Origin of the sequence: Streptomyces sp. NPDC058198 (assembly GCF_042882605.1) — a bacterium.
In the GTDB taxonomy this organism is placed as follows: Bacteria; Actinomycetota; Actinomycetes; order Streptomycetales; family Streptomycetaceae; genus Streptomyces.
Window position 1 is genome coordinate 1 of the sequence record NZ_JBHVVP010000018.1, and the last position, 56,480, is coordinate 56,480.

The 56,480-nt window shown below is 70.0% G+C and carries 51 protein-coding genes, 5 tRNA genes, 1 other RNA gene and 1 pseudogene (1 of these 58 running past the window's edge); 36 read left to right on the top strand and 22 right to left on the bottom strand.

The genetic code is table 11. The features are described from left to right. Positions 1-178: 178 nt before the first annotated feature. The 5 genes and pseudogenes from ACFVWW_RS32415 to ACFVWW_RS32435 all read right to left on the bottom strand — a co-directional run bounded on the left by ACFVWW_RS32415 (position 179) and on the right by ACFVWW_RS32435 (position 5,400). Positions 179-1,903 (bottom strand): relaxase/mobilization nuclease domain-containing protein, encoded by a 1,725-nt coding sequence (locus ACFVWW_RS32415; protein ID WP_386876829.1) that lies wholly within the window; start codon positions 1,901-1,903, stop codon positions 179-181. Between the two features lie 4 nt (positions 1,904-1,907). Then, the gene (locus ACFVWW_RS32420; RefSeq protein ID WP_386876827.1) at positions 1,908-2,459 is read right to left on the bottom strand and encodes a MobC family plasmid mobilization relaxosome protein; all 552 of its coding nucleotides are present in this window, start codon (positions 2,457-2,459) and stop codon (positions 1,908-1,910) included. 321 nt (positions 2,460-2,780) lie between these two features. Then, on the bottom strand, positions 2,781-3,575 hold the full coding sequence (locus ACFVWW_RS32425) for a DUF2637 domain-containing protein (protein WP_386876825.1): 795 nt from the start codon (positions 3,573-3,575) through the stop codon (positions 2,781-2,783). A 295-nt stretch (positions 3,576-3,870) separates the two neighbouring features. After that, positions 3,871-4,761 (bottom strand): annotated as a pseudogene (locus tag ACFVWW_RS32430) (AAA family ATPase); the annotation flags it as partial. Positions 4,762-4,797: 36 nt separating this feature from the next. Further along, positions 4,798-5,400 (bottom strand): DnaB-like helicase N-terminal domain-containing protein, encoded by a 603-nt coding sequence (locus ACFVWW_RS32435; protein WP_386876823.1) that lies wholly within the window; start codon positions 5,398-5,400, stop codon positions 4,798-4,800. Between the two features lie 3 nt (positions 5,401-5,403). Here ACFVWW_RS32435 and ACFVWW_RS32440 point away from each other — a divergent pair, with 3 nt between their 5' ends. After that, positions 5,404-6,003 carry a hypothetical protein gene (locus ACFVWW_RS32440; protein ID WP_386876821.1) on the top strand — a complete coding sequence of 200 codons (600 nt, stop codon included), beginning with the start codon at positions 5,404-5,406 and terminating at the stop codon, positions 6,001-6,003. 72 nt (positions 6,004-6,075) lie between these two features. Here the strand turns inward: ACFVWW_RS32440 and ACFVWW_RS32445 are convergent, their stop codons facing one another. The 3 genes from ACFVWW_RS32445 to ACFVWW_RS32455 all read right to left on the bottom strand — a co-directional run bounded on the left by ACFVWW_RS32445 (position 6,076) and on the right by ACFVWW_RS32455 (position 9,813). Continuing rightward, positions 6,076-6,801, bottom strand: coding sequence for a PaeR7I family type II restriction endonuclease (locus ACFVWW_RS32445; RefSeq protein WP_384193763.1), 726 nt, complete (start codon positions 6,799-6,801; stop codon positions 6,076-6,078). Positions 6,802-6,812: 11 nt separating this feature from the next. Further along, positions 6,813-8,489 carry an Eco57I restriction-modification methylase domain-containing protein gene (locus tag ACFVWW_RS32450; RefSeq protein ID WP_386876819.1) on the bottom strand — a complete coding sequence of 559 codons (1,677 nt, stop codon included), beginning with the start codon at positions 8,487-8,489 and terminating at the stop codon, positions 6,813-6,815. Positions 8,490-8,991: 502 nt separating this feature from the next. Then, the gene (locus tag ACFVWW_RS32455; protein ID WP_386879401.1) at positions 8,992-9,813 is read right to left on the bottom strand and encodes a class I SAM-dependent methyltransferase; all 822 of its coding nucleotides are present in this window, start codon (positions 9,811-9,813) and stop codon (positions 8,992-8,994) included. A gap of 56 nt (positions 9,814-9,869) precedes the next feature. On the opposite strand from ACFVWW_RS32455, the gene ACFVWW_RS32460 reads away from it, so the two are divergent. The 15 genes from ACFVWW_RS32460 to ACFVWW_RS32530 all read left to right on the top strand — a co-directional run bounded on the left by ACFVWW_RS32460 (position 9,870) and on the right by ACFVWW_RS32530 (position 22,566). Next, positions 9,870-10,586 (top strand): GntR family transcriptional regulator, encoded by a 717-nt coding sequence (locus tag ACFVWW_RS32460; protein WP_386879400.1) that lies wholly within the window; start codon positions 9,870-9,872, stop codon positions 10,584-10,586. Between the two features lie 633 nt (positions 10,587-11,219). Next, complete coding sequence (locus ACFVWW_RS32465; protein WP_386879399.1) at positions 11,220-11,474, top strand: DUF6284 family protein; 255 nt, start codon at positions 11,220-11,222, stop codon at positions 11,472-11,474. Further along, the gene (locus ACFVWW_RS32470; protein ID WP_386879398.1) at positions 11,471-11,791 is read left to right on the top strand and encodes a hypothetical protein; all 321 of its coding nucleotides are present in this window, start codon (positions 11,471-11,473) and stop codon (positions 11,789-11,791) included. Before ACFVWW_RS32465 ends, ACFVWW_RS32470 begins: the two co-directional genes overlap by 4 nt. Beyond that, positions 11,788-12,243 (top strand): Pycsar system effector family protein, encoded by a 456-nt coding sequence (locus ACFVWW_RS32475; protein ID WP_386879397.1) that lies wholly within the window; start codon positions 11,788-11,790, stop codon positions 12,241-12,243. The genes ACFVWW_RS32470 and ACFVWW_RS32475 overlap by 4 nt, the downstream gene beginning before the upstream one ends. Further along, positions 12,243-13,385: a hypothetical protein gene (locus tag ACFVWW_RS32480; RefSeq protein WP_386879396.1), complete on the top strand. Its 1,143-nt coding sequence runs from the start codon at positions 12,243-12,245 to the stop codon at positions 13,383-13,385. The genes ACFVWW_RS32475 and ACFVWW_RS32480 overlap by 1 nt, the downstream gene beginning before the upstream one ends. Next, on the top strand, positions 13,385-13,771 hold the full coding sequence (locus ACFVWW_RS32485; RefSeq protein WP_386879395.1) for an RRQRL motif-containing zinc-binding protein: 387 nt from the start codon (positions 13,385-13,387) through the stop codon (positions 13,769-13,771). Before ACFVWW_RS32480 ends, ACFVWW_RS32485 begins: the two co-directional genes overlap by 1 nt. Before the next feature lie 28 nt (positions 13,772-13,799). Beyond that, the gene (locus tag ACFVWW_RS32490; RefSeq protein ID WP_386879394.1) at positions 13,800-14,018 is read left to right on the top strand and encodes a hypothetical protein; all 219 of its coding nucleotides are present in this window, start codon (positions 13,800-13,802) and stop codon (positions 14,016-14,018) included. A 233-nt stretch (positions 14,019-14,251) separates the two neighbouring features. Continuing rightward, positions 14,252-15,649 carry a hypothetical protein gene (locus ACFVWW_RS32495; RefSeq protein ID WP_386879393.1) on the top strand — a complete coding sequence of 466 codons (1,398 nt, stop codon included), beginning with the start codon at positions 14,252-14,254 and terminating at the stop codon, positions 15,647-15,649. Then, on the top strand, positions 15,649-17,790 hold the full coding sequence (locus ACFVWW_RS32500) for a hypothetical protein (protein ID WP_386879392.1): 2,142 nt from the start codon (positions 15,649-15,651) through the stop codon (positions 17,788-17,790). The genes ACFVWW_RS32495 and ACFVWW_RS32500 overlap by 1 nt, the downstream gene beginning before the upstream one ends. 212 nt (positions 17,791-18,002) lie before the next feature. Next, positions 18,003-18,311 (top strand): hypothetical protein, encoded by a 309-nt coding sequence (locus ACFVWW_RS32505; RefSeq protein ID WP_386879391.1) that lies wholly within the window; start codon positions 18,003-18,005, stop codon positions 18,309-18,311. A gap of 85 nt (positions 18,312-18,396) precedes the next feature. Continuing rightward, positions 18,397-19,308: a bifunctional DNA primase/polymerase gene (locus ACFVWW_RS32510; RefSeq protein WP_386879390.1), complete on the top strand. Its 912-nt coding sequence runs from the start codon at positions 18,397-18,399 to the stop codon at positions 19,306-19,308. Further along, positions 19,305-19,655 carry a hypothetical protein gene (locus ACFVWW_RS32515; RefSeq protein WP_386879389.1) on the top strand — a complete coding sequence of 117 codons (351 nt, stop codon included), beginning with the start codon at positions 19,305-19,307 and terminating at the stop codon, positions 19,653-19,655. The genes ACFVWW_RS32510 and ACFVWW_RS32515 overlap by 4 nt, the downstream gene beginning before the upstream one ends. After that, on the top strand, positions 19,652-20,881 hold the full coding sequence (locus ACFVWW_RS32520; protein ID WP_386879388.1) for a DUF3631 domain-containing protein: 1,230 nt from the start codon (positions 19,652-19,654) through the stop codon (positions 20,879-20,881). Before ACFVWW_RS32515 ends, ACFVWW_RS32520 begins: the two co-directional genes overlap by 4 nt. A gap of 177 nt (positions 20,882-21,058) precedes the next feature. Further along, entirely contained in the window at positions 21,059-21,277 is a 219-nt protein-coding gene (locus ACFVWW_RS32525) for an excisionase family DNA-binding protein (protein ID WP_386879387.1), read from the top strand. Positions 21,278-21,288: 11 nt separating this feature from the next. Further along, on the top strand, positions 21,289-22,566 hold the full coding sequence (locus ACFVWW_RS32530; RefSeq protein ID WP_386879386.1) for a tyrosine-type recombinase/integrase: 1,278 nt from the start codon (positions 21,289-21,291) through the stop codon (positions 22,564-22,566). A 64-nt stretch (positions 22,567-22,630) separates the two neighbouring features. Here the strand turns inward: ACFVWW_RS32530 and ACFVWW_RS32535 are convergent. Then, a tRNA-Ser gene (locus tag ACFVWW_RS32535) sits at positions 22,631-22,718 on the bottom strand. A 71-nt stretch (positions 22,719-22,789) separates the two neighbouring features. Between ACFVWW_RS32535 and ffs the strand changes: the two genes are divergently transcribed. The 6 genes from ffs (at position 22,790) to ACFVWW_RS32565 (ending at position 31,811) form a co-directional block, all read left to right on the top strand. Then, an RNA gene (gene ffs, locus ACFVWW_RS32540) (signal recognition particle sRNA small type) lies at positions 22,790-22,888 on the top strand. 51 nt (positions 22,889-22,939) lie between these two features. Beyond that, positions 22,940-25,183: a DNA polymerase III subunit gamma and tau gene (locus ACFVWW_RS32545; protein ID WP_386879385.1), complete on the top strand. Its 2,244-nt coding sequence runs from the start codon at positions 22,940-22,942 to the stop codon at positions 25,181-25,183. Positions 25,184-25,255: 72 nt separating this feature from the next. Further along, a complete protein-coding gene (purD, locus tag ACFVWW_RS32550; RefSeq protein ID WP_386879384.1) occupies positions 25,256-26,506 on the top strand; it encodes a phosphoribosylamine--glycine ligase in 1,251 nt (416 codons plus the stop codon). Positions 26,507-26,924: 418 nt separating this feature from the next. Continuing rightward, complete coding sequence (locus tag ACFVWW_RS32555; protein WP_386879383.1) at positions 26,925-28,655, top strand: hypothetical protein; 1,731 nt, start codon at positions 26,925-26,927, stop codon at positions 28,653-28,655. A 556-nt stretch (positions 28,656-29,211) separates the two neighbouring features. Beyond that, positions 29,212-30,669, top strand: coding sequence for a N,N-dimethylformamidase beta subunit family domain-containing protein (locus ACFVWW_RS32560; RefSeq protein WP_384334898.1), 1,458 nt, complete (start codon positions 29,212-29,214; stop codon positions 30,667-30,669). 242 nt (positions 30,670-30,911) lie between these two features. Continuing rightward, positions 30,912-31,811: a phosphoribosylaminoimidazolesuccinocarboxamide synthase gene (locus tag ACFVWW_RS32565; protein ID WP_384189104.1), complete on the top strand. Its 900-nt coding sequence runs from the start codon at positions 30,912-30,914 to the stop codon at positions 31,809-31,811. A gap of 146 nt (positions 31,812-31,957) precedes the next feature. On the opposite strand, the gene ACFVWW_RS32570 is transcribed toward ACFVWW_RS32565, so the two are convergent. The 8 genes from ACFVWW_RS32570 to ACFVWW_RS32605 all read right to left on the bottom strand — a co-directional run bounded on the left by ACFVWW_RS32570 (position 31,958) and on the right by ACFVWW_RS32605 (position 36,684). Next, positions 31,958-32,030, bottom strand: a tRNA-Gly gene (locus ACFVWW_RS32570). A 22-nt stretch (positions 32,031-32,052) separates the two neighbouring features. Beyond that, positions 32,053-32,739, bottom strand: coding sequence for a response regulator (locus ACFVWW_RS32575; RefSeq protein WP_386879382.1), 687 nt, complete (start codon positions 32,737-32,739; stop codon positions 32,053-32,055). Next, the gene (locus tag ACFVWW_RS32580) at positions 32,739-34,109 is read right to left on the bottom strand and encodes a sensor histidine kinase (protein WP_386879381.1); all 1,371 of its coding nucleotides are present in this window, start codon (positions 34,107-34,109) and stop codon (positions 32,739-32,741) included. The genes ACFVWW_RS32575 and ACFVWW_RS32580 overlap by 1 nt, the downstream gene beginning before the upstream one ends. A gap of 39 nt (positions 34,110-34,148) precedes the next feature. Then, a complete protein-coding gene (locus tag ACFVWW_RS32585; RefSeq protein WP_384189098.1) occupies positions 34,149-34,958 on the bottom strand; it encodes an ABC transporter permease in 810 nt (269 codons plus the stop codon). Continuing rightward, positions 34,958-35,875: an ABC transporter ATP-binding protein gene (locus ACFVWW_RS32590; RefSeq protein ID WP_384189116.1), complete on the bottom strand. Its 918-nt coding sequence runs from the start codon at positions 35,873-35,875 to the stop codon at positions 34,958-34,960. Before ACFVWW_RS32590 ends, ACFVWW_RS32585 begins: the two co-directional genes overlap by 1 nt. A gap of 157 nt (positions 35,876-36,032) precedes the next feature. Beyond that, positions 36,033-36,105: transfer RNA gene (locus tag ACFVWW_RS32595), tRNA-Gly, on the bottom strand. A 69-nt stretch (positions 36,106-36,174) separates the two neighbouring features. Next, a tRNA-Gly gene (locus ACFVWW_RS32600) sits at positions 36,175-36,246 on the bottom strand. 102 nt (positions 36,247-36,348) lie between these two features. Then, entirely contained in the window at positions 36,349-36,684 is a 336-nt protein-coding gene (locus tag ACFVWW_RS32605) for an Lsr2 family protein (protein ID WP_384189096.1), read from the bottom strand. A 375-nt stretch (positions 36,685-37,059) separates the two neighbouring features. Here ACFVWW_RS32605 and purS point away from each other — a divergent pair, with 375 nt between their 5' ends. The 9 genes from purS (at position 37,060) to purM (ending at position 45,856) form a co-directional block, all read left to right on the top strand. Then, positions 37,060-37,311: a phosphoribosylformylglycinamidine synthase subunit PurS gene (purS, locus tag ACFVWW_RS32610; RefSeq protein ID WP_384189094.1), complete on the top strand. Its 252-nt coding sequence runs from the start codon at positions 37,060-37,062 to the stop codon at positions 37,309-37,311. Continuing rightward, on the top strand, positions 37,308-37,991 hold the full coding sequence (purQ, locus tag ACFVWW_RS32615; protein WP_384189093.1) for a phosphoribosylformylglycinamidine synthase subunit PurQ: 684 nt from the start codon (positions 37,308-37,310) through the stop codon (positions 37,989-37,991). Before purS ends, purQ begins: the two co-directional genes overlap by 4 nt. Beyond that, on the top strand, positions 37,988-40,237 hold the full coding sequence (gene purL / locus ACFVWW_RS32620; protein WP_384334909.1) for a phosphoribosylformylglycinamidine synthase subunit PurL: 2,250 nt from the start codon (positions 37,988-37,990) through the stop codon (positions 40,235-40,237). Before purQ ends, purL begins: the two co-directional genes overlap by 4 nt. A 71-nt stretch (positions 40,238-40,308) precedes the next feature. Further along, entirely contained in the window at positions 40,309-40,515 is a 207-nt protein-coding gene (locus ACFVWW_RS32625) for a DUF4177 domain-containing protein (protein ID WP_041986919.1), read from the top strand. A 92-nt stretch (positions 40,516-40,607) separates the two neighbouring features. Further along, positions 40,608-41,486 carry a M23 family metallopeptidase gene (locus ACFVWW_RS32630; protein ID WP_386879380.1) on the top strand — a complete coding sequence of 293 codons (879 nt, stop codon included), beginning with the start codon at positions 40,608-40,610 and terminating at the stop codon, positions 41,484-41,486. Between the two features lie 10 nt (positions 41,487-41,496). After that, entirely contained in the window at positions 41,497-42,288 is a 792-nt protein-coding gene (locus tag ACFVWW_RS32635; RefSeq protein ID WP_386879379.1) for a sterol carrier family protein, read from the top strand. Between the two features lie 35 nt (positions 42,289-42,323). After that, positions 42,324-43,151: an META domain-containing protein gene (locus ACFVWW_RS32640; RefSeq protein WP_386879378.1), complete on the top strand. Its 828-nt coding sequence runs from the start codon at positions 42,324-42,326 to the stop codon at positions 43,149-43,151. A 63-nt stretch (positions 43,152-43,214) separates the two neighbouring features. After that, positions 43,215-44,741, top strand: a complete 1,527-nt coding sequence (gene purF / locus ACFVWW_RS32645) for an amidophosphoribosyltransferase (RefSeq protein WP_384189085.1) — start codon at positions 43,215-43,217, stop codon at positions 44,739-44,741. 44 nt (positions 44,742-44,785) lie between these two features. After that, entirely contained in the window at positions 44,786-45,856 is a 1,071-nt protein-coding gene (gene purM, locus ACFVWW_RS32650; RefSeq protein WP_384189083.1) for a phosphoribosylformylglycinamidine cyclo-ligase, read from the top strand. 135 nt (positions 45,857-45,991) lie between these two features. Here the strand turns inward: purM and ACFVWW_RS32655 are convergent, their stop codons facing one another. Both ACFVWW_RS32655 and ACFVWW_RS32660 read right to left on the bottom strand, forming a co-directional pair. Beyond that, positions 45,992-46,243, bottom strand: a complete 252-nt coding sequence (locus tag ACFVWW_RS32655) for a DUF3073 domain-containing protein (protein ID WP_319683984.1) — start codon at positions 46,241-46,243, stop codon at positions 45,992-45,994. A gap of 279 nt (positions 46,244-46,522) precedes the next feature. Next, the gene (locus ACFVWW_RS32660; RefSeq protein ID WP_384189082.1) at positions 46,523-47,605 is read right to left on the bottom strand and encodes a Leu/Phe/Val dehydrogenase; all 1,083 of its coding nucleotides are present in this window, start codon (positions 47,603-47,605) and stop codon (positions 46,523-46,525) included. 155 nt (positions 47,606-47,760) lie between these two features. On the opposite strand from ACFVWW_RS32660, the gene ACFVWW_RS32665 reads away from it, so the two are divergent. Beyond that, a complete protein-coding gene (locus tag ACFVWW_RS32665) occupies positions 47,761-48,633 on the top strand; it encodes a hypothetical protein (RefSeq protein ID WP_384189080.1) in 873 nt (290 codons plus the stop codon). 506 nt (positions 48,634-49,139) lie between these two features. Continuing rightward, positions 49,140-49,346: a developmental transcriptional regulator BldC gene (gene bldC, locus ACFVWW_RS32670; RefSeq protein ID WP_003949541.1), complete on the top strand. Its 207-nt coding sequence runs from the start codon at positions 49,140-49,142 to the stop codon at positions 49,344-49,346. A 443-nt stretch (positions 49,347-49,789) separates the two neighbouring features. Here the strand turns inward: bldC and ACFVWW_RS32675 are convergent, their stop codons facing one another. The 3 genes from ACFVWW_RS32675 to hrpA all read right to left on the bottom strand — a co-directional run bounded on the left by ACFVWW_RS32675 (position 49,790) and on the right by hrpA (position 54,323). Further along, entirely contained in the window at positions 49,790-49,987 is a 198-nt protein-coding gene (locus ACFVWW_RS32675) for a DUF6274 family protein (RefSeq protein WP_384189078.1), read from the bottom strand. 238 nt (positions 49,988-50,225) lie between these two features. Beyond that, positions 50,226-50,300 (bottom strand) — tRNA-Asp (locus ACFVWW_RS32680). A 90-nt stretch (positions 50,301-50,390) separates the two neighbouring features. Next, positions 50,391-54,323, bottom strand: coding sequence for an ATP-dependent RNA helicase HrpA (hrpA, locus tag ACFVWW_RS32685; protein ID WP_386879377.1), 3,933 nt, complete (start codon positions 54,321-54,323; stop codon positions 50,391-50,393). A 251-nt stretch (positions 54,324-54,574) separates the two neighbouring features. On the opposite strand from hrpA, the gene ACFVWW_RS32690 reads away from it, so the two are divergent. The 3 genes from ACFVWW_RS32690 to ACFVWW_RS32700 all read left to right on the top strand — a co-directional run. Further along, positions 54,575-54,997 (top strand): hypothetical protein, encoded by a 423-nt coding sequence (locus tag ACFVWW_RS32690; RefSeq protein ID WP_384189075.1) that lies wholly within the window; start codon positions 54,575-54,577, stop codon positions 54,995-54,997. Between the two features lie 62 nt (positions 54,998-55,059). Beyond that, positions 55,060-55,932, top strand: a complete 873-nt coding sequence (locus tag ACFVWW_RS32695) for a DsbA family protein (protein ID WP_386879376.1) — start codon at positions 55,060-55,062, stop codon at positions 55,930-55,932. Continuing rightward, positions 55,929-56,480: the 5' portion of a cytochrome c biogenesis CcdA family protein gene (locus ACFVWW_RS32700; protein ID WP_386879375.1), read on the top strand. The gene runs 360 nt beyond the window's last position; only the first 552 of its 912 coding nucleotides appear in the window; the start codon lies at positions 55,929-55,931; its stop codon lies off the right edge, out of view. Before ACFVWW_RS32695 ends, ACFVWW_RS32700 begins: the two co-directional genes overlap by 4 nt.

Here is a 56,480-nt window from a genome sequence, read left to right on the forward strand (position 1 = left end):
GAGACCGGACACGGGGCGCTTCAGGGGGTGGGCCGGTCACCACGCGTGGTGACCGGCCCAGCCGCTGATAACAGGCGCCTCTCGGCGTAGGTCCACGCTTCCGGGGCTCACGGGCGTCCTGAGGAGACCCTCGCCGACGCTGCTGGAGGGTCTCTGGGGATCTGGCTCTCCTACCGGGTCAGCGTCGGTGGCGGCTCGACTGGCTCGTGGGCGCTGCGGTTGTCCTCGACTGGACGGTAGGTGAAGGGGCGCCGAAGGCTGATGCGCTGACGCTTCGTAGGCGGGCTGCCTCGGCGCGGCGGTTGGGTGCGGGGTGGCGGCTGGTGTGCTGGATGCGGGTGATCAGGACTCGGGCCGGTTGGCCGGCTGTGGTCAGTTCACGTTGGGCTGCGGCTTCCTTGAGGAGCTGGTGGGGTTTGTGGCCGCTGGCTTCGGCGTCGGCGAGGACGGTGGCGAGCCCGGGCCAGCCCGGGTCGGTGAGGATTCGGTCGGCGTGTTCGGGGACGGCTGCGCGTACGTCGTTGGCGAGAGTGCGGCGGGTTCCTTCACCAGGGCGCCGGGCTTCGAGTGCGGTGAGCGTCGGAGCGAGCGCGGCGTCGGCTGCCGACTGGAGGTGCTGGACGGCTTGGCGGGCAGCGTCGGCCTGGTGGGCGTGGCCCTTGGCCTCGTGCCAGCGTGCGGCGAGGATGGCGGCCCAGAGGAGTGCGGCGGTCAGGGCTGCGAGGGCGCTGCAGTCGGGGCCGGTGGCGGTGTGTGCGATGTCGCGGGCCGCGGTCCGCAGGGCGTGGGCGGCACGGTCCTCGGCCCGGACCTGCGACCGCTGTGCACGGGCGAATGCCGCACTGGCTGCGCGCAGTTGAGCGCGATGGTCGGCGGGCGCTGCTTGGGCGGTGGCTTCGATCAGTTCGCCGAGGGCGCCGATGTTCGCCTGTGTCCGCGCGTCCTCGTCGGCGCTCGTGTTGGTGGTCTCTGGGTGGAGGGTGTCGAGGGCTTGGGTAGCCCGATGCCAGGGGGTGGTGGGTCGATCGCGGCGGGCTGTGGGGTGTTCCTCTGGCGCGCTGGTTTCCAGGCGGGCCTTGAGTTTGGGCAGGGTGAGGTCGGGGGCGATCTTCCCGCCGGGCTGGTAGATCTGCTCGCCGTCCTTGTTCAGGTCGCCTGGCCGGCCGACGGCGTAGCCGAGGAGGTCTCCGGAGGGGCCTCGGCGGGGCTTGACCAGGATGTCGTCGGCTTCGAGGTAGGCGAGGAGTTCCTCTGCGCTGGTGGCGTGCGGGATGGCGGCGCGTATGCGGTCCTGGAGCCACTGGCGGCTGGTCTGCTCCCAGCCGAGGCGCTCGGCCTTGTGCATCTCAGCCTGGGTGGGACGCCGGGCGGCGGTGCGGTCGCCCTTCTTCAACTGCCTGAGCCCGTAGTCCTTCTCGATCTGACGGCATGCGTCGCCGACGCGGATGCCGCTGTCGTGGAGTTTGGGGCGGCGACCGTCTTCGCGGACTGTGGTGGCGAGGATGTGGATGTGGTCGTCGGCGTGGCGTACGGCGATCCATCGGCAGGCCAGGTCGTCGCCGTCAGGGGTGATGCCCGCTGCGTGAACGATGCGCTGGGCGATCTCGCCCCACTCGGTGTCGGAGAGATGGCGGTCTTCGGGTGCGGCGCGGACAGGGCAGTGCCAGACGTGGTCGGTGATGGGCTTGCCGAACTCGCTGTTCCGAAGACGAACAGGCTCGTCGAGGTGGCGGGCGAGATCGGTCAGGGTGGCGTTCTCGTCGCGTCCGGGGTCGGGCATGGCGAGCATCGCGTAGCCGGTGATCAGGTGCGGGTCGAGGTGTTCGTCGTGGCGGCCGGGGCCGTAGAGGTAGGCGAGCAGTCCGCGGGTGTTGGATCCGGTCGGTTTGATGGCGGCGATCATCCGGTCAGACCTCCGTCGGGTCAGTGGGCCGGTGCAGGGCTTCGGCGATCAGGGTGAGCAGGTGGTGGAGTTCGTCGAGGCGCTGGCGGATGTCGGGCGGCGTGAAGTCGCTGTTGAGCGCGCGGGCGATCTGGTTGACGTTGACGCCGATCCGGTTGAGGGCGCGCAGGACCTGGGCGCGGAACATGTGGGTGCGGCGGCGGTCCTCGGACAGGGGCAGGTTGGCGGTGAACCGGCCGGTGACGAAGGCGAGGACGATGTCGGCGGCGAAGCCGGATTCGCCCTTGTAACCGTGCTCGGCGGCGGCCTCTTGGAGGGCGGCGTGCTCGTCGTCGGTGAAGCGCAGCGGGCCGACGCGGACGGTTCGCTTGGTGCCGGTGAAGCGGCGGATCGCCGGCTGGGCGCTCTGCACATCGCGTTCGTCGGCCGTCGGCTCGGCGGTGGGCGTGGGGTGAAGGATCTGCTGCTGGACGGTACGGAGCTCGTCCTGGTCGGGGCCGCCCTCGGCCCGGGCCTCCCGGTCCGGCGCGCCTTGGCGCCAGACCGTCTCCGCCACCCCCGGGGCGGAGACCCCCGAAGACCGGCCATGAGTCGGACTCGGGGTACTACTGGCTCCGCCAGGAGCCGTCCGTCCGAACGCCCGCCGCAAACGGTCTGTCAGCGTAGGCGACTTCGTCAGTGTCGGCGGCTCATCGATGGAGCCGTCAGTGTGGTTCGGGTCGTGGGTCACGGATGGTTCTCCGGAAGGTGTGGGCCGGGTGGTGGCGTGCGGAGGCCACGGCTACGACTGCGGGGTGTGGATGAGTGACGGCGGCGGAGAGGCGGGGACCGCTTGCCCGGTGGCCGTAGGAGTTCCGGCCACCGGGATGGCGGGCGATCAGCCGACGTTCCGACCGACGCCGGGTTCCGACCGGAGGACTTCCATGACTTCGGTCAGCCTCTGGCCGCCGACCGTATGTCCCTTGGCACGTATGGCCTGTTGCACGATGTCCCGTGTGAGCTTGCGCTGCTCGGCCGCGGCGATCCGTCCGATCTCGACCAGTTCCTCGACCGTCGCGCTGACCGGACGCCCACCACGCGGCCGGCCCTCCGAAATCCTGGGCGGTGGCGTTCGGCTGGAGTCGGTTGCCTGCGGATTGGCGATGCGTTCGGATGGTGTGGCCCGCGGTTCCGGTGCCTCGGCGGAATTGAGTGCAGGGCGGTCGAAGGGCCGGTCGACCAGTTGGTGGATCTGCCGCATCAGCACGCCGAAGGCCAGCAGGGCTGAGGTCGGGGGAACTGCCGCGACCACGTAGTCGAGCAAGGGCACGACGCTCGCGTTGCCCGTGCCGCTGACACCGGCCACGTTGAGCGCAATGGATCCGACCGACCCGGTAGCGGTCAGGGTGACCGCCCACCAGTCGGTCACTCGGCGGAGGCCGGCGCGGAGCATGAGCAGTTCGCCCGCGACGATGAAGGCGTCCAGGGTCGCGGGCCAGGCCCATTGCCGGACCGGGGAGCTTCCCAGGCCATGCTGTCCGGCGACTTGGGCGAGGTGTGCGTAGGAGAGCCAGAAGCCGCCGGCGGTGAGGGCGATGATGACGGTTCCGGCCGCGGCGAGGGCGTACCGCTCGGCGGCATGCTGGGCCGTTGCTTGTGGCTTCACGTCCTGGACGTGATCGGCGTGGGGCATCGCGTTGCCCTGCTGGGTGGTGTCATGAGGCGTGGCGGGTGTGGTCATGCGGGTTCTCCGGGGTGGTTCTGCGGAGGCGATCACGGCGTTCACGCAGGGGGCGTACACGTGAGCCCCCTTCTAAAGGGGGGCTCACGCGTGAACGCTGGTGTGCGTGTACGGCGTGAACGATCGCGTGATCGTCTGACCTGGGGTTTCGTTCTTGGCGTGTACGCCTGCGGTGAGGCGTGCGCCGGTGCGCGGGGGAGGGGTGCGTGTACACCCTCGTGTACGGTCCCGGCGTTCGGCGATCAGGTCAGGAGACGGCGCCGATATGGCGGACTGAGGCGCGGTAGCGGGCTTGCTGGCCGCCTCCGGTGCCGCCTGCGGTGCCTTCGGCCTTGCCTGCGAGTCCGGCCCTGACGAGTCGGTCCAGGGTGCGCCTGGCTTTCTCGGTGGCCGAGCGCTCGGGGTTGTTCTGGCCGCTTTGGATCATGGCGAGTTCGCGCACGGTCAGGCCGTCGGGGCGCTGTCGCAGGATGGCGACCGGGTCGAGGGCAGGGTCGAGCGTCGAGATGCCACGTTCGTGGTCGTGGATGACCTGGAGGGGGCCGATCTCGCCGGTGGGTGTTTTGAGGTGATGCAGGGTGACGGCGAGGTCACCCGCTTCCCCGGCGATGAAGAGGACGCTGCCTGCGCCGGAGGTGATCCAGGTGGAGCCGTAGACCCGGTCCAGGGTGGGCTTCTGGGCGCGTGGGGCGCCCTCGGTGGCCTTGCGCTGGTGGTGGAGTTCCATGATCTCGACGCCGTTGCGCATGGCTCGCTGGCGGGCGTTGTTGTAGGCGACGCCAAGCGCGTCGTCGACCAGGGTGCTCACCGCGTCCTTGAGGCTGTCGATCACGATGGTGTCGGCCTGGTGGGCGGCGGCGAGGTCTGCCAGGAGGTCGGGCTCCTTGTCCAGGCTGGCGGGCAGAGGTCCCTGCCACACAGCGAGCCCGTCGCGCAAGCGCTGCTCGTGTTCGGGCCCGATGCTGCGGGCCATGGCGCGGGCGATCTGCTTGTACCGGTCCAGCGCCAGGTACAGCACCCGTCGGCTCGGTGCGACCGGCATGTCCAGGACGCTGTCCGCCAGACCCAGGCAGGCGAGGATCACCTGGTGAGCCAGGGTGGTCTTTCCTACGCCGGGTGCTCCGACGATCATCAGGCTCTCGCCGGATGACCAGGCCGTCTGCTCCCGCGTGCCCTACAGCGGCTCGGTGTCGGCGCCGGTCTCGGTGACGAAGAGCCATCCGTCGGTGATGAACCGGGAGAGCCGACCCTGTCCCGAGGCGAGTGCACGCTCGCGCTCGATGCGGACCTCCGACTCCACCTCGCTGCGGATGGCGTCCGGGTCGGCGCCCGGCTCCATCGCGCGCTGGGCGGTCCGGATGCCGGAGGCGCGCAAGCGACGCAGGTCGGCCAACCTGCGCACGATGCCGGCGTAGTAGGCGGCGCCGCTCGTCGAGGGCACGGCGTCGGCCAGCTGGTGGACGTACACCACGCCGCCGACCCGCTCCAGGTCGTCCTGGGCACGCAGCTGGTGCGACAGGACGATGGGGTCGGTCGGCTTGTCCTCGCCGTGCAGAGCGAGGATGGCGCGCCAGACCGTCTCGTGCGCGGGGCGGTAGAAGTCGGCCGCGTCGAGCAGTTGGCGTACTTCGTCGATCACCGCGGGCTTGTGCATGCACGCCCCCAGCACGGCGGCTTCGGCGTCGACGTCGTGCGGCGGAACCGCGGTGAGGTCGCCCGGCGTGGGCTGGCGGCCGGTTCCCGCGAGGTGTGGCGCGTTCGGCCGGGGTTCGTCCATCACATGACCGGTCCCGTCCTGCAGCAGACCGCCGCCAAGATTGGAGCCCTGCTGTGGGCCGCGCCTGCGGACGTGGCGGTGCAGGCCGAACTCGGGGCCGCCGGGAGCTCCGGCTCTGCCTCGGTCGACTCAGCGGTCTACCTCGCCGACCTCGGTGGCCGACGTCTGGCCTTCGCCTCCCGAGAGCACGCGGAGCGGGTGGTTACCCAGTGGGGCGAGGACCGGCCCGGTCGAGCGGCTCGGGTCGAGGAGGTGGAGCGGGAGCAGTGGGAGGTCGGGGCGGGTACCGGCACCCAGTCCATCCGCCGCGCGATCCCTGACCGCCGGATGGTGCACCACGCCCACGCCGTGTTTCTGGCGGGCGGCGAACGGCTCAATTTCGGAAGTCCTGCCCGATGGTCGACGTGGGCATGGGACTTCGAGCCCGACCTGTACACGGACCTGCCGGTGCGCTGGCACACTTCGCGTCGGCCCGGCCAGGAGATCGAGGCCCACGTGCGTGGCACGGACGAGGACGCGGTCTCGTCTGCCTACGTGGAGGCGTGTGCACAGGCTGTGGACCGGGCGCGGAACCCCGGCGCGTACGGCGACGGGCAGAGGTAAGGGTCCTCGCCCCTACGAAGGCATCCGAATGTGGGGCCTCGACCGGATCGGTCGGGGCCCCGATCGTCTTTCCTAGCCGGGGATCCCGAGCTCCTTCAGGTACGTGAGGCGGGCGTTTATGGCAGCCGAGAAGTGCCGCCAGTCAAGGCTGTTCACCAGTTCGACGGGCTTGGGGTCCTCGGCTGAGGACGTGACATAGCAAGCGGCGTCGTACAGCTGCTCGGCCACAAGGCGCTCGCAGAAGATCCCGAACCGGTCCTGATACGAGGTGCCGTGCCAGATTGGATCGGCAGGCAGCGCGCCCTTCGCGATGCTGACCGGCCTCCGAGAGCCGCTGCCGTCCTCCATGATGAAGAAGTAACCGAGCCAGGGCTTCTCCTTCGGATACAGCTCGGCCAAGGCGGCCCGTCGCAGATCCACCGCGCTGCCGAGTGCTTCCTCAACCCGGTTGTTGTAGTTGTTTCCGAACGACGGCCCACCGAGGGCCTTCAGTTCGAAAGCCGCAACCAGCACTCCCTCGTGGACCACCAGGAGGTCCCACTGCTTCTGGGGGCGGTAGTAACCGGGGAGTTCCAGACCTTGTTTCTTGGTGACCCGGATGCTCTCGGGCGGGTAGCCGGCTTCGAGGAAGAACTTCGACAGGAGGATCGCGATCGCGTCGAAGTGCTTACCACCGCGCACGGATCCGGCGGTGCCGGCGCCGACCGCGGCCTTGATCGCGGACTGCTCCCGCTGCAGCTGCTTGGCGCCCCAATAGGTCGCTATCGCGTCCTCGAAGTCCTGGCGGGTGACCGTCAAGATCCGCTCTCCTAGTCAGGAAGCTCGGCAAGTCCGTAGACGCGCAGGGCGGCCTCCGTGGCGGCCCTCACGTCTCGCTTGTCGAAAGCTGCCGCCAGGGCTTCTCGGTCGCGCTCGCTGATCGCTTCCGGGTCTGGGACCCGGATCTTGCGGAGGTACTGAGCCTGGAAGCGGAGGGTCCCCCCTCGCATCTTGACCGCGTACGCCTCCACGAATGCTTCCGCGACCTTGGAGAGTAGGAGACCACCCAGCACGCGCATGTCCCAGACGTCCGAGACGATGAAGTACAGGTTGTGGTGAGGGTACAGTCCGCCCTCGTCGAGTACCGGATGGATCGTCAGCTTCATGTCCGGGAGCAGCAGCTTGGGCCGCCGAGTCAGCGCGTGATCGACCTTGTCGATGGTCTTGTACCAGCGGTGTGGCTGCTTGACCGCCACGTAGCGCTTGCGCAACGCGGCTCCGTGTTCGTCGAGATACCTGGCAAGCCGGGGATACGCGGCGAGGTCGACCAGATCGCCGTTGGCCGTCCAGGGGTTGACCAGGTAGGTGCCGTTCCAGTTGAGCGTGCCGCTCGTGGTGTCGCGAACCATGGCCATCGGCAGGAGGCGGTCGTCTTCGATCAACGTGCCGTCGTCGGTGAGGAAGACCTTGTCCGCTCCGGTGGCGATGCCGATGCCGACTCGGGTACCGGACTTCTTGCTCTCAAGCAGGTGGAAGCGCTCTGTCAGTTCCTCGAGGACTGCCAGTCGTGCAGGTGAAGCACTCGGCCAGGAGTCCTCGTCCGGGAACCAGTGCGGCATGCGAGCGGCCTGGAACGCTGGTGTCGTGACCGACTCTGTCTGGTCAGTCGCGTACCAGCGTGCGAAGGCGGTGGCCTCAGGAGCACCGAAGGCTCGCGTGGTGTCCGCTGCCACAGCGGTCCCCTGAGGCCGCTTGCTGATCAGCGTGATGGCGGGGTACGCGGAGACCTGGTCGTGGAAGGCGTCCACATCGTGCATGACCAGAGCCAGATCCATGCTGAAGTTCTTGGTCACCAGCTGGCGCAACTGCCGGCCGTACTGATTGCGCATCCAACGGTCCGCGCAGATGAAGCCCAGCTGTCCGCCTGCCCCGAGGCTTCGAAGGGCGACTTCGAAGAAGCCGACGTAGATGTCTGCGCGGCCGCCCATGGTGGGGCACGCGTGACGATAGACAGCCATCCTGTCCGCCGGGACGTCCTCCAGGCGGATGTAGGGCGGGTTGCCGACCACATAGTCCGCGTGCTGGGTCCCTTCGGGCTGGAGTAGGTAGTCACCCTGCTCGACCCAGGCCGCCGCCACCTGCTGGGCATCTGTGGGGTTCCAGCCGTCGTCGACCAAGTGCTGCTCGACGACTTCGCGGCTCCTGCGGACGTTGCGCTCCAGCAGATCGAGCGCACGCACGGCATGGCTTGCGTCACTGATGGGACGGTTTTGCTCGCGGCAGGATGCGCTGATCCGCGAAGCCACGGCTCCTAGAAAGGCTCCTGATCCGCAGGCCGGCTCCACGAGCTTCAGGTCGCAGAGGGCTTTGTCAGAGGTGTAGCCCACGAGGTCGAGGATCAGATCGACGACCCAACGCTGCGTGAACACCTCGCCGTGCTCCACGGCCTCCTCGGGGACTGAGGGGAGGGTGTGGAGGGCGGTGTCGAAGAACAGGGGAGTGGCCACGTCTTGACACTACTAGGGAGGATTTCGGCCACGAGAGTTATCCACAGGCGTCGCTCGCGCTCAACGGAGTGATCTGTTCCATCTGCGGAGCATCGGGCCCGTGGGATCGACATCCACTCGTCCCCATGACCAACGAGAGCGCGCTCTGGCTTGTCGGCCTTGAGGGGTGCGCGGCGGAGGAGCGGACCAGCAACCGAGCCGACGCGTCACCTCGGAGCAACTGAGACCAAAACTGAGACCACCAACGTCGAAGGCCCCCGCAGCGAGCTGCGGGGGCCTTCGACGTATTGCCCGGTGAGAGCAATGGCGGAGGATACGAGATTCGAACTCGTGAGGGGTTGCCCCCAACACGCTTTCCAACTGTGCGAGTGGCCGTACGGGGGCGTTCATGGGGGTTCACCATGCAGGCCAGTCGCGAGGCTCGTACGACGGTGAACCGTGGCGGCCGTCAGCGCACTGGACAAAGACCAGGACAACGAGCGGAGCTGGAGAAGCCTCGCCGTCAGCCGTCGATGTCAACGGGAACCGTGCCGACTGCCAACAGGTGCGAGCTGGCAGCGAGGAGTTCCGGGTACGGCTCCGCAATGCGAGCTGCATCCAAAGCCGAGGCAATCAGCTCTTCTGTGGGGCCGTCGCCAGGCTGCTGCTCCGCCGCCTTCACGAGGGACCAGGCGGGCCCCTCGATGCCGAAGACCCGCACATCTGTCAGCCCAGCGGCCACCAGCTCCGCCACAAGCTCTTCGGCGCGGTGGAAGTACGACAGGGTGAACCCTCGTGTCCCGTCGTAGACGGCCGTCTCAAGAATCTTGGAGACAGAGTCATGGATTCGGGCGGTGTGCAGGTGGGCGTACGTAACGTGCTCGAAAAGTGACGCATAGCGATTGATCGCAGCGGCGGCGACCAGTCCGCCCGGCCTGGCCACACGGGAGGCTTCCGCCAGCGCTTTACGCCGATCGGCGGGGTCGGGCAGGTGGTAGAGCGGCCCGAGGAGCTGCACAACGTCGAAGCTGTCGCTCGGCTCGGACAGGTCGCGCGCGTCCCCTACGACCGACTGGCACACGGCCGACGCGGCCTTAACGTGGCGGGGTACCGGGTCCACCAGAGCGACGTCGTAGCCGTCCTTCACCAGCCATTCAGCGTGAATCCCAGTCCCCCCGCCCACGTCGAGTACACGTGCCGGCGCGGGGGGCAAGAAGCGTCGGAGGAGCTCTTGGGTCCTGGCCAGTTCCATCCGTCCGTCTGCCGAGTTACGCAGGCGGCTGTCCTCGTTCACTGTCTCGCCGTAGAACCGCATCACGGAGGGAGCCAATTCGAGATTCGACATGGTCGCAGTATCCTGTGTACCGGTGGACCAGTCCAGTGCGTGGAATAGGGGAAACCATGGCCGTTCTGAAGTACGAGGAGATCGCTGAGTCTCTGCGCGCCCGCATCGCCGCTGGTGAGTTCGCCCCTGGGGCCACGATCCCATCCGGCCGCGACCTGGCCGAGCAGTGGGATGTGTCACGGGCCACCGCCATCAAGGCCGTGGATGTACTCCGCAACGACGGTGTGGTCGTCGCCAAGCAGGGCACCGGTTTCGTTGTCACGGAGACACCTGTGGCACGTCCCGCCGGCGCCCGCCGAGCAGGTTCGGCGCGCATCCTGGGTGGGATGCCGTTCCTGCGCGTCGGTACGCCCGACTGGGCAGAGCCTCCAGTCCGTGTCGCCGTTGCGCTCGGACTCTCCCCCGGAGTACAGGCACTCCGGCGCATCCGGGTCCTCCAGCTCCCGGACGGAACCCCGAATAGCTGCGTAGAGGCATGGTTCCCTCCAGAGATCGCGGAGGCGGCACCACGCCTTGCCGACACCGCTCCTATCGCCGAAGGTACGACGCGCTATGTCCGTCGTCAGACCGGACGGTTCCCGGTCGAGGGAGTGGACGTAACCACGGTGCGCCTCGCTACGGACGCCGAGGCGGAGCGCTTGGGAGTGTCCGTATCCACCCCGGTCGCCGTACTCATGCACACGGCGCATGACCAGCAAGGTCACCCATTGGTCTGCGAGGAAGGTGCCACCCCCTCCTCGCTGTTCGAGCAGGTGGACACCTACGCAATGTAGGCAAGCCGTCGAAATGGAGCTGGACCGGTCCGCCGGTCCAGCTTTTTTGATGCCCCGTCATGCCGTCTGACCTGTGGGTTTCCGGTCTGACGTGATCCAACTTCAAATTCAACGCTTGACTGGACCGGTCCACCGGTCCAGTCTCTTGGTGTGGCCATCGCCCAATCCGGAGATCTCGGAGCGGGCCGACTGCGTCATGCCAACAACTCCACAGCGTGATCCACCGCGTTAGTACGGCCGTGACCACCCCGGCCGGGGCGAGTGGAGACCAGCCGACCGAGAACCGGCCCCCGTCACACCGGGGCCCACACCCCTAACCGGGAACGCCATCGGCTCTAAGAACCGCACGGCACACCTTCGAAGCTGCGACCTCAGACTTCCGGGATTTCGGATCTCCCCGGACCGAGCAGCGCCGTGCGAATCGGAGAACCGAGACCCCGTTCTGATCAGCCTCTCCGCAGTGCCCATGACCGCTGCGGCCGGTTGCCTCCTCCGTCCGTCCGGACCCCATGGGGTGCCGTACGGACGGGGCCGAGGGGAGCCGGAGGTTCCGACTTCAACGGCGCGCGGCCCCGGTGGTGAGACACCGGGGCCGCTATTCAGGCCGTTCCTGCGCTTAGGAGAAAACGACCCATGAAGACCATCGCCGCACTTCAGACCGCCGTTACGGCAGCGTCGCTCGACTTCGATCCGTCGCCGGCGGAGCTGGACGCGATCGAGCTGGAGATGCCCGTCATCACGGCGGAGATTGCCCTGCTTGACGCGCAGATCATGACCTTGGACCGGCCGCTCTCCGAGCTGGGCACGCGGCGTATCCGCCGGGCGCGTCGGCGGGTGCTGGCCGCCCGTCGCGTGCTGGCCAACAAGACGGCGGGGGAAGCGGCATGAGCGCTCAGACGATGAGCGACGTTGCCGTGCCGCTGCGGGCCCTGCGGCTGCTGGCCGCGGACTTTCCGGCTCTGCCCGCCGCGACCGTCGGGGTCTCCACGATCTTTCCCGACCGGCTGGACGTGTCGTTCCACGACGACTTCGGCGCGTTCGAGGCGTGGCGGTCGGCGCTCGGTATCGACCCCGCCACGGTGACCTACGGCGAGCAGAGCGGTGGGCGGACGCGGGTCCTGACCGCGTGGGCGGACTATGTCGGCGCCCGCCTGCGTCTGGTCGGCTACAGCACGCACCCCGACCACCTCGGCGGTGCCGAGTGAGCGCCCTGGACACGAGCCTGACGGCCGCTCATGCGGAGGTGAAGGCGGAGATCGCCCGGACCGACAACAAGACGGCCTTACTCCTGGCGTTCACCGGTGCCCTGCTCGCCGGTGTCTGGACCGTCGCCAAGGACGTTCCCCTTCCGGCCGCCGCGTACGTGGTGGGCGGGACGGGTGTCGCACTACTGGTCGCTGCCGCTGCGGTTCTGCTGCGGGCGGTCCGGCCGAACCTTGGCGGCACCCGCCCGGCGGGTTTTCCCCGGTGGGCGACGCTCACCGCTGAGGAGATCCGCACGGAGCTGGACGAGGACAAGCGCGCACAGGACATCGCAAAGCTCTCCCGGATCGCAATGGCCAAGTTCGCCAATCTGCGCCGCGCGGTCGACCTGACATGCGCGGCCGGTGTGCTGCTGATCGTGGCCGCCGTGATCGCGGTGGGGGGTGCGGTGTGATGACCGCCCCGAATCCGGAGGACATCGCGGGTGCGGAGCGGACGCTCCGGCTGGGCACGTGGGGTGTCACGGCCGGTGCGGTGCTGTACTCCGTGCTCACGGTGACGCCGCTGGTCGCCCGGGTGACTCCGGAGGGTCCGTGGCAGTACACGGCGCCGATCCTGCCTCTGGTGGTCGATGTGGCCGTGATCGTGACGATCCGGCTTGAGGCCACGGTGGCCAGGCTCGATGAGAAGGGCGGCCCCTGGGCCACGCTGCTGCGCTGGATGACAGGCCTGATGACGCTCGGTCTCAACGTCGGAGATTCCGCGCTCAAGCGCGATTACGTCGGCGTCGCCGTGCACGCGGTGATCCCGCTGATCCTGATCGTGATCGCGGATGCGGGTCTCGGATGGCGCCGGGCGATCACCCGGGCTATCGCCCGGACCAAGCATGAACACGACGCTCAGCGCGCCCGTGAACAGACTGATGCCGAGGCCCGTGAACAGCGCGAGCGGGACGACAGGGAGCGTCGTGAACGCGAGGCTCGTGAACAGGCCGACCGTGACCGCGACCGTGATGAACGGCGGGAGCAAGAGGCCCGTGAACACACCGCGCGGCTCGAACGTGAGCGGCTGGACGCGGAGGCCGCGGAGCGGCGCGAGGCCCGTGAGCATGCCGAGCGCATGGAGCGGGAGCGCGGGGAGCGTGAGGAGCGGCAGCGGCGCGAGGAACGCGAGGAACGGGTCCGTACCCAGCGGGAAGAGCAGGAGCGGGCCGATCGTGAGCGCGAGGGACAGCGGCGCGCTGCCGAACACCGGGGGATCACGGCCCGTACGGAGCACGTCGTCCGTGAACAGGTTGAGCAGCGCCCGGCGGGTACTCCGGTACCTGTCGTGAACACGCAGAAGCCGGTCGCCGTGAACGCTGCGGAGAACCCGAAGCGGCCCGTCGTGAACGCCTCCGTCAACAGGCCCGTGAACACCCCCGCGCCCGCCGTGAACAAGCTCGCCGAGGCCGAAGCCCGTGCCGCTGTGAACGCCCCCTCGAACGCCGGCAAGAGCGTCCGCGAGCTGGCCAACCTGACCGGCTGGTCGGTCGGGTGGGTCGCCGCGCGCCGGAACGAGACGGCCACTGTCGGCCTGGACAAGGCGGCCGTCTGATGTCCCCGGCGTTCGGCAAGTGCTACGACCCGAACGGCGTCCGCTTCGGGATACCGACCTTCCCGTGGAAGTTTGCCCCCGACGGGCTCGCCACCCGCCGCCAGTTACGGGCCCGCGGCCTGCGCCCTGGTGGTCAGGACATCGCGGCTCAGGTGATGCGGCGCTCCCGCCGGCGCAAGTCCGGCGTGTCCGTGGCTTACCTCTACCGCGTCGACGCGGCGAAGCCCGTCCGGCCCATGACCCCCGCTCGTGCGGCGGCACTGGCCAAGGCGATGCTCGCGCGCCGCACCTGCCCCGAGTGCCAGACCGATGCCGGGTACTGCATCCCGACGTCGCTCGGCATGTGCGTGACCTGCGCGTATCCCGAGGACCAGCGCGCCGCCTGACCCCCTCCAACTTCCCGGGAGTTTCGTCGTGTCCAGTCTCCGCCCGTCGCAGGGCAGCCACTTCTACGTCTTGACCGTGGACAAGCCCGGTCTCGCCGCGTCTACGCGGACCGGCACCTACTCTCCGCGCCCCGGTACCACCCGCGCGGACGCCTTCCAGGAGCTGTTCGACCTGGTGACCAGCGCGTACCCCCACCTGGCCGGCGCGAACGTCACCTTCTTCGCCCTGGAGCGCAACCAGATCTGACCCGCACCGTCCGCAGAGGCCCGGCCCCAGCCTCCACAGCATCCGGCCGGGCCTCCTGTCTCCCCAAGAGGAGCGCTCACAGCATGACTGACACCAGTACGGAAGCGGTAGCAGCCCCTGCGGCTGCACCCCCGCCCACCAGTGAAAAGACACCAGAATCGGCCCCCGCCCCGGCACCTGCCGGTGGGCAGGTCGGGCACACGCCGGGCGGTTGGCCGGTGGTGCCGCTCGCGATGACCGGCGCCAACTCCACCGCCGGGCTGATCGCCACCGCCGCTCTCACCGGTGGTCCGGTCGCTGCCGCGGTCGCGGCGACCGGTGCCGTGGTCCTCGGCACGGTCGCCGCCACCCGCGCCGCGCGCAAGCGCACCGCGGCACGCGGCACGGCCGGATCAGCTTCCCTGTTGACGCCGCGCGGCACCGGGTCGCGCGTGCCTGGTGGTGTTCCCGTGCAGGGCCGACGCTCCGGGCGTACGAGTACGGGCGGTGGCCGCGGCGGGGCGGGGCTCACCTCTCGTTCCGGCGGAGTCGCTGCCAAGTCCCTTACCGGCAAGGGTCGGCATGCCGCTCCGTCGTCTGCCGGTGGTGGGCGTTCCTCGCTCGCGTCGGGCCGTGCATCGGCCGGCCGTCTTGGGCAGGTCAGGGCGCTGCGGCAGGCGGCCAGGCAGCAGGCGCCGACCCGCGCGACCGCCCGGTCGCAGGGTGCGGCCGACCGCCGGCAGGTGGCGGACGCTCGCCGCGCGGCCAAGTCTGCGGCCCGTACGGCCCGTTCCGCGTCCAAAGGCGGCATCGGCCGCGCCATGAGCAGGGGCATGGGGCGTGTGGGGCGGATGCGCGACGCGGCGGTCGGTAAGGCCCGTGCTGCGCGTGACCGGCGCGCGCAGAACCAGGTCGACGGCAAGCGGGCGTCGGTGCGTCATGCGGCGGCCCGGCGCCGGGCCAGGTCGGCTCTGTGGCGTTCCGCGCTGCGGCTGCAGGGGCGTCGTCTGCTGGCCGCGGTCCTGGCGGCGCCGCTCGGGGTGCTGGGTGTGCTCACCACCCCGCTTGGCCGGCGGATCGGCTGGTCGTGGCTGATGTATCCGGGACGCCGCTTCTACCGGCGTCTGATCGGTGCCGCGCAGATGGAGCGGGACGCGCGTGACCACGCGATTCGTGCCGCTCTGGACAGTGAAGCGGTCGCGTTGGACGCGGCGGCTGAGAACGAGGGCGAAGAGATCGGGGACCGCGTCGAGCGTCCCGCACGGCTCATCCCGAGCGCACCGGGTCCGTATCAGGAGGTTGTGAACGTGTCTGGATTCCGTTTCGAAGAGGCCGCGGCCGAGATGGAGAACGCCGCCCGCACCTACGACCCGGACGGGAGCATGGAGATCCTGGCCATGGTCGAGAACCTGCCCGAGGCGCTGACGTCGGTGGCCAGTACCTTCCGCATCCTCGCCGAGCGCTCCGACAGTGAGTTCCCGTTGGAGAAGGGCGTCGCGGACGGCTTCGACGACATCTTCCGGGTCCTGATGAACGCCGTGGACGCGGCCGGTGACCTGGGGCCGCTGTTCCGACTGGCGCACGAGGCGGACATCGCCCGTCACGAGGACCCGCGTAACGGGCCCGAGGCCGAGAAGGGCTGGAACGTCTGATGAGCACCAACACCACCACCAGCAAGAAGACCCAGAAACAGAAGCAGGATGTGAGCGGTGGGCCGGTGTGGGACTGGGCGGCCGGTCATGGACCGGTGACCGGTGCCCTGTCCGCCACGACCGGCGCGTTCGCTGTCGCCACCACCGGCGCGGCCACTGGCATGCCTCCCGGCTGGGTGCTCGCGGCCGGCGCTGCCGGGGCGCTCGGTCATACGGTGGCCGGGCTGCGGGTGCGTAACGCGGGGCGTACGATCGCCACCCGCGCCGCGTCCTGGCTCGTCGGCGCCGGCTGGACCACGTGGGCCATGACCACCGGCCCCCTGACCTGGGCCGCCCTGGGGTCGCTGGCCACGATCGGTATTGGCATGGGCGCCGCCGCCCGCACCGCGAGCCTCTACGAAGAGGCGCGGGAGGAGGAGGCCATTGCCGCGGCCGAACGCCAGGTCGCCGCCGAGTTGTCCGCGGACCGCCGGGCCATCGCCGCCGAGTGGGTCGACCGGGTGCGGCGGGTGTGCGGGATCACGCTGCGCGTGCTCGCGGTCGAGATGTGGCCGACCGGCACCGGCTTCACCATCGACGCCGAACTCCCCGCCGGCGGCACGACGTACGACCGGATCGCGAAGGAGACGGCGCAGCTCAGTGCGGATGCGCGCCTGCCGCACGGCTGCACCGCCACCGCCGGGCCCGGGATCCACCAGGGCCGTGTTCTGATCGATGTCACCACCGCCGATGTCCTGTCCGCCGAACTCACCTACCCCACCGACTACGGGCCGCTCTCCATCTACACCGGCCTGCCCTGGGGCTACCGCACCAACGCCGAGGAGATCTGCGCGTACCTGCGCGAGCAGTGCGCGCTGGTGGTCGGGCCGACCGGGTCGGGCAAGACGAACATGGTGCATGTCATCCTCGCCGGGTTCGCCCGCGCGGTGGACGTGCTGACGTGGGTGATCGACCTGAACGCCGGATCGGCCGGCCTACCCTGGGTCCGCCCCGCCCTCGACAGCCAGGGGCAGACCGCAGGCGGAATGAGGCCCGGTGTCGACTGGCTCGCCGGCACCTACGACGAAGCGCTGCTGATGCTCGATGCCGCAGTGAAGGTGGCCAAGCACCGCAAGATGGCCTACCAGGACCTCCTGTCGCAGGCGAACACCGATCTCCTGCCGGTCTCCGCGCAGATTCCTCAGATCATGCTCGTCATCGATGAGGGCGCGGAGATCCTGGCGAGCAACGACAAGCAGATGCGCAAGCTCGGGGAGAAGATCCTCGAAGTCATCCGCATCGCACGCGCCATGGGCATCCGCACCGTCCTCACCGCGCTCGGTTCCACCGGCTCCGTGCTCGGCAACCTCATGATCCGCCGGGAAGCCAAGGTGCGGGTCGCTTTGACGGGCGGCGAGACGGAAGGCATGGACCTGTCCAAGCAGTTCCCCGGCTCCCGCGGCCTGCGCGTCGACCAGGCCCCCTACAAGGGCTCCGGGTTCATGGCCACCCCCGAATCACCGGTCGCGCTGTTCAAGAACTGGCGCATCCTCCCCAACCAGATCCGCGACATCGTTGCTGCCACCTCCGACCGACACCCCACCCTCGACACCCCCTCGACACGCGCCGCCGGACCCGCGTACGCACGGCGCTGGGACACGGCCCGCACCGCATGGATGCGCGACCACCTCACCACCACCCCCGACGCCGGGCGGCACGCGGAGTCGTCGCCTGCCGTGGGCGGGGCCACGGGCGGGTCGGGGCTGAACCTCTCCGCCCTGCGAGACACCGACGCACCACAGCCGGGCGAGGACGAGCTGGCGCGGCAGTTCATGCAGCAGATCGACGCACAGTTCGGCACCACCCCCGAACCCGGCGCCGACACCGGCCAGTCGGGTGCGGACCGTGCCGAGGGCGGGCTCAACCTGTCCGCCCTGCGCGACGAGGACAGCACGGACAGCGGCCCGGCATGGCTCGCCGAAGCGCTCGACGCGATCGAGTCTGCGGGCGCTGCGGGGATGAAGCCCAAGGCCGTCGCGGACCTCGTAGGGCGCAGCCGGCAGGCCGTGCGCGACGCGCTCAAGGCCGCAGCCGAGCGCGGGGAGCTGACCTACCGGGACAACGGACCGCACTCCGTCTACGTCCACCCCAACCACGCCTGAGCGCCCACACAGCGCTACCGGCTAGTGGCTACCGCCAACTTGCCACTAACCGGTAGAACGGCCCTCTACTGGCCACACAGGGGCTTTCAACAGGTGCTTTGTCACTAGCCAGTAGGCAGTAGCCACTAGTCACTACAACCACACACCGTCACCAACGGGCCCCGCCGGAGCGCCTTCCGGCGGGGCCTTTCCGTACCCGGAAGGAGCACGTCATGAACGACCGCGAACCCCGGGGCACCCTCCCGCCGCACATCCCCGCCGACGCTTACCGCCAGGCGCAGACGACCGGCCAGCCCATCGTCATCGTCACCAGCGCCCCCGCGCAGGGCCGTCCGGCCCGCGCCTACCTGCTCCCGATAGTCGTCGTCACCACTGGCGCCATCGGACTCCTCGGCACCATTGCCGCGGTCCTCGCGCTCATCGAATTCGCGGCCCGCACCGCAGCTGTTGTCGCCGGCGCCGCCGGACCGATCGGCATCGGCGGTATCACGCTCAAGCTCGCCCGCCCGAAGGGCAAATGACGCCCGGGGTGACCGCTCCGTCTCGCCAAAGATTCGCGGTCGCCCCGGGCTCCCAGCCCACTGAAGAGAACTGGAGACATCCAGCATGACTCATGAACCCCCCTCCGCGCTGCTGTCCGCAGCGCTGGACGCCGCCGAGCGAGGGTGGGCGGTCTTCCCGCTGCGTCCCGGCGACAAGCGCCCCGCCCTGCATGGTGAGTCCGTCTGCCCCGGCATCGGGGACTGTGCGGGTTTCCACCGCAAGTGGGAGGACCGGGCCACGACCGACCCGGACCGTATCCGCCGGGCGTGGTCCACGCTTTCCTTCAACGTCGGTGTGGCCACCGGCCCTTCCGGGCTGGTCGTCGTGGACCTGGACATGCCCAAGCGCAAAGGCGGCAAGGGCAGTACGGACACGCCTTCCGGCGTGACGACCTTCAAGGCGCTCTGCGAGCGCGCCGGACAGGTAGTCCCCACCACCTACCGGACCCGGACCGCGAGCGGCGGCGAACATCTCTACTTCGCCACGCCGCCCGGTGTCCGGCTCGCCAACACGGCGGGCAGGCTCGGGCCCCTGATCGACACCCGAGCGTGGGGCGGGTACGTCGTCGCCGCCGGAAGCGCCACCGCCGCCGGGCCCTACACGATCATCGACCCGGCCCCCGTCGCCGCACTCCCGGATTGGCTGCGCGCCCGCCTGACGGCCCGCCAAGCGTCCCGGCCATTAACGGTCGTCGCGCCACCGTCCCGGTCCTCCAGGTACGCGACAGCGGCTCTCAGGGCCGAGACCGCGAACGTCGCGGGGGCGGGTGAAGGGGTGCGGAACTGGACGCTGACCCGGGCCGCCCGAGCTCTGGGGCGGTTCGTTGCGTCCGGCGCCCTCACACGCGCTGAGGTGGAAGAGCCTCTTAAGCGGGCAGGAATGGCGGCCGGTCTGCGGGAAAGCGAGTGCGCGCCCGTCATTGCCAGCGCCCTGAACTGGTCGATTGCCCACAACCCGACCCGCACGGCGTCATGAGCGCGCCCCCGAATCCCCCCATTAAGAGGCAGTTCAACACCGACCTGCCCCGCCCCGCCGAACCGGCCCCGGCCCCGTCCAGCAGTAGCGCGCTGAAAGTCGCCGCCGAAGGCGTCCCCACTGCTGTTCGCCCTGACCCGCAGAAAGACTCCGGGCTCTACGTGGTCGCCCGGCTGCGGATCACCGCCCCCAGAGGCGCCACCCCCACCGCCGCATCGTCCTGCATGTGCGGACGCGACCTGTTCGCCTCCGGCCACCACCAGGTACTCGCCCTGATCGAGAGCCACGCCGCCCACCGCACAACCTGCCAGCTACACACCCCGCAGGAAGAAAGGAACGCCGCATGAACGACATCGACGGCGCGGCCCTGCTCAACGAAGTGGAAGCTTTCCACCGGCGCTTCAACATCTTCCCCACCGAGTCCGCGTACGTCGCGGTCGCCTTGTGGGACGCGCACGCCCACCTGATCGACTGCTTCGAGACCACGCCCCGCATCGCGTTCCTCTCCCCGGAACCGGGGTCGGGGAAGTCCAGGGCGCTGGAGATCGTGGAACTCCTCACCCCCCGCCCGGTCAGCACGGTGTCCGCGTCCGCGAACGCGCTCTACCGGCTGGTCGACTCCGCCGAGGGCCTGCCCACGGTGCTGTTCGATGAGGTGGACACCATCTTCGGCCCCAAGGCCGGTGCGGACGAGGCACTGCGAGGCTTCCTGAACGCCGGATACCGGCGCATCGGCGGCGCGCTGCGGTGCGTCGGAGAGGGGTCCAACCAGAACGCGCAGGTCTTCGGCTCGTACTGCGCCGTCGCCATGGCGGGGCTTGGTTCGCTCCCGGACACGGTCCTGACCCGGTCGGTCATCGTCCGCATGCGCAAGCGGGCCCCCAACGAGTCGGTCGAGTCCTACCGCCAGCGCACCCACGAGAAGCAGGGCCACGCCCTGCGGGACCTGCTCGCCAAGTGGGCCGACACCGTCCGCGACCTGGTCGCGGACGCCTGGCCGGAGATGCCCGACGGTGTCACCGACCGGCCGGCCGACGTGTGGGAACCGCTGCTCGCCGTCGCGGACGCGGCCGGCGGGGACTGGCCCTCCCGGGCCCGCGCGGCGTGCCTGGAGCTGATCAGTGCCGGGCACGACAACGACGAAGCTTCCACCGGGATCCGGCTCCTCACCGATCTGCGCGACAAGGTGTTCTGCGGCGCCGACCGGATGCCCACCGCCGTCATCCTCGAAGTCCTGCTCCGCATGGACGACGCCCCGTGGGGCGACCTGGACGACAAGCCGCTGAACTCCCGGACCCTGGCCAAGCTGCTCGGCCAGTACGTCACCCCGGCGAACAAGCCCATCAAGCCACGCGGCATCCGCACCCCCTCCGGCTTCCCCAAGGGGTACTACGCCGAGGACCTCGCGGACGCGTGGAACCGGTACTGCCCTCCGTCCCCCGGAGAATCCGCCACGTCCGCCACGTCCGCCACACCGCAGGTCAGCGGGGGTGAATCCGTGGCGGATACCGCCACGGTCATCCGCCACATGTCTGCGGAAACCGCCACACCGCTCTTCCCGGTCGCCGGCTGAGCCCCAGCGCCACCAGGTGCCGCCACACCCCACGTGTGGCGGCACCTATCCGCCACACATTCGCTATCCGCCACAAACTCAGGCCCCTGACCTGCGATGTGGCGGCGTGGCGGACGTGGCGGATCTCCCAGGACAGGGCGGACACGCCCGCCCGCCACGCACTGAGGAGCCCATCGAATGCGCACGTCTCGCCCTGACGTTGATGACCCCACGCTGGCACTGCTCACTGTCGAAGAAGCGGCCCGTCGACTCCGCATCGGCCGCACCCTCTGCTTCCGGCTCATTGGCACGGGAGAGCTGGAGTCCGTCCCCATCGGCCGGCTCCGCCGAGTGCCCGCCGTTGCCATCCCCGAGTACGTGCGCCGGTTGCGCGCCGCCAACAAGCCAGCCGCCTGAAAGGGCCCCTTGTGGAAGAGAAGAAGCGCACCCGCCGGGCCAACGGCGAGTCGGCCATCTACTACGGCAAAGACGACCGTTGGCATGCCCGGGTGCCGATGGGCTACAAGGACGACGGCACGCCCTACCGGCGCCACCTCACCCGCCCCACCCGCAAAGAACTGGTTGATGAGGTCCGCAAGCTGGAAAAGCAGCGTGACCAGGGATCGGCTCAGCAGCCCGGCAAGCCGTGGACGGTCGAAAAGTGGCTGTGGCACTGGGTCGAGAACATCGCCAAGCCGGTCGTCAGCGAGAACACGTACGACGGTTACGAGGTTGCCGTTCGCGTCCACCTCGTAACCGGCATCGGCAGGCACCGCATCGACCGCTTGGAGCCGGAACACCTGGAAAGCCTCTATGGCCGCATGCAGAAGAACGGCAGTAAGGCCGCTACGGCTCACCAGGCACACCGCACCGCCCGCACCGCCCTCGGTGAGGCGGTGCGGCGCGGCCACGCCACGAAGAACGCCGCAGCGCTGGCCAAGCCGCCGCGGATGGAAGAGGAAGAAACGGAGGTTGAGCCCTACTCCGTGGAAGAGGTGCAGCGACTCCTGCTCGAAGTGAACAAGCGCCGGAACAGCGCCCGCTGGATGCTGGCACTGGCCCTCGGACTCCGGCAGGGCGAGACGCTCGGCCTCCGGTGGGCGGACGTTGACCTGGACAACGAGTACCTGAAGCTGCGCCGGAACCGGCTGCGACCCAAGTACGAGCATGGGTGCACGGAGGCAGCGCCGTGCGGCCGGAAGGCCGGCTACTGCCCCGACCGCGTCCAGGTACGGCGCGAGACCAAGAACACCAAGTCCCGTGCCGGGCGTCGAGCCGTACCCCTGCCGGGCCCGCTGGTCTTGATGCTGCGCTCGCACAAGGAGGCTCAGGCCCGGGAGCGTGAGACCGCCGGGAACCTGTGGACCGAATCGGACTACGTCTTCACCAAGCTCACGGGCGGACCGCTGAGTCCGAACACGGACTACCACGACTGGAAGCGACTTCTGGACGACGCCGCGGTCCGGGATGGCCGGCTGCACGATGCCCGGCACACCGCCGGAACGGTCCTCATGCTGCTGGGCGTACCGGACCGGGTCATCGACCAGATCATGGGCTGGGAACCGGGCGGGGCCGCGCGTATGAGGGCGCGGTACCTCCACGTCCCCGACCACCTGTTGAAGGAGGTGGCCCGAAAGATCGGCGCCGCGATCTGGGGAGCCCCGGAAACAGCCCTTGTGGACAAAGACCAGGACAACGGGGGCTGAGACAACGTCGTAGGCCCCCACCGCGTGCGGTGGGGGCCTACGACGTATTGCCCGGTGAGAGCAATGGCGGAGGATACGAGATTCGAACTCGTGAGGGGTTGCCCCCAACACGCTTTCCAAGCGTGCGCCCTAGGCCTCTAGGCGAATCCTCCGCGGCAAACAATACAAGACGCGGGGGAGTGCTCGCGAACTCGTTCGCGCCTCCGGCATCGGGTACTGTGTGCGGAGCCCCTCACGTGGCGCTATCTGACTGAACTCCCCCAGGGCCGGAAGGCAGCAAGGGTAGGTTGGCTCTGGCGGGTGCGTGGGGGGCGCTTGCGTTGGGGGTGGTGGTATGGGGGCGTTGTCGTAGGGGGCCTATATCGTCGTAGGTGTGTCGTCCCTTGCGCTCTACCGCCGCTACCGCCCCGAGTCATTCGCCGAGGTCATCGGGCAGGAGCATGTCACTGACCCGCTGCAGCAGGCCCTGCGGAACAACCGGGTCAATCACGCGTACCTGTTCAGTGGGCCGCGCGGCTGTGGGAAGACGACCAGTGCGCGCATCCTCGCGCGGTGTCTGAACTGTGAGCAGGGGCCCACGCCGACCCCGTGCGGGACGTGCCAGTCCTGTCAGGACCTGGCCAGGAACGGGCCGGGGTCGATCGATGTCATCGAGATCGACGCCGCGTCGCACGGTGGCGTGGACGACGCCCGTGATCTGCGCGAGAAGGCGTTCTTCGGGCCTGCGAGCAGCCGGTACAAGATCTACATCATCGACGAGGCGCACATGGTCACCTCGGCGGGCTTCAACGCCCTGCTGAAGGTGGTCGAGGAGCCGCCGGAGCATCTCAAGTTCATCTTCGCGACCACCGAGCCCGAGAAGGTCATCGGCACGATCCGGTCGCGGACGCACCACTATCCGTTCCGGCTGGTCCCGCCGGGGACGCTGCGCGATTATCTCGGTGAGGTGTGCGGGCAGGAGGGGATCCCGGTTGCGGACGGGGTGCTGCCGCTGGTCGTGCGGGCCGGTGGCGGGTCCGTGCGTGACTCGATGTCCGTCATGGACCAGCTGCTCGCGGGCGCGGCCGAGGACGGTGTGACGTATGCCATGGCGACGGCCCTGCTCGGATATACGGACGGGTCGCTGCTCGATTCGGTGATGGACGCCTTCGCGGCGGGCGACGGCGCCGCGGCGTTCGAGGTCGTGGAGCAGGTCATCGAGGGCGGCAACGACCCGCGGCGCTTTGTCGCCGATCTGCTGGAGCGGCTGCGTGACCTGGTCATCCTGTCCGCCGTGCCGGATGCCGGGGAGAAGGGGCTGATCGACGCACCCGCCGATGTCGTCGAGCGGATGCAGGCCCAGGCGTCGGTCTTCGGTGCGGCCGAGCTGAGCCGGGCGGCCGATCTGGTCAATACCGGGCTGACGGAAATGCGCGGGGCCACGTCGCCCCGGCTGCAGCTGGAGCTGATCTGCGCGCGGGTGCTGCTGCCGGCGGCCTTCGACGACGAGCGTTCGGTGCAGGCGCGGCTCGACCGGCTGGAGCGGGGTGCGGCGGCCGCGTCCTCGGCCGGGGCCGCCGCCTTCTCGGCCGGCGGTCCCGGGCCCGCGATGGGGTACGCGCCCGGCCCGACGATGGGGTACGTGCCCGGACCCGAGGCGCACGCTCCCGCTCCTGTGCCGGCCGCTGCGCAGGGCGGCCCGCCTGCCGCGTCTCCCCCCGTACCCGAGCCCGCCGCCGCACCCGTACCCGCGCCCGAGCCCGCCGCGGAGCCGCAGCGGCCCGGTGCGTGGCCGGGGGCTGCCGCGCCGGACGCAGGTCGCCGTCCCGGGGGGTGGCCCACCGCGTCGACGCCGGGGCAGGGACCGGGGCAGGGCCGGCCAGCCGCCGCCCCCTCCCCGGCCGCGCCGGAACCCGCTGCCGCCGCCCCCGCGGCCGCCGCGCCGGGCCTCGGTATGACGCAGGGCGCCGGTCAGGTACGGAACATGTGGCCGGACATCCTGGAGGCCGTGAAGAACCGCCGGCGCTTCACCTGGATCCTGCTCAGTCAGAACGCGCAGGTCGCGGGGTTCGACGGGACGACGCTCCAGGTCGGCTTCATCAACGCGGGCGCCCGCGACAACTTCACGAGCAGCGGCAGCGAGGACGTGCTCAAGCAGGCGCTGTCCGAGCAGTTCCACGTGCAGTGGAAGATCGAGGCCATCGTCGACCCGTCGGGTGGCACCCCGCCACCGCCCCAGGCAGGCGGCGGAGGCGGATTCGGCGGTGCCGGTGGCGGCGGGTACGGCGGCGGTGGCGGAAACGGTGGAGGGAATGCCGGTGGGTACGGCGGCCGCCCCGCGGCCCCCGCTCCTGCCCCGTCCCCCGCGCAGCGCCCCTCCCCGCAAGCCCCGACCGGCATGTCGTCGTCGGCGCCCGCATCCCAGGCACCCGCCGCCCCCGCCTACACCCCGGCGCGATCCGAGCCGCCCAGGGCGGACAGCAGGCCCACCGCGCCCCCGCCGCCTCCACCAGTGGCCCCGGAGGACGACACCCCGGAGGAGGACGATCCGGATCTCGTCGACTCCGCGCTCTCCGGCCATGACCTGATCGTGCGCGAGCTGGGCGCGACGATTGTGGAGGAATATACGAACGACTAGGCGGCCGGTTCTGGGTGGCCCGTACAAGGCCCGCACACGGAAGGGTGCCCTGGCCGGGCTAGGCTGCCTCTCGTGAAGGTCCTTGTCATCGGCGGCGGCGCCCGCGAACACGCCCTGTGCCGCTCTCTCTCCCTCGACCCCGACGTGACCGCTCTGCACTGCGCGCCCGGCAACGCCGGTATCGCCGACGTCGCCGAGCTGCACCCGGTGGACGCCCTGGACGGCGCGGCCGTGGCCCGCCTCGCCGCCGAGCTGGAGGCCGGTCTCGTCATCGTCGGGCCCGAGGCGCCGCTCGTGGCGGGGGTCGCCGACGCCGTACGCGACGCGGGCATCCCCTGCTTCGGCCCGTCCCGGGAAGCGGCGGAGCTGGAGGGCTCCAAGGCCTTCGCCAAGGACGTGATGGCCGCGGCGAACGTTCCGACGGCCCGTAGCTACGTCTGCACCACGCCGGAGCAGATCGACGACGCGCTGGACGCCTTCGGCGCGCCCTACGTCGTCAAGGACGACGGTCTCGCCGCCGGCAAGGGTGTCGTCGTGACCGACCACATCGCCGCGGCCCGCGAGCACGCCCTCGCCTGCGGCCGCGTCGTCATCGAGGAGTTCCTCGACGGCCCCGAGGTCTCGCTCTTCGCGATCACCGACGGTGTGACGGTCCTTCCGCTACAGCCCGCGCAGGACTTCAAGCGCGCCCTCGACAACGACGAAGGCCCCAACACGGGCGGCATGGGCGCGTACTCCCCGCTTCCGTGGGCCGACCCCAAGCTGGTGGACGAGGTCATGGAGACCGTCCTCCAGCCCACGGTCGACGAACTGCGGCGCCGCGGTACGCCCTTCTCCGGGCTGCTGTACGCCGGTCTCGCGATCACGAGCCGCGGGGTACGGGTCATCGAGTTCAACGCCCGCTTCGGCGACCCGGAGACCCAGGTGGTCCTGGCCAGGCTGAAGACCCCGCTGGCCGGTGTCCTGCTCGGGGCAGCCGAGGGAACGCTCGCGGACCTGCCCCCGCTGACCTGGCGCGACGATGCCGCGGTCACGGTCGTCGTCGCCTCGCACAACTACCCGGACACCCCGCGTACGGGTGACCCGATCGAGGGACTGGACGAGATCGCGGCGCAGGACGCCCCCGACGCGTACGTCCTCCACGCCGGAACCCGGCTGGACGGCGGCACGGTCGTGAGCGCCGGCGGCCGCGTGCTGTCGGTGACCGCGACGGGCAAGAACCTGACGCAGGCCCGCGAGCGGGCGTACACGGCGCTGGGCCGCATCAGCCTGTCCGGCTCCCAGCACCGTACGGACATCGCCCGCGAGGCCGCGGAAGCCTGATCCCGAGGGCTGAGGGCTGAGGGCTGAGGACTGAGGGCTGAGGGCCGAGGACGACCGGCCGAGGCTGCTCCGGCCGGTTGTCCCCGTTCCGTGCCCTGCCCCGGCCCTCCCCCTCCAGCCGCGCTCCGCGGGTCCGGAAGCGTATGACATACGCCGGCGTCCGCAAGGGCTGGAGCCGTGGCCCGCTCGCCTCCCACCGGAAAACCGAGCCCGGAACCCCGCCGCGTCAGCAGCTTTGACCAGAGCCATTCCATCGGGTGACGGATGGGCTATCCGGATGACGCGTCTCCCGGGTCCAACTAGGGTGCGGCGCAAGCAGTCCGGCACTTGGCCCACCGGCATTGCGATGTCGGTGGCGGGTGCCACAGTGGGGGAGTGAGCTACACCGCCGCGGGGGCAGAGGGGGTGAGGTCCGACGATGTCCGATTCCGGTTCCGGTATCGGTGACGAGCTGGGCGCTCAGGGCGCCCGTGTCCGAGCTCTCGCCGTGCTGCGTATCCGCGGCAGGGCGCTGGCGGTGGCTCTGCTGCCCGCGGCCGTCGCCGTCGTCCTGCTCGTCGGCGGGGCCACAGGCCATATCGGTGGCGCCGGTTGGGACACCGCCCGCTGGGTCGTGACGGCCGTGGCGGTGGTCGTGCTGCTGCTCGGCGGCGCCGTCGCGGCCGTGATCGCCCGCGCCAGGCCCGCCCTCAGCCCCACCGTCCCGGTCACGGAGCGGGCGGCGCCCGATCTCTACCGGCTGGTCCGCGACCTCGCGGAGCGGCTGGAGGTGCCGGTCCCCTCCGCCATAGCGCTCACCCCCGACTGCGACAGCTGGCTGGAGGACCGTACGCATCCGGCGCACACCCTCGCCGGCGGCGGCCGCCGCAGACGGATCCCCGCCGCGCCCGTCCTCGTGATCGGCTCGCCCTTCCTGTGGTGGATGCGGGTCGCCGAGCTGCGCGCGGTGCTCGCTCCGGTCGTCGCCGGTACGGGGCCCTCCGCTCATCCCGACATAGCCGCCGCGCGCCGGTTCGTCCGCGGGCTGGACGCGGCGGTCGCCGTCACGTCCAGACCGGGCCGGGGGCCGATACGCAGAGCGGCGTTCGGCTTCATCGGCGGTATCGCCCGGCTGCTGCTGCGGAGCTGCGCCGAGCATGCCGCCCAGATGGAGCGGGGCGTCGCGGCCGCCGGTTCCGAGCGCGCACAGGCGGTGGACTACGGCCTCCGGATCGTCGCCCAGGAGCAGGTCGGTCTCGCCTACGCGGGCTGGGACCGGCTGCTGACCCGGGTCGCGCTGCCCGCCTGGCGCATGGGCCGCTGGCCCTCCCGCCTGGACGCGGGCGTGGTGTCCGCCCTCACCGAGCTCTCGCGCCGCGACCGCCTCGCCGAAGGGTTCACCTCCCGGCTCGGCGAGCGTCCCGCCTGCGATCTGCTCGAAGAGCCCGGCGCGGTCGACGAGGCCGCCTCCCTGCTTGCCGCCCGCCTCTTCCACGGCGGCCCGGCCGAGGCCGGCCCCGACTGGTCCCCGGTGGACTGGCAGCAGTATCCCGAAGAGGTCGTCGACCGTAAGTGGCGTACGGAAGCGGCCAGGCTGCACCGGGTCCTGGACGGTATGGGGGTACGGCGCTCCGTCGGCCCCTCGGGTGCCGCCCTGGCCCCCGGGCCCACGCTGGCCCGCGTGATGGACCACCTCTCCCGACGCGACGACGGAACCGGCGGGACGACCGGCGGACCCGGCGGGACCGGCCCGGGCGGCGGGACCGGCGGGACCGGGGGGATCGGCGACGCCCTGGCCGCCGGTATCAGCGCGGAGCTGGCCCGCGAGGAGGCGGCGAACCCTCCCACGCCGGCCGAGGCCGCGGGCGACGCCCTCGCGCTCTGGGGCACCGACCCGCTGCCCCTCTTCCCGCTCCAGCCGCCCCGCACCGGCCGTGAGCTGCTCGCCGACCATGTCACGGCGATGGTCTGCTGCTCCGCCGTCGATACGGCCGGGGCCGCCCCCGGCCTGGACTGGCTCGACGGCCCGACCCTCCTGGTCGACGGCGAGCGCCGGGTGGACCTGGGCGGGCACGTCCTCAGCCTGGTCGAGGAGGGCGACGCCGAGCCGCTGCGCTCCTGGCTGGCCTCGCTGGGCGTACGGGCGGAGAAACCCGTACGGCTCGTGTGAGCCCCGAGCCCGAGCCTGAGCGCCGAGCCTGAGCCCCGGACCCCGCCGCCGCAGCCCCGAGCCTGAGCCCCGAGCCTGAGCCCCGGACCCTGCCGCCGCAGCCCCGAGCCTGAGCGCCGAGCCAGAGCCCTGACCCCCGAGCCCCGCCTCCCCGCGCCGCGGTCCCGACCCCCGCCTCCGCTCGCCGCCCCTCCACCCCCTCCGTTCTCCCCGCCCCCACGCGCCCCCCTCACCACACCCCGCACCCGAATTGGCACGTTCCGTTAAGACAATTCGCGACGAACGGTGACGGGCCGCGTGCGTTATGTGATGTGCTGGAGACCGGCGCTGACAGCCGGCCGCACCACCGACCACACCCCGGCCGGACCAACGGTCGTATCACCGGCGCGTCGACACCCGCACGGACACCCGAAAGAACACCCGTAAGCACACCCGTAAGGACGGCCGTAAGCACACCCGTACCAGCACTCGTTCCGACGCTCGTTCCAACGCCTGCGTCGACGCTTGCATCAATCGCCGTGCCAACTGTTGTCACGGGCTCGGAGGAGGGGCGCACATGGGGGCGGACCAGATCCGGCGATGGGAATCGGGCGCTCTCGCCCACGCGGTGAGTGATCCCTTCGGCCAGGGCCCGCTGCCCTGGCTGCGCGGCAGTGAGAACTACTTCGACGACACCGGCCACGTCGTGGCCTGGTACGCCGACCCGACCCAGGGCCGCGGCACCGGCGGCCCCCGTACCGCCGACGACGTACGCCGTCAGATCAAGGGCTTCGCGTCCACCGGCGCCGTCGCACCCGGCGAGGCGATCGACTTCCATGTCACCGTCGACCCGCCGCAGCAGTTCTTCGTCGACATCTACCGGATCGGGCACTACGGCGGCGACGGCGCCTTCAAGATAACCACCAGCCCACGGCTCTCGGGCATCGTGCAGCAGCCACCGCTCGCCGCCGACCGCACGCTCTCCTGCCATCACTGGTGGCTCTCCTGGCGGCTCCAGGTCCCGTCGTACTGGACCATCGGCGCCTACGTCGCCGTCCTCACCACCGTCGACGGCTACCGCTCCCACATCCCCTTCACCGTGCGCGACAGCCACCCCGCCGATCTGCTCCTCCTGCTGCCCGACATCACCTGGCAGGCGTACAACCTCTACCCCGAGGACGGCCACAGCGGCGCCAGCCTCTACCACGCCTGGGACGAGCAGGGCCGGCTCCTCGGCGAGGAGGACGCCGCGACCACGGTCTCCTTCGACCGCCCCTACGCGGGCGCGGGCCTGCCCCTCCATGTCGGTCACGCCTACGACTTCATCCGCTGGGCCGAGCGCTACGGCTACGACCTCGCCTACGCCGACACCCGCGATCTGCACGCCGGCCGCGTCGACCCCACCCGCTACCGGGGCCTGGTCTTCCCCGGCCATGACGAGTACTGGTCCGTCCCCATGCGCCGCACCGTCGAGCTGGCGCGCGAGCAGGGCACGTCCCTCGTCTTCCTCTCCGCCAACACCATGTACTGGCAGGTGGAGTTGGGGCCTTCTGCCTCCGGCGTCCCGGACCGCCTCCTGACCTGCCGCAAGCGCCGCGGCCCGGGACGCTCCGCGCTCTGGCGTGAGGTGGACAGGCCCGAGCAGCAGCTGCTCGGCATCCAGTACGCGGGCCGCGTCCCCGAGCCGCGCCCGCTGGTCGTACGGAACGCGGAGCACTGGCTCTGGGAATCCACCGGCGCGGCCGAGGGTGACGAGATCGAAGGACTGGTCGCGGGCGAGGCCGACCGCTACTTCCCCCGTACGGCCCTGCCCGAGCACCAGGACCGGATGCTGCTCGCGCACTCCCCGTACCGGGACAGCGAGAACGCCCTGCGCCACCAGGAGACCTCGCTCTACCGCGCGCCCTCCGGCGCTCTCGTCTTCGCCTCGGGGACCTTCGCCTGGTCCCCGAAGCTGGACCGCCCCGGCCATGTCGACCCCCGCGTCCAGCGCGCGACCGCCAATCTCCTGGACCGCATCTGCAAGCGGGACTGAGCACGGCCCCCGGGGCTGAGCATGACCCCGGGGCTGAGCATGACCCCGGGGCTGAGCACGACCCCGGGGCTGAGCACGACCCTCGGGACCGAGCACGGCTGAAAAGGAAGCACGACCGAAGAGAAAGAGGGACCGAACGGGCGGGACTGACGAGGGCGTACGGCACCCCTGCGAGCTGGTACTTCCGGCATACGGGAGAATCAAGGCGATCTTCAGATCGGACAGAACCACGGGGAGGAACCGTGTCCGGATTCGTCGAAAAGCCCGAACCTCTCGAGGTCCCGGGTCTGGTACATCTCCACACCGGCAAGGTGCGCGATCTGTACCGGAACGAGGCGGGCGACCTCGTGATGGTCGCCAGCGACCGTATCTCCGCGTACGACTGGGTGCTGCCCACCGAAATCCCCGACAAGGGCCGGGTTCTCACCCAGCTCTCGCTCTGGTGGTTCGACCTGCTCCAGGACCTCGTACCGAACCATGTGATCTCCACCGACCTCCCCGCCGGCGCCCCCGCCGACTGGGCCGGCCGCACTCTCATCTGCACCTCGCTCCGGATGGTCCCGGTGGAGTGTGTCGCCCGCGGCTATCTCACCGGCTCGGGCCTCGTCGAGTACGAGCAGTTCCGCACCGTCTGCGGACTCGCGCTGCCCGAGGGGCTGGTGGACGGCTCCGAGCTGCCCGCCCCGATCTTCACCCCCGCCACGAAGGCGGCCGTCGGCGACCACGACGAGAACGTGCCGTACGAGGAAGTGGCCCGTCAGGTCGGCGCGGAGGAGGCCGCCCTGCTGCGCCGGACCACGCTCGATGTGTACGGGCGGGCCCGCGACATCGCCCGCGACCGCGGAATCATCCTCGCCGACACCAAGTTCGAATTCGGCTTCGACGGCGACCGGCTGGTGATCGCCGACGAGGTGCTGACCCCCGACTCCTCGCGTTTCTGGCCGGCCGCCACCTGGGAGCCGGGCCATGCCCAGCCGTCGTACGACAAGCAGTACGTACGCGACTGGCTGACCTCCCCGGCCTCCGGCTGGGACCGCAAGAGCGAGCAGCCGCCGCCCGCGCTGCCGCAGGAGATCGTCGACGCGACCCGGGCGAAGTATCTGGAGGCGTACGAACTCCTCACCGGAACCAGCTGGCAGTAGCCCACGCGGCGAAGCAGACACGAAGAGAAGAAGCGGCCACGAAGAGAAGCGGACACGAAGAGAAGCGGACACGAAGAGAAGCGGACACGAAGAGAAGCGGACACGAAGAAGCCCCCGGTCAATTCGACCGGGGGCTTCTTCTTCTGAGCGGACGACCAGGTTCGAACTGGCGACCTCAACCTTGGCAAGGTTGCGCTCTACCAACTGAGCTACGTCCGCATGCGCCGTGGCGCGAGCACCACTATACCCAACCCCGCTCGCGTGCGAGACGCACTGCCGTATGCCGGTTCTCCGCCCCCAGTTTGGAGGCGGCCGACGACAGATAGTTCCGTACGGTCCCCTGCGAGAGCGAGGCGCGCTCCGCGATCTCCGCGATCGGCGCACCGTCCGCCGCCAGCTCCAGGACCTCGGCCTCCCGCACGGTCAGCGGCGAGTCGCCGGCGGAGATCGCGTCGGCCGCCAACTCCGGGTCCACGAAGCGGTTCCCCGCGTGCACCGTACGGATGATCTCGGCGAGCTGGCGTGCGCTGACCGTCTTGGGCACGAAGCCCCGTACGCCCGCCGCCAGCGCTCGCTTCAGATGGCCGGGACGGCCATGACTGGTCACGATCATCGTCCGGCAGCCGGGCAGTTCGGCCCGGAGCGATGTGGCGACTTTCACACCGTCCGCGCCCGGCATCTGCAGATCGAGGACCGCCACATCGGGGCGGTGTGCCCGTGCCATCGCCAGCGCCTCGGGGCCGGAAGCCGCCTCGGCGACCACCACCAGATCGTCTTCGAGCGCGAGCAGCGCGGCGAGCGCGCCCCGGATCAGGTGCTCGTCGTCGGCGAGCAGGACGCGCACGGGGACGGGAGCGGGAGTGGCCGAGGGAGGAGCGGTCAAGGGAGCGGCCAGCCGGGTGGGTTCGGGGGTAGCGGGTACGGACATCATGCCGCCACCTCCTTGCCGGGCGCGGCACCGGCCGGCCCGGACCCGTCGGCGACAGCGCCCCCGGACGAACCCTCGCCCCCGGACAACCCGTCGGCGACGGCGCCCCCCGACAACCCCTCGCCCCCGGACGCCGCTCCTCCCCCGCGCCTCGCCACCGGCAACGGCACCCGGGCCGTCAGCCGGAAGCGCCCGGCGCCCGCCCGCCCCGCGTCCAGCGTGCCGTTCAGCGCGCTCAGCCGCTCTCGCAGCCCCGCGAGCCCGGAGCCCTTCCGCCCCCCACCCCCGGTTTCGTCGGCCGCCTCCGGCACACCGTCGTTCTCGACGACCAGGATCGCCTCGCGCCCCTTCAGCTCCGTCAGCCGCACCGTGCACCGCCGCGCGTCCCCGTGCCGCAGCACGTTTGTCGTGGCCTCGCGCACCACCCACCCCAGGGTCGACTGGATCTCGGCAGACAGCCCCCTGCCGTCGTCGCCCTCGATCACGCATTCGATGCTGGCCGCCTTCAACACCCCCTGGGCTCCCTCCAGTTCGTTGTGCAGATCCGCCTCCCGGTAGCCGCGCACGACATCACGGATCTCCCGCTGCGACTCCCGGGCGATCCGCTGCACCTCGGACATCTGGGCCACGGACTCCGGCCGGCCGCGCTCGGCCAGCTGGACCGCCAGCTCGCTCTTCAGCGCGATCACCGCCAGATTGCGGCCCATGACATCGTGCAGATCGCGACCGAAGCGCAGCCGCTCCTCCGCGACCGCGAGCCGCGACTGCAGTTCGCCCGCCGCGTCCAGATCCCAGACGGCTTTGAGCAGCCAGGCGGAGAAGACATAGGTGAGGACGAGGCTCGAACCGGTGGCGGCGACCCCGAGGGCGTTCCCGAAGACGTTCCGTCCCGCCAGCCCGAGCAGCAGACTGGCGGCCGCCACGGCGCCCGCCATACCCAGCACGGCATACGTCATCTGCGCCGCCGTGCGCAGGCCCAGCGCGATCGACCCCAGGCCGAAGCCCGCGAAGCCGCCCAGGGACAGCGCGTACACCGTGTTGTCGGGGATCGTGTCCGTACCGCGCAGCGCGAGGGCGGCGAAGAGGCCGGCCGTGGACAGCACCGCCACGGCCAGCACGAGCTTCACGGGCTGATCGCGCCGGCCGAGCCGCCAGTCCAGGGCTCTGGCCTGGAGCGCGGTGCACAGCCCGGCATGCGTACAGACCAGCAGGAACAGCCAGCCGCCGAGTGGCCCCGTCTCGCGGGGGAGCGACGGGATGCCGATCGCCACCACCTCGATGACCCCGAAGAAGTGGAACGACCAGCGGGTGTAGAACTCGATCTTGACCGGCTTGCTCTTCCGGTGCCACCAGCCCGTCAGCGTGGCCATCCGCGTCCCCTCCCCGGTGTAACCGCCGCGGCGTGTGCCTCAGCGGCGCGGCTCCCAGCGGAACCACCGCTGTACAGCAAACACCGCGAGTACGGTCCAGGCCAACGCGTTGAGCGCCGCGCCGAGCAGGTCGTACCCCTCGACACCGCCCAGCCAGCCGGCCCGGATCAGGGTCATGACGCCGGTCACCGGCAGCAGCTCGCAGACGGAGGCGACCGTGTCGGGCAGCGCGTCCAGCGGGACGAACAGGCCCGAGCCGACCACCGAGATCAGGAAGAGCGGCATGGTGGTGAGCTGGGCGCTCTCCACGGTCCTGGTGAACGCGGAGGTCGTGGCGGCCAGCGCGGTGAGCAGCACCAGACCGCCCAGCACCCCGAGGACCAGCACCACGGGCTGCTGCGGCGCGCTCAGCCCGAGGAACACGACGCCGGCCGCGATCATCACGGCACACTGCGTGAACGCCAGCGCGGCCGCCGGCAGCGCGGTGCCGGCCAGGATCTCCCGGTCGGGCGCCTCGATGGTACGGAGCCGCTTGAGCACCAGTTCCTCGCGCCGGGCCGTGTACGCGGTGGCGAGGTTGGCGTACACGGCGAAGATCAGCACCATGCCGATCCCGCCGATCATCGCCACCTCGGCGACGGTCATCCCGGCCTTGTCGAGGTTGACGCCCCCGAGCGACGCCTTGATGGCCCCGATCATTCCCAGCGGCACCAGCACCGCCGAGAAGAGCGCCGTCTTGTTCCGTACGAGCAGCGTGAGCTCGGCCCGCCCGAGCGCCGCGAGGCGTCCCGAAGTCGTCGTCCGCCGCGCGTTCGTCGTCGTGCTCGCCTCTGTGGTCACCGCGCTCATCACGCATCCACCTTTTCCGCGCTCCGCGCAGCGATATCGAGAAAGGCCTCTTCGAGGGAGGCGGACCGGGCGTCCAGCCCCTCCAGCTGTACGTCGGACTCCTCGGCCCACCGCAGGAGTTCGCCCAGGTCCCGCTGAAGCCGCTGGGTACGGATCTCGACCTGCCGTCCCTCCACCCCGGCCGTCAGTGACAGCGGCAGCCGGGAGGCGTCCACTCCGGACGGCAGGACGAAGCGAATACGGGCCGGCCGCGCGGCGGTCACCTCGGCGGGGGTTCCGGTGACCACGATCCGCCCCTGGTGCATGATCGCCAGCCGGTCGGCGAGCGACTCCGCCTCTTCCAGGTAGTGCGTGGTCAGCAGCACCGTGGTGCCGCCGTCCCGCAGCGCCCGTACCAGCTCCCAGGTGTCACGGCGCCCTTCGGCGTCCAGACCGGTCGTCGGCTCGTCGAGGAAGAGGACATCGGGCCGGCCGAGCAGCGCGAGCGCCAGATCCAGGCGGCGCCGCTCACCGCCGGACAGCTGCTTGACCCGTACGCCCGACCGCTTGCCGAGCCCCACCAGGGACAGCGCCTCATCGGTCGGCCGGGCTCCGCTGGTGCAGCCGGCGCACATCCGTACGGTCTCGGCGACCGTCAGATCGGAGGGGAAGCCGCCCTCCTGGAGCATCACGCCGATCTGCGGGCGCACGGCCGCCCGTTCCTTGTACGGGTCATGGCCGAGGACCCGTACCGTGCCGCCGCTGGGCCGGGCGAGACCCTCCAGCAGTTCGACGGTGGAGGTCTTGCCCGCCCCGTTCGTCCCGAGCAGCGCGAACAGTTCACCGCGCGCCACGGAGAAGGAGACGCCGTCCACCGCCGTGAAGCCGCCGGAATACGTACGCCGCAGCTCGTCCGTCTCGATTACCGGGACGTCCATGTGGCCGTCCTCCCAAGAAGACTCAGTCATGTCTTCCAGGTTTCCGCCGGACCGGTCTCCGGGGCAGTGCGCGCTGTCATCGCCGCCGATGACATTTGTCATCGACGGCGCACGCGAAGAAGCCCCCGGTCAATTCGACTGGGGGCTTCTTCTTCTGAGCGGACGACCAGGTTCGAACTGGCGACCTCAACCTTGGCAAGGTTGCGCTCTACCAACTGAGCTACGTCCGCAGCGCACCAGGTGACCGGTGCGGCCATCACTCTACCTGATCCACCGGAGCGGATCGGAGCGTGATGCGGAGCGGGTGACAGGAATTGCACACTGCGCCTCCCCCTTGGAAAGGGGGCGTTCTACTACTGAACTACACCCGCACGCTCCGTGAGGTTCGGGCCTTTCGGCCTTGCCCCTCGGCGTGCTCCAGACTCTAGCCGATCAGCGGGGGTGGTTCGCAACTCGGTGCGCCCCCGCGTCGCTCAACTGGCTTCACGGAACGCTTCGTAGACCCGCTTGGGGATCCGGCCGCGGGCCGGCACCTCCATCTTGTGGGAGAGCGCCCAGGCGCGGACGGCCGCCGGGTCGGGCGCGAGGGAAGTGTGCCGATAGGTCGTGCGGGACTTGCCGTACTTGCTCGCGTTTGTCTGCTTTCGGCCCGCGGCCAAGTACGGCGCCAGGGCCTTGCGCAGTTTCTTTGCATTGGCGGGATTGAGGTCGATCTCGTACGACTTCCCGTCGAGGCCGAACGTGACCGTTTCCGCCGCTTCTCCGCCATCGATGTCATCGGAGAGCGTGACCACTACGCGCTGCGCCACGGATATCGGTCCTCTCTTGCGGTACCGCTCTGTCGGACACGTGCAGGAAACACGGCTGACGTGCGGCGATACCGGCCTTCCGGCTGTTATGGGGCAATGCTGCTTTCCTCTGTATTCCTTTGTACAGCGGCAAGCATCGCATTGTGAAGCCCAGCCAATTACATCAGCGTGTCCCTGGGCAATGGGGGGCGCGATTTTTTCCCTGGATTTTTCCGTGCGTTCTCCGGGGGCGAAATCGCCGCGCGATCTGTGAACCACCATATCTACCCGCGTAGATTTTTGGGACGGGTACGCTGAGGGAAGCTCGGGGGGTCCGGGGGATTCCCTGGAGAACACAGCAGCAGAACCAGCCGCACCACACCACCGGGAGTGCCAGTGGCACGCGTCGTAGTCGACGTCATGCTCAAGCCGGAGATCCTCGACCCGCAGGGCCAGGCGGTGCAGCGCGCACTGCCCCGCCTGGGCTTCGAGGGAATCGCCGATGTCCGCCAGGGAAAGCGCTTCGAGCTCGAGGTGGCGGGGCCGGTCGACGACGCCGCCCTCGCCCGCATCCACGAGATGGCCGAAACCTTCCTCGCCAACACCGTCATCGAGGACTTCGTCGTGAAGGTCGAGGAGTCGAAGTGACTTCTCGTATCGGAGTCGTCACTTTCCCCGGCACGCTCGACGACCGGGACAGCCTCCGCGCCGCCCGGATCGCCGGGGCCGAGCCCGTCCAGCTGTGGCACCGCGACAAGGACCTCAAGCAGGTCGACGCGGTCGTGCTGGCCGGCGGCTTCAGTTACGGCGACTATCTGCGGGCCGGAGCCATCTCCCGCTTCTCGCCGGTGATGGAGACGGTCATCGAGCAGGCGAAGGCCGGTATGCCGGTCCTCGGGATCTGCAACGGCTTCCAGATCCTCACCGAGTCCCACCTGCTGCCCGGTGCGATGCTCAGGAACAACCACCTGCACTTCATCTGCCGTGACCAGAGACTGCGGGTGGAGAACGCGGACACCGCCTGGACGGCCGACTACACCGCCGGCCAGGAGATCTCCGTCCCGCTCAAGAACATCGACGGCCGGTACGTGGCCGACGCGCACACGCTCGACGAGCTGGAGGCCGAGGGCCGGGTCGCCTTCCGCTACCTGGACGGCAATCCCAACGGTTCGCTCCGTGACATCGCCGGCATCACCAACGCGGCGGGCAATGTCGTCGGCCTGATGCCGCACCCCGAGCACGCCGTGGAGCCGCTGATCGGTACGGGCCGTACCGACGGTCTCGGATTCTTCACCTCGATCCTGAAGAAGCTGGTAAGCGCCTCATGACCCTGGACACCGTCAAGCACGCGAGCGGAACCCCCGACGTCGGGCAGCCCTGGAAGGAACTCGGCCTCAAGGAGGACGAGTACGACCGGATCCGCGAGATCCTGGAGCGCCGTCCCACCGGCGCCGAGCTGGCCATGTACTCCGTCATGTGGTCCGAGCACTGCTCGTACAAGAGCAGCAAGGTGCACCTCAAGCAGTTCGGCGAGAAGGTCCCCGCCAACGACGCGATGCTCGTCGGCATCGGCGAGAACGCGGGCGTCGTGGACGTCGGCCAGGGCTACGCGGTCACCTTCAAGGTCGAGTCGCACAACCACCCGAGCTATATCGAGCCCTACCAGGGCGCGGCCACCGGCGTCGGCGGCATCGTCCGCGACATCCTCGCCATGGGCGCCCGCCCGGTCGCCGTCGTGGACCCGCTGCGCTTCGGCGCGGCCGACCACCCCGACACCAAGCGGGTGCTGCCCGGCGTGGTCGCGGGCATCGGCGGTTACGGCAACTGCCTGGGCCTGCCGAACATCGGCGGCGAGGTCGTCTTCGACGCCTGCTACCAGGGCAATCCGCTGGTCAACGCCGGCTGTATCGGTGTGATGAGGCACGAGGACATCCACCTCGCCAAGGCGTCGGGCGCCGGCAACAAGGTCATCCTGTACGGCGCCCGCACCGGCGGCGACGGCATCGGCGGCGTATCCGTCCTGGCCTCGGAGACCTTCGAGGCGACCGGCCCGGCCAAGCGCCCCGCCGTCCAGGTCGGCGACCCGTTCCAGGAGAAGCTGCTCATCGAGTGCACCCTGGAGATCTTCCGCGAGAAGCTCGTCGCCGGTATCCAGGACCTCGGCGGCGCCGGTCTCTCCTGCGCGACGAGCGAGCTGGCGTCCGCCGGCTCCGGCGGTATGCGCGTCGAACTCGACACCGTTCCTCTGCGTGACGCGACCCTCTCGCCCGAGGAGATCCTCATGAGCGAGTCGCAGGAGCGCATGTGCGCGGTCGTCGAGCCCGGCAAGGTCGGCCGCTTCATGGAGATCTGCGAGAAGTGGGACGTCATCGCCACCGTCATCGGTGAGGTGACCGAGGGCGAGCGGCTGGAGATCTTCTGGCACGGCGAGCAGATCGTGGACGTACCGCCGCGGTCCGTGGCCCATGACGGTCCGGTGTACGAGCGTCCCTACGCCCGCCCCGACTGGCAGGACGCGCTCCAGGCCGACGACGCGGGCAAGCTGCCGCGCCCGGCCACCTCGGCCGAGCTGAAGGACCAGGTCCTGAAGCTGGTCGCGTCGCCGAACCAGGCCTCCAAGGCATGGATCACCGACCAGTACGACCGTTTCGTGCAGGGCAACACCGTGCTCGCGCAGCCCGAGGACGCCGGCATGGTCCGGATCGACGAGCAGTCGAACCTGGGCGTGGCGATGGCGACCGACGGCAACGGCCGGTACACGAAGCTCGACCCGTACACGGGCGCGCAGCTCGCGCTGGCGGAGGCGTACCGCAATGTCGCCGCCTCCGGCGCCAAGCCGCTCGCCATCTCCGACTGCCTGAACTTCGGCTCGCCCGAGGACCCGGCCGTCATGTGGCAGTTCGCCGAGGCCACCCGTGGTCTGGCGGACGGCTGCCTCCAGCTCGGCACCCCGGTCACCGGCGGCAATGTCTCGCTCTACAACCAGACCGGTGAGACGGCCATCCACCCGACGCCGGTCGTGGCCGTGCTCGGAGTGATCGACGACGTGAACCGGCGTACGCCGATCGCCTTCAAGGAAGAGGGCCAGCTCCTCTACCTGCTCGGGGACACCCGCGAGGAGTTCGGCGGCTCGGCCTGGTCGCAGGTCGTCCACGACCACCTCGGCGGACTGCCGCCGGCCGTGGACCTGGACCGGGAGAAGCTCCTCGGCGAGATCCTGATCTCGGCGTCCCGCGACGGAATGATCGACGCGGCACACGATCTGAGCGACGGCGGTCTGATCCAGTCGGTGACCGAGTCCTGCCTGCGCGGCGGGAACGGCGCCAGGCTGGTCGTACCGGACGGGCTCGACGCCTTCACCTTCCTGTTCAGCGAGTCGGCGGGCCGCGCGGTCGTCGCCGTACCGCGCAGCGAGGAGCTCCGCTTCACCGACATGTGCGGGGCGCGCGGGCTTCCCGCCACCCGGATCGGTGTCGTGGACGGCGAAGAGATCGAGGTGCAGGGCGAGTTCAGCCTCACGCTGAGCGAGCTGAAGGCCGCCCACGAGGCGACCATCCCGGCCCTGCTTGCCTGACCCCCGTCGTGATTGGCTGGTCCCGCACGCGTCCTGCCGTGCGTACGAGCCATGAACGAGGGGAACACCCCATGTCCTACGAGTACAAGGTCGTGACGTTCAGGGAATCGCTCATCGGCGACGCCCTGGACAGCGACAAGCTGGAGAAGACGCTCAACAAGCACGCCGCTGACGGCTGGGCCCTCAAGGCCATCACCGCCGCCGACGTCAAGGGCCGCATCGGCCCCGGCGCCGTCGAGGGTCTGCTCCTGACCCTCGAACGTCCGCGGCAGGCGTGACGTCCGCCGAGCCCCCACCCGATGACCACCGGGCGGGGGCTCGGCCGTTTTGCCCGTCACCGCTGCCGCTGCCGCTGTCACCAGGGGGAACGATGCCCGCTCGTAAATTACTCGTGATCTTTTGTCGGCTGTCCTGGGTGACCTACGTCGCCCTGATAGTCGTGGCGCTCTCCGGCCGGCTGCCCTTCGGCCTGGGGTGGATCTGGGTGCCGGCGGCCGTCGCCATCGCCCTCACCCTGGAAATGAGCCGTCAGGCGCGGGCGCGGCACGCGGTCCGGCCGCCCGCGGTCGAGGTGGCCGCACCCGTCACCGGCCGCTGGACCGCCCTCAACAGCCCGGCCGACAAGGTGCCCAGCCATGGCACGCACAGCCTCGGCCAGACGTACGCCGTCGACATCGTCGCCGAGCCGGAGCCCGGCGGCCGCCCGGCCTTCGCCTGGCTGTGGCCGGTCGTCCGGCGCAACCGCGCCTTCCCGGCCTTCGGCGAACCGCTGCTCGCGGTGGCCGACGGAACCGTCGTCCACGCCACCGACCGGCAGCGCGACCATCTCAGTCGCACCTCGCTCCCGGCCCTCGTCTACATGACGCTGATCGAAGCCGCCGTACGGGAGCTGAGCGGAGCCGGCTGGATCACGGGCAATCAGCTGGTGCTCGACCTCGGCGACGGTACGTACGCGATGTACGCCCATCTCCAGCGCGGCTCCCTCGCGGTCCGTCCCGGCGACCGGGTGCGCGCGGGCCAGGTCCTGGCCCGATGCGGCAACTCGGGAAACTCCACGGAGCCGCATGTGCACTTCCAGCTGATGGACCACGCGGATCTCGATCTGGCCCGCGGCATCCCGTTCCGCTGGCACGGCATCGGCGTCCCGGCCAACGGCGACCCCTTCCTGGCGGGCGAACAAACGGGCGAACAAGCAGGCGAACAAACTGAAGGGCGGACGGCCGGCGAAGGGCCGACCGCTCTCGGTTAGCCTCACCGCTATGCCACCGGCCAAGAAGCGCACGCGCAACTACGATCCCGCCAAGACCCGGACCGCCGTCCTCGCCCAGTTCGGGAACGTACGCGAGGCCGTCGGCCGGCTCACTCCCGAGCAGCTCGCCCTGCCCACCGCGCTCGGTGACTGGACCGTCCGCGAGCTGGTCGCGCATCTGGCCTTCGGCGTCGAGTCCGTCAGCAGGAGCCTCGAACAGCCCGAGCCGGCCGGTCCCGTGGTCGCCCTGGTGGACTGGCCGTTCCTGACGGCCGCCCTCGCGGACGACATCTCCGAGGACGTGAAGCGGCTCGCCGCGTCCACCACGCCGGAGGAGTTCTTCGAACACACCGCCGACCGGATCGCCGCTCTCCTGCCCGGCGCCGCGGACGGCCGGCCGCTGGCGATCCGGGTCGGCGCGATGCGCCTCGCGGACTTCCTCGTCACCCGGACCGTCGAGCTGGTCGTCCACACCGACGACCTGAACCGCGCGGCCGGGCTGAGCATCCCGTACGACCGGCAGGCCCTGGCCGCCTGTACGCGGCTGCTCGCCGACGCCCTCGCGGTCAAGGCCCCCGGCTCGTCGACCGAGGTCCGTGTCCCGCCATTCGCCGTGGTCCAGTGCGTGCCGGGCCCCCGGCACACCCGCGGCACCCCGCCCAATGTCGTCGAGACCGACCCGCTCACCTGGATCCGGCTCGCCACCGGCCGTACGTCATGGGCCGAGGAACTCGACGCCGCGCACGTCAGCGCGAGCGGGGAGCGCGCGGACCTCGCGGCTCTGCTCCCGCTCATGGGGTGACGGAACCGGAGCCCCGCCCGTCCCGTCTCATCCGCATGCTGAAGCAACAGATCACTACGGTCACTGCCGTCACTGCCGTCGCACTGCTCACGCTGGCCGCCTGCGGCACGGAGTCCGGTTCGGACGCCGGTTCGAAGGGCAGCGGGGGTTCCGTACGGAGCGAGCTGCCCCTCACCGATGTCGTCTGGAGCGTGGACAGCGTGAGCGTCGGCGGGAAGAAGACCGCCGCCCCCGCCGGAGCCAGCGTGCAGATCGACTCCAAGGGCCGGGCCAGCGCGAAGACGGGCTGCAACACCATCGGCGCGGACGTCACCGTCAGCGGTGACACCGTGACCGTGGGGAAGAAGGAGTCGACGCTGATCGGCTGCCCTGAAGAGCTGGAAGGCTTCGAGAAGGCCCTGAGCGGCGCGTTCTCCGGCAAGCTCAAGGCCACGGTCGAGGACAAGCGGCTCACGCTCACCACGGCGGACGGCGACGCGATCAGCCTGACCTCCGAGCCGCCCGCCCCGCTCGCCGGTACCGAGTGGACGGTGAACTCGCTGGCCGCGGGCGCCACCGCGACGTCCCTGCCCAAGGGCACCGAGGGCAAGGCGCACTTCACGCTCGGTAAGGACGGCTCCGTGGAGGGAAGCCTCGGCTGCAACACCTTCAGCTCCACCGCGAAGGTCTCCGGATCCACGGTCACCTTCGGCCGCATCACCTCCACCCGCAAGCTCTGCCCGGGCCCGGAAATGACCGTGGAACGCCAGGTACAGAAGGTGCTGGACGGCAAGGTCAGCTATGAGCTTCACCACCGCGGTCTGACCCTCACGGCGGGGAACGGCGCAGGTCTGGGCGCTGTCGCGGACACTCCCGGGAAGTAGGCGGCGGGCCAGGTCCGTATCCCCAATTCGGACCAGTGGTCGATCTCGCCTACACTCGGTGGCGTGCCTCGTGGTGATGGACGACTCAACCACGACCTGCTCCCCGGTGAGAAAGGCCCCCAGGACGCTTGCGGCGTCTTCGGAGTCTGGGCCCCGGGCGAAGAGGTCGCCAAGCTCACCTATTTCGGACTGTATGCCCTGCAGCACCGCGGACAGGAATCCGCGGGCATCGCAGTGAGCAACGGATCCCAGATCCTGGTTTTCAAGGACATGGGCCTCGTCTCACAGGTCTTCGACGAAACATCTCTCAGCTCTCTCCAAGGCCATATCGCGGTGGGCCATGCCCGCTACTCCACCACCGGTGCCTCGGTGTGGGAGAACGCGCAGCCGACCTTCCGGGCCACGGCCCACGGCTCGATCGCGCTCGGTCACAACGGCAATCTGGTCAATACCGCACGGCTCGCCGAGATGGTCGCCGATCTCCCGAAGGAGAACGGCAGGACGACGCGGGTCGCCGCCACCAATGACACCGATCTGGTCACGGCGCTCCTCGCCAGCCAGACGGACGACGACGGCAAGCCCCTCACGGTCGAGGAAGCCGCCGCCAAGATCCTGCCCGAGGTGCGTGGAGCCTTCTCGTTCGTCTTCATGGACGAGCACACGCTCTACGCCGCCCGTGACCCGCAGGGCATCCGCCCGCTGGTCCTCGGCCGGCTGGAGCGCGGCTGGGTGGTCGCCTCCGAGGGCGCCGCCCTCGACATCTGCGGCGCCTCCTACGTCCGTGAGATCGAGCCGGGCGAGCTGATCGCCATCGACGAGAACGGTCTCCGTACGCAGCGATTCGCGGAAGCGAAGCCCAAGGGCTGTGTCTTCGAGTACGTCTACCTGGCCCGTCCCGATACGGACATCGCTGGGCGGAACGTTTATCTGTCCCGTGTGGAAATGGGCAGGAAACTCGCGAAAGAAGCGCCCGTCGAGGCGGATCTGGTCATAGCGACCCCTGAGTCCGGCACCCCGGCCGCCATCGGCTACGCGGAGGCCAGCGGCATTCCGTATGGCTCGGGCCTGGTCAAGAACGCCTACGTCGGCCGGACCTTCATCCAGCCGTCCCAGACCATCCGCCAGCTGGGTATCCGTCTCAAGCTGAATCCGCTCAAGGAAGTCATCCGCGGCAAGCGCCTGGTGGTCGTCGACGACTCGATCGTCCGCGGCAACACCCAGCGCGCCCTGGTCAAGATGCTTCGCGAGGCGGGCGCCGCCGAGGTCCACATCCGGATCTCGTCCCCGCCGGTGAAGTGGCCGTGCTTCTTCGGAATCGACTTCGCCACCCGCGCCGAGCTGATCGCCAACGGTATGACGGTCGAGGAGATCGGCATCTCCATGGGCGCCGACTCCCTCTCGTACATCTCCCTCGACGCGATGATCGAGGCGACCACCATCGCCAAGCCGAACCTCTGCCGCGCCTGCTTCGACGGCGAGTACCCGATGGATCTTCCCGATCCCGAACTGCTCGGCAAGCAGCTTCTGGAGACCGAGCTGGCGGCGGGACCGGCCAACACCGCGGCCACCGACGCGCTCCGTCGCCCGTAACCACCCCGTTTGACGACCGTATGACGACAGGAAAGTACTCAGCCATGTCCGATACGACCACTGGTGCCAGCTATGCCGCCGCGGGCGTCGACATCGAAGCCGGTGACCGCGCGGTCGAGCTGATGAAGGAGTGGGTGAAGAAGACGCAGCGCCCCGAGGTTCTCGGTGGCCTCGGGGGCTTCGCCGGCCTCTTCGACGCCTCCGCCCTCAAGCGCTACGAGCGTCCGCTGCTCGCCTCCGCCACCGATGGTGTCGGCACGAAGGTCGACCTCGCCCGCAAGATGGGTGTGTACGACACGATCGGCCACGATCTCGTCGGCATGGTCGTCGACGATCTGGTCGTCTGCGGCGCCGAGCCGCTCTTCATGACCGACTACATCTGTGTCGGCAAGGTCCACCCCGAGCGGGTCGCCGCCATCGTCAAGGGCATCGCCGAAGGCTGTGTGCTGGCCGGCTGCGCCCTGGTCGGCGGCGAGACCGCCGAGCACCCGGGACTGCTCGGCGAGGACGACTTCGATGTCGCCGGCGCCGGTACGGGGGTGGTCGAGGCGGACCGGCTGCTCGGCGCGGATCGTATCCGTACGGGTGACGCGGTGATCGCCATGGCGTCCTCCGGTCTTCACTCGAACGGGTACTCGCTGGTCCGGCATGTGGTCTTCGACCGGGCCGGCTGGTCGCTGGACCGGGAGATTCCGGAGTTCGGCCGCACCCTGGGCGAAGAGCTGCTGGAGCCCACCAAGATCTACTCGCTGGACTGTCTGGCGCTCACCAGGACCACCGAGGTGCATGCTTTCAGCCACATCACCGGCGGCGGTCTCGCCGCCAATCTGGCCCGGGTGATCCCGGACCATCTGCATGCCACGGTGGACCGCTCGACCTGGACGCCCGGCGCGGTCTTCGACGTCGTCGGCGCGGCGGGCGCGGTGGAGCGCCTCGAACTGGAGAAGACGCTGAACATGGGCGTCGGCATGATCGCCGTCGTCCCTGCGGAGTCGGCGGACGCCGCGCTCACCACGCTCGCCGACCGCGGCGTGGACGCCTGGATCGCCGGAGAGATCACCGAGCGTGCGGAGCACGCCACGGGAGCGGCCCTGACCGGCGACTATCTCCGCTGAGTGCGTCTGGGCGGCCCGGACACAGCGGGCCGCCCGGAGCGGGATCGGTCCGTAAAGTCCGCGGGCAGCACAGAACCCGGTCCAGGGTTACGGCCCCGGACCGGGCGATGAGCTACTGCTCGAGGTATACGGACGTCAAGCGCCGCGGCGCTGCGCCGAGGGGCCGGACTCGTCGTCCTCGTCCTCGTCGTCGTTGTACAGATCCGCGTACTGTGCGTACGGGTCATCTTCCTCGTCGTCGTCCTCGAACGGCTCGCCGTTCGGCGGTTGACTCGAAGGCGATGCGCCCAGCTCGTTGGCCAGACGCGACAGGTCTGTGCCGCCGCTGTTGTACTTCAGCTGGCGGGCGACCTTCGTCTGCTTGGCCTTGGCCCGGCCGCGCCCCATGGCTCGACCCCCTCGGTGACGGGGCTCGACGGCCCCAGAGTCTTGACACGCGTTCATGAATCAGAACGAGCTCTCCGCGGAGAGACCCGTCCGTAGGGCTTCAACGGTACCTGCTTCCGCGGCCATACGGTACGCCGCCCGCATGACGCGCCCCGGCGCAGGACCAACGAGGCGCCCCGTCCTCGCTGGTCAGCTGCGATTTTAACCTCTTCTGGAGGGGCGACCCGCCGACCGGCGTGAGTCTCGTCTCCCCGGTCCGCCCGCCACCCCTCCCGCGGGTCAGCGGCGGCGGGCCTCCGCCATCCGGTGCTCGGCGATCCGGTCGGCCGCCGCGGCCGGCGGAATGCCGTCCTCCTTCGCACGTGCGAAGATTTGCAGTGTGGTGTCGAAGATCTTCGCGGCCTTCGCGCGGCACCGCTCGAAGTCGAAGCCGTGCAGCTCGTCGGCGACCTGGATCACCCCGCCGGCGTTCACCACGTAGTCGGGCGCGTAGAGGATCCCGCGGTCCGCGAGATCCTTCTCGATCCCCGGGTGGGCGAGCTGGTTGTTGGCCGCTCCGCACACCACCGTCGCGGTGAGGACGGCCACGGACGCGTCGCTCAGCGCGCCGCCCAGGGCGCACGGGGCGTAGATGTCCAGCCCCTCGGTGCGGATCAGCGCCTCGTTGTCGGCGACCACGGCGACGTGCGGATGCCGGTCGGTGATCCGGCGTACCGACTCCTCCCGTACGTCCGTGATCACGACGTGCGCGCCGTCCTGGAGCAGATGGCCGACCAGGTGGTGCCCGACCTTGCCGACGCCCGCGACCCCGACCGTACGACCGCGCAGCGACGGGTCGCCCCACTGGTGCTGGGCGCTCGCCCGCATGCCCTGGAAGACGCCGAAGGCGGTCAGCACCGACGAATCGCCCGCGCCGCCGTTCTCCGGGGAGCGGCCGGTGGTCCACGCGCACGTACGGGCCACGACGTCCATGTCCGCGACATAGGTGCCGACATCGCAGGCGGTGACGTAACGGCCGCCGAGGGAGGCCACAAACCGGCCATAGGCGAGCAGCAGGTCCTCGGTCTTGATCTGCTCGGGGTCACCGATGATCACGGCCTTGCCGCCGCCGTGGTCCAGCCCGGCCAGGGCGTTCTTGTACGACATGCCCCGGGAGAGGTTCAGCGCGTCGGCGACGGCCTCTTCCTCGGACGCGTACGGATAGAAGCGGGTGCCGCCCAGGGCGGGGCCCAGGGCGGTCGAGTGAAGGGCGATGACGGCCTTGAGGCCGCTGGCACGGTCCTGGCAGAGCACGACTTGCTCATGGCCCCCCTGCTCCGAGCGGAACAGGGTGTGCAGGACGCCGTCGGTCACATCGGTCACGGTGGTGACTCCCAAGTACGAAGCGGCGATGGAATGCCCCTCCTGTGGGTGGGGAGGGACCAGTTGGGCAAGAGGGTAAGTCCTACGGGGGCGTAGATCAGCCGCAGTGCCGAGGATCACCCCCTTGAGGAGTACAGGCGTGGGACGATCACCGCATGCCGGCGGTGTCCTCTGTCCTCGTCCCCTACGCGTCCTACCTGCGCGTGTATGAGCCGTTGGCGGCCTTCCCCGAGCCCGAGAGAGCGCACTGGGCGCGCTACGCCAGGCGGGACCGTACGCCCACCGCCCAGGACGAACTGCGCCGCTCCCTGGCCGATTTGCTGTCCACCCCGCCGATGCCCGTGCCCGTCCACGAGAGCGCGGACGCGTTCGTGGCCGAGGTGGACGGGGTGGTGTGCGTCTGCCCCTGGCGGACCCGGCTGCGCGGCTGGCTGGCGCTGGAGGAGCTGGGGGAGCTGCTGCCCATGCCGCTGCTGGACGCGGTGCTGCCGCCCGTGGTGCGCGGGCAGGCCGCCGCGGACTACGAGCTCTGGCGGGACCGCAACCCGGACGCGCGGCCCTGGATCAGGACGGCGGTCTGGCAGGTGCCGGTGCGCTGGTTCACGCTCTTCTCCGACGACGAGCGGACGTACCGGGAGGCGGGCGCGGCCGAGGCGGACGGAGCCGGCGCCGGCGGTCCTGGCGCGGCCGTGCTGCGCTACCGGACACCGATGGTGCAGGCCAGGCGGCGGCTGGCCCGCGCGCTGAAGACCCTGCGGGACACCATGGAGGACGGGCCGCTCATCGAGGGCCTGGTGGACGTGGGGCGGTGGCTGGAGGAGTTCCACCCGCGCTCGCTCGTCGAGCTGGACTACGGCGGTCTGGTGCACGCCCTGTCCGGGGCCCAGCTGGCGGCGGACCGCTCGGCGGCCGATGTGGCGGCCGGGATCGCGGCGCTGCGCGACGGGGACGGCGAGGGGGCCGGAGAGGCGTACGGACGGCTCACGGAACGCTGGCGGGCCGTCAGGGACCGGCAGTTCGCGAACTGAGCCTCCCGCTCGGCCGGGAGCCGTCAGAAGCCCGTACTGATGTGCGGATACGGCCCCGGGGCCGCAGGCCCGATCCGGGCCTTTACCCCTCAAGCGTGACGGACCGCACTAACGGGGCTCTTGCGCCCATCACCCCCCCTCGTGTCAAAATAGGACAAGGAGCCCGGGGAGGGCTCCTTCCGCCCGAGTAGGGGCGGATTGCTCTGCATTGCACTCTATACGGGGGGTCTGATGACTTCCTGATCGCTCTGTGACTGATCGTATCTGTGACGTGACTGTCCGCTATGGCATGGTCCATCGGCTTCCGCCGCTGATGGACACCTCAGAGGGCAATTCCATCGGTTTGGCCGACGCGGCTGGACGGATGGTGTAGTTGTAGTGCCGAGGACAAGCCGTTCGTCCTATAACCGACTCGGCCCGCGTCCGCCATTTCGGGCAACGTGGGTCAAGGTGCAGAATTTAGAGGAAAGAACCGAGATGGTTCGGTTCTCCCGAGGAGGCCGCTCATGACCGCTCGCACCCCTGATGCCGAGCCGCTGCTGACCCCGGCTGAGGTTGCCACGATGTTCCGTGTGGACCCGAAGACGGTCACGCGCTGGGCAAAGGCCGGCAAGCTCACGTCCATCCGCACGCTCGGTGGGCATCGCCGGTATCGCGAGGCAGAGGTCCGCGCACTGCTTGCGGGTATTCCGCAACAGCGCAGCGAGGCCTGAACACCCCGTTAAGGCTCGTTAGGGCTCAACACAAGCAGGGCACAGCCGGGCCCCCAACTCGGTCGTCCCGACCCATAGCTCCACACGACGGGCGCCTGCCCCAACAGGCCCCATGCCCACGCAACACGGGTAAGTCGTCGATCGCGCTGGACTCCGCCGAGTCCAGCGCGATTTTTTTTGTGTCAGGGGAATGCGCCGTTCCGCCCCTGCTCGGCCGCTGTGTGGAGGGTGGGGCGGATGCTCCGGGAGGGGTCGGAGGAAGGGTGCAATTGCACATATTAAATCGGTGGCCCGTATGACGGTTGTAAGCGCGGTCATTCCAGAAACTCGTTCGGTGACTCCCGTCACACTGCACGCCTCTTGCCGCCTGCGGCTCGGGCCGGGTAGGGGCGTATCGCCGCCCGGATCGTGGCCGGCCGCTCAGGAGGCCGGCTCGCCACGCGTCAGGAGGAGGAGGGAGATTGGCCGTCGGGTAACTCGTCGTCAGAGAAGTCGTCCTCGGCCGACGCCGGGTCCATGACGAGCCGCTGGAGGCGATGGCAGACCGGGCAGAACCCGGTGCGGTGCGGATGGCCGGACGCGGCCGCCAGATGGGCGCGCAGCAGCGCGCGAGTCTCGTGCTTCGTCGTCGATGTCGTCACGCACACCACCCCCGGTGCGGGCCCCTGGCTGCGAGGAAAACTGGGGTCCTGGTGCTTGATTACCCCTGGCAGATGACCCCGTCAAGACGGCACGGACCTCTGCCGGCGGATTTGGGCCCGCCATTACTGCGGCGTTACCGGGGCGTCGACCGCACTTGCCGTAACCGGGGTGGTCCCCTGTCCGCGGCGGGAAGCGAAAGAGCCCGCATCCGAGAGGATGCGGGCTCCGACGTTACTGCGGTCCTGACGGGATTTGAACCCGCGGCCTCCACCTTGACAGGGTGGCGAGCACTCCAAGCTGCTCCACAGGACCAGGTTTCGCGGCCGTGTTTCCGTGGCTGCGAAAACAGACTGTACAGCAGCTCGGAGGGTCCGGTCGAACTGAAACCTGACGATGATCGCGTTACGGCGCGGCCGCGTCGATCGCCTTCACGATGCGCTTGTCCGACACCGGCTGGGCAGTGCCCAGAGCGTGCGCGAAGTAGCTCACCCGCAGCTCCTCGATCATCCAGCGGATGTCCAGGACCTGCTGCGGCACCGGCCGTCCCCGCGGCAGCTGTTCGAGCAGCCAGGCGTACTCGTCCTGCATCTCGTGGACCTTCTCCATCCGCGTGGTGTCGCGCTGGACACCCGTCGGCATCTGCTGCAGCCGCCGGTCCACGGCGACGAGATAGCGCATCAGGTCCGGCAGCCTGCGCAGTCCGGTGCGGGTGACGAAGCCGGCCGGTACGAGCGCCGCCAGCTGGTCCCTGACGTCTTGGACGTTGTTCACCAGGGTCAGGCTGTTCGTGGCCTTCAGACGGCGCTCACAGGCCTGCCAGGCGGCCAGGATCTGCTGGACCTGGCCGATGGTCCGTACGGTCGCGTCGACGAGATCGGCGCGGACCTTGTCGAACAGTTTGCGGAACGACTCCTCGTCCCAGGCCGGGCCCCCGTGATCGCCGATCAGCTTGTCCGCGGCGGCCATGGCGCAGTCGTCGAACAGAGCCTGGATCGAGCCGTGCGGATTGCGGGACAGTGCGAGCTTCTGCTGATTGGTGAGCTTGTCCGAGGCGAACTTCGCGGGATTGACCGGGATGTTCAGCAGGATCAGCCGCCGCGTACCCGCCCACATCGCCTGCTGCTGCTCGGCCTCCGTGTCGAAGAGCCGTACGGCCACGGTCCCGCCCTGGTCGACCAGCGCCGGGTACGCCTTGACCGGCTGGCCGGCCCGCCGGGTCTCGAAGATCCGGGAGAGCGTGCCGATCGTCCAGTCGGTGAGCCCGGTGCGCTCGATCGCCTCCCCGCCCGCGCGCTCGGCCGTGGCCGCGGCGGCCTGGGAGAGGGCCTGGCGGGCCTTGGGGCGCAGCCGCAGCTTCAGTGCCTCCAGATCCTTGTCCTCGGCGATCTTGCGGCGCCGCTCGTCGACGATCCGGAACGTGATCTTGAGATGGTCGTCGACCCGGGCCATGTCGAAGTCGTCGCCCGTGACCGGAACCCCGACCATCCGCTGGAGTTCGCGCGCCAGCGTGACGGGCAGGGGCTCCTGGAGCGGCACGGCGCGCTCCAGGAAGGCCTTCGCGTAGTTCGGCGCGGGCACGTAGTGGCGGCGGATCGGCTTGGGCAGGGAGCGGATCAGCTCCATGACCACCTCCTCGCGCAGTCCCGGGATCTGCCAGTCGAAGCCCTCGGAGGTGACCTGGTTGAGCACCTGGAGCGGTACGTGCACGGTCACACCGTCCGCGTCCGCGCCCGGCTCGAACTGGTACGTCACCCGGAACTTCAGCTGTCCCTGCCGCCAGGAGTCCGGATAGTCGTCCTTGGTGACCGACCCGGCCTTCTCGTTGATGAGCATCGACCGCTCGAAGTCGAGCAGTTCGGGCTCCTCGCGGCGCCTGGCCTTCCACCACGAGTCGAAGTGCGCGCCGGAGACCACATCGTCCGGCACCCGCCGGTCGTAGAAGTCGTACAGCGTCTCGTCGTCCACGAGGATGTCGCGGCGCCTGGCGCGGTGCTCCAACTCCTCGACTTCGCCGAGCAGTTTGCGATTGTCATGGAAGAACTGGTGATGCGTGCGCCAGTCGCCCTCGACGAGCGCGTTGCGGATGAACAGCTCGCGGGACGCCTCCGGGTCGATCCGGCCGAAATTCACCTTGCGCTGGGCGACGATCGGTACGCCGTACAGCGTCACCTTCTCGTACGCCATCACGGCCGCCATGTCCTTCTCCCAATGCGGCTCGCTGTACGTGCGCTTGAGGAGATGGCCGGCGAGGGGCTCGATCCACTCGGGCTCGATCTTCGCGTTGACGCGCGCCCAGAGCCGGGAGGTCTCCACCAGCTCGGCGGACATGATGAAGCGCGGCGGCTTCTTGAAGAGCGCGGAACCCGGGAACACCGCGAACTTCGCGCTGCGGGCGCCCAGGTACTCGTTCTTCGCGCCCTCCTTCACGTCCTTCATGCCGATGTGCGACAGCAGCCCGGCCAGCAGCGAGACATGGACGGCCTGGTCCGCCGCGTCCTCCTCGTTGAGGTGGATGCCCATCTGCTTGGCGACCGTACGGAGCTGGGAGTAGATGTCCTGCCACTCCCGGATCCGCAGGAAGTTCAGATACTCCGACTTGCACGTACGGCGGAAGGCCGAGGAGGACAGCGTCTTCTGCTGCTCCCTGATGTACCGCCAGAGGTTGATGTAGGACAGGAAGTCCGAGGTCTCGTCCTTGAAGCGGGCGTGCTGCTGGTCCGCCTGGGCCTGCTTCTCGGCGGGCCGCTCCCGCGGGTCCTGGATGGAGAGCGCGGCGGCGATCACCATGACCTCGCGCACACAGCCGTTGCGGTCGGCCTCGATGACCATACGGGCGAGGCGCGGGTCCACGGGCAGCTGGGAGAGCTTGCGGCCCAGCTCGGTCAGCTTCTTCTTCGGATCCTTCTGTGCCGGGTCGAAAGCACCCAGCTCCTGGAGCAACTGCACACCGTCGCGGATATTGCGGTGGTCCGGCGGGTCGAGGAAGGGGAACTTCTCGATGTCGCCGAGGCCGGCCGCGGTCATCTGGAGGATGACGGAGGCCAGATTCGTACGGAGGATCTCGGCGTCCGTGAACTCCGGGCGGGACTCGAAGTCGTCCTCGGAGTACAGCCGGACGCAGATGCCGTCGGACGTACGGCCGCAGCGGCCCTTGCGCTGGTTGGCGCTGGCCTGCGAGATCCGCTCGATCGGCAGCCGCTGGACCTTGGTGCGATGGCTGTAGCGGGAGATACGGGCGTTGCCCGGGTCGATGACGTACTTGATGCCGGGGACGGTCAGTGAGGTCTCGGCGACATTCGTCGCCAGAACGATCCTGCGGCCGCTGTGGCGCTGGAAGACGCGGTGCTGCTCGGCGTGCGAGAGCCGGGCGTAGAGGGGGAGGACCTCGGTGCCCCGGAGCTTGCGTTTCTCCAGGGCGTCCGCGGTGTCGCGGATCTCACGCTCGCCGGAGAGGAAGACGAGGATGTCGCCGGGGCCCTCCGACTGGAGTTCGTCGACGGCGTCCGAGATCGCGGTGATCTGATCACGGTCGCCCTCCTCGCCGTCCTCCTCCAGGAGCGGGCGGTAGCGGACGTCCACCGGGTACGTACGCCCCGAGACCTCCACGATGGGGGCATCGCCGAAGTGGCGGGAGAAGCGCTCCGGGTCGATGGTCGCGGAGGTGATGATGACCTTGAGGTCCGGGCGCCTGGGCAGCAGCTGGGCGAGATAGCCGAGCAGGAAGTCGATATTGAGGCTTCGCTCGTGGGCCTCGTCGATGATGATCGTGTCGTACGCGCGCAGCTCGCGGTCCGTCTGGATCTCGGCGAGCAGGATGCCGTCCGTCATCAGCTTGACGAAGGTCGCGTCCTGGTTGACCTGGTCGGTGAAGCGGACCTTCCAGCCGACCGCCTCGCCCAGTGGCGTGTCCAGCTCCTCCGCGACGCGCTCGGCGACGGTGCGGGCGGCGATCCGGCGGGGCTGGGTGTGCCCGATCATGCCGCGGACGCCGCGGCCCAGCTCCAGACAGATCTTGGGGATCTGGGTCGTCTTGCCCGACCCGGTCTCACCCGCGACGATCACGACCTGGTGGTCGCGTATCGCCTCCAGGATCGTGTCCTTCTTCTGGCTGACGGGCAGCTGCTCGGGATACGAGACCGCGGGCACCCGCGTCCCGCGCCGCCGCGTCCGCTCGGCGGCCTTCTCGGCCTCACCGGCGATCTCGTCCAGCACGGTCTGCCGCGCGTCGGGCTTGCGAATGCGCCGTGCGCCCTCGAGCCGGCGGCCGAGCCGCTGCGCGTCACGCAGCGAGACGTCGGCCAGCAGGGCCTGGAGGTCGGCGAAGGAAGTAGACATACCGAGCCCAGGGTCTCACCCGCGGCTCCGGGGTGGCGAACCCATTTCGAGTGGGGCGGCCGTGGCGTCCGGGCGTGGTGTGCGGGGGTGGTGTCTGGCTGTGGTGTCCGGGCATGACGTCCGGTCGTGGGGTCCGGCTGTGGCGTCCGGTCGGGCGGGGCCCGGCGCGCCGTCCGGGCGTATTGCCTGATCGGCGCCTGCGGCCCTTACCATTCCGGGATACGTACCCCGGACCCCGAGAGGCCCAGCAGATGACCCACCGCGGCGGCAGGCGCGGTCGCTTCGCGGCCGTGGGGTCGCTCGGGGTGCTGGTCGCGCTGCTCTTCTGTTTTCACTCCACCGGCGCGTTTCACTCCACCAGCGTCTTTCGCTCCGCCGGCGTCGCGAGCGTGGGGCCCGGCCCCGGCGGTGCCGGCGTCGTTGTCCTCGCGGCCGGCAACGGCCAGGGACAGACCCCCGGATGCGGCCGGAGCGGAGAGGACGACGGGGCGAGCCGGCCCGTCACTCCCTCGCGCGGTACGTCCTCCCATGAGCTGCTGCCCGCGCTGCACGACGTCCGTGCCGCCGCCGGCTCGTGGGGTGCCGGCCAGTGCGTTCTCTCCGTCAGCCCGGAGCGGGGTCCGCCGCCGCTCGCCGCGCCTTCTCCCGTCGATCTCTCCGTACTGCGCGTATAGGGCCCGACTCCGCCTCGGATCCATCCCTTTCGTCCCCTTTGCTACGGAGAGTTGCACCCCCCATGCCTGCCACCCCTTCCCGGCCTTCCCGCCCTCGCCGCTCCTCCCGTCCTCCGCGCCCCTCCCGTCCCTCCCGCACTTCCCGTCAGGGCATCGCGGTCGGTGCGGGCATCGTCGTCGCGGCCGCGGTGCTCGGCGTCGTCTCGTACACCGCCACCAAGCCGGCCGCGCCGTCGGGCGTGTCGTCCAGTGACGGTCCGGTCGCCGAGGTCTCCGCCGAGCCGGAGGCCGGTGTCTATCCCGAACTGGCGAAGCTCGCCCGGCGCGACGCCGCGGACCCGCTCGCCGTCGGCCGCGTGGACGCGCCGGTCGTCATGGTCGAGTACGCCGACTTCCGGTGCGGCTTCTGCGGGAAGTTCGCCCGGGACAGCGAGCCGGAACTCGTCAAGAAGTACGTCGACGAGGGCACCCTGCGCATCGAGTGGCGCAACTTCCCGATCTTCGGCGAGGAATCCGAGGCCGCCGCGCGCGCCGCCTGGGCCGCCGGACAGCAGGGCCGCTTCTGGGAGTTCCACTCCGCCGCGTACGCCGACGGATCGAAGGAGGAGGGCTTCGGCGCCGACCGGCTCGACGTGCTCGCCCGCGAGGCGGGGGTGAAGGACCTCGACCGGTTCCGGCGCGACCTCGGCGGCGACGACGCCTCGGCGGCCGTACGGAAGGACCAGGAGGAGGCGTACGGTCTCGGCGCCACCTCCACCCCGTCCTTCCTCGTCAACGGCCGCCCCATCGCGGGCGCCCAGTCGATGGAGACCTTCACCAAGGCCATCGAGTCGGCGAAGGGCGTGGCGAAGCGGGAGGCCAAGGAGGCCAAGGAGCCCAAGGCCATCGAGTCGGCGAAGCACGACGCGAAGCAGGGCGCCGAGGACCCCAAGTGACGGACATCGGCTATCCGGCCGCCCTGCTCGGCGGCCTTCTCGCCCTGCTCAGCCCGTGCAGCGCCCTGCTGCTGCCCGCGTTCTTCGCGTACTCCCTCGACTCGGCGGGACGGCTCCTCGCCCGTACCGGCGTCTTCTACGCGGGACTTGCCACCACCCTCGTCCCGCTGGGCGCCGCCGGCTCCTTCGCGGGGCGGCTCTTCTACGGCCACCGTGATCTGCTCGTCGCTCTCGGCGGCTGGCTGATCATCGCGCTCGGCCTCGCCCAGATCCTGGGCAGGGGCTTCGCCTCGCGCCGGATCGCCGCGCTGTCGGGCCGGATCAGGCCGACGACCGCGCTGTCTGTGTACGCGCTCGGTCTGGTCTACGGACTCGCGGGCTTCTGCGCGGGCCCGATCCTCGGCAGTGTGCTGACGGTGGCGGCGCTGGGCGGCAACCCGGTCTACGGCGGTCTGCTGCTCGCGGTGTACGCGCTCGGCATGGCCGTACCGCTCTTCCTTCTCGCCCTGCTCTGGGAGCGGTTCGACCTCGGCGGGCGGCGGTGGCTG

Bases quoted from the DNA above. Each gene is read 5' to 3' on its own strand.
- ACFVWW_RS32415 (WP_386876829.1), bottom strand. From the start codon at position 1,903: ATGATCGCCGCCATCAAACCGACCGGATCCAACACCCGCGGACTGCTC.
- ACFVWW_RS32425 (WP_386876825.1), bottom strand. From the start codon at position 3,575: ATGCCCCACGCCGATCACGTCCAGGACGTGAAGCCACAAGCAACGGCC.
- ACFVWW_RS32435 (WP_386876823.1), bottom strand. From the start codon at position 5,400: ATGGACGAACCCCGGCCGAACGCGCCACACCTCGCGGGAACCGGCCGC.
- ACFVWW_RS32440 (WP_386876821.1), top strand. From the start codon at position 5,404: ATGACCGGTCCCGTCCTGCAGCAGACCGCCGCCAAGATTGGAGCCCTG.
- ACFVWW_RS32455 (WP_386879401.1), bottom strand. From the start codon at position 9,813: ATGTCGAATCTCGAATTGGCTCCCTCCGTGATGCGGTTCTACGGCGAG.
- ACFVWW_RS32460 (WP_386879400.1), top strand. From the start codon at position 9,870: ATGGCCGTTCTGAAGTACGAGGAGATCGCTGAGTCTCTGCGCGCCCGC.
- ACFVWW_RS32465 (WP_386879399.1), top strand. From the start codon at position 11,220: ATGAAGACCATCGCCGCACTTCAGACCGCCGTTACGGCAGCGTCGCTC.
- ACFVWW_RS32470 (WP_386879398.1), top strand. From the start codon at position 11,471: ATGAGCGCTCAGACGATGAGCGACGTTGCCGTGCCGCTGCGGGCCCTG.
- ACFVWW_RS32480 (WP_386879396.1), top strand. From the start codon at position 12,243: ATGACCGCCCCGAATCCGGAGGACATCGCGGGTGCGGAGCGGACGCTC.
- ACFVWW_RS32485 (WP_386879395.1), top strand. From the start codon at position 13,385: ATGTCCCCGGCGTTCGGCAAGTGCTACGACCCGAACGGCGTCCGCTTC.
- ACFVWW_RS32495 (WP_386879393.1), top strand. From the start codon at position 14,252: ATGACCGGCGCCAACTCCACCGCCGGGCTGATCGCCACCGCCGCTCTC.
- ACFVWW_RS32500 (WP_386879392.1), top strand. From the start codon at position 15,649: ATGAGCACCAACACCACCACCAGCAAGAAGACCCAGAAACAGAAGCAG.
- ACFVWW_RS32505 (WP_386879391.1), top strand. From the start codon at position 18,003: ATGAACGACCGCGAACCCCGGGGCACCCTCCCGCCGCACATCCCCGCC.
- ACFVWW_RS32510 (WP_386879390.1), top strand. From the start codon at position 18,397: ATGACTCATGAACCCCCCTCCGCGCTGCTGTCCGCAGCGCTGGACGCC.
- ACFVWW_RS32515 (WP_386879389.1), top strand. From the start codon at position 19,305: ATGAGCGCGCCCCCGAATCCCCCCATTAAGAGGCAGTTCAACACCGAC.
- ACFVWW_RS32520 (WP_386879388.1), top strand. From the start codon at position 19,652: ATGAACGACATCGACGGCGCGGCCCTGCTCAACGAAGTGGAAGCTTTC.
- ACFVWW_RS32525 (WP_386879387.1), top strand. From the start codon at position 21,059: ATGCGCACGTCTCGCCCTGACGTTGATGACCCCACGCTGGCACTGCTC.
- ACFVWW_RS32555 (WP_386879383.1), top strand. From the start codon at position 26,925: ATGTCCGATTCCGGTTCCGGTATCGGTGACGAGCTGGGCGCTCAGGGC.
- ACFVWW_RS32560 (WP_384334898.1), top strand. From the start codon at position 29,212: ATGGGGGCGGACCAGATCCGGCGATGGGAATCGGGCGCTCTCGCCCAC.
- ACFVWW_RS32575 (WP_386879382.1), bottom strand. From the start codon at position 32,739: ATGTCCGTACCCGCTACCCCCGAACCCACCCGGCTGGCCGCTCCCTTG.
- ACFVWW_RS32580 (WP_386879381.1), bottom strand. From the start codon at position 34,109: ATGGCCACGCTGACGGGCTGGTGGCACCGGAAGAGCAAGCCGGTCAAG.
- ACFVWW_RS32585 (WP_384189098.1), bottom strand. From the start codon at position 34,958: ATGAGCGCGGTGACCACAGAGGCGAGCACGACGACGAACGCGCGGCGG.
- ACFVWW_RS32590 (WP_384189116.1), bottom strand. From the start codon at position 35,875: ATGGACGTCCCGGTAATCGAGACGGACGAGCTGCGGCGTACGTATTCC.
- purL (WP_384334909.1), top strand. From the start codon at position 37,988: ATGACCCTGGACACCGTCAAGCACGCGAGCGGAACCCCCGACGTCGGG.
- ACFVWW_RS32625 (WP_041986919.1), top strand. From the start codon at position 40,309: ATGTCCTACGAGTACAAGGTCGTGACGTTCAGGGAATCGCTCATCGGC.
- ACFVWW_RS32630 (WP_386879380.1), top strand. From the start codon at position 40,608: ATGCCCGCTCGTAAATTACTCGTGATCTTTTGTCGGCTGTCCTGGGTG.
- ACFVWW_RS32635 (WP_386879379.1), top strand. From the start codon at position 41,497: ATGCCACCGGCCAAGAAGCGCACGCGCAACTACGATCCCGCCAAGACC.
- ACFVWW_RS32640 (WP_386879378.1), top strand. From the start codon at position 42,324: ATGCTGAAGCAACAGATCACTACGGTCACTGCCGTCACTGCCGTCGCA.
- purM (WP_384189083.1), top strand. From the start codon at position 44,786: ATGTCCGATACGACCACTGGTGCCAGCTATGCCGCCGCGGGCGTCGAC.
- ACFVWW_RS32655 (WP_319683984.1), bottom strand. From the start codon at position 46,243: ATGGGGCGCGGCCGGGCCAAGGCCAAGCAGACGAAGGTCGCCCGCCAG.
- ACFVWW_RS32665 (WP_384189080.1), top strand. From the start codon at position 47,761: ATGCCGGCGGTGTCCTCTGTCCTCGTCCCCTACGCGTCCTACCTGCGC.
- bldC (WP_003949541.1), top strand. From the start codon at position 49,140: ATGACCGCTCGCACCCCTGATGCCGAGCCGCTGCTGACCCCGGCTGAG.
- hrpA (WP_386879377.1), bottom strand. From the start codon at position 54,323: ATGTCTACTTCCTTCGCCGACCTCCAGGCCCTGCTGGCCGACGTCTCG.
- ACFVWW_RS32690 (WP_384189075.1), top strand. From the start codon at position 54,575: ATGACCCACCGCGGCGGCAGGCGCGGTCGCTTCGCGGCCGTGGGGTCG.
- ACFVWW_RS32695 (WP_386879376.1), top strand. From the start codon at position 55,060: ATGCCTGCCACCCCTTCCCGGCCTTCCCGCCCTCGCCGCTCCTCCCGT.